The sequence below is a fragment of the Rhizobium sp. BK538 genome (assembly GCF_014197575.1).
Lineage (GTDB): Bacteria > Pseudomonadota > Alphaproteobacteria > Rhizobiales > Rhizobiaceae > Rhizobium.
Genome location: NZ_JACIFT010000018.1, coordinates 1 through 57671, shown reverse-complemented (window position 1 = coordinate 57671; position 57671 = coordinate 1). Strand labels below are relative to the sequence as shown.

Sequence of the window (57671 nt, the reverse complement as noted above, 5' to 3'; positions counted from 1 at the left end):
AAAGACATCACCAAGAGTACTCTGCAGCGCAAGGCCGAGCATGATGGCCACTGCGCCTGACGTAGCAATTAAGGTCCCCACTGGCGCATTGAAGACGTAGGCGACGACGGAGAGGATCGCTCCTACGTAAATGGTGCCAACCACAAGATCTTGAAGAAGTCTGCCCTGTTGTGGTTGCCGCTCGAAGATCAGGAAGACACGGACGAGGCTGATCAGGGACCACGCGGCATTGGTCCACCATATGACTTTGGCGATCCCAATGAACACCCGCTGCAGCGTCGATGCATTCGCGGGGCCGGGTTCATAGGGAATGATTGCATGATAGAGCAGAAGGACGGTGAGCGCTAAAAAGAATACCAGCTGACCCACAAGGCTGCGTGTCGGGTGACCGCGCAGCAGGACACGCGTTACCCACGCCCCGACCGCAGCTACTGCGCCGGTCTGGACGAACGGATCGGTGACGACGTTTATGATGGCGGTGTGGTTTAACATTGTGCCGACGGCAGCCTAAAGAGTTGTCCGGAGGGTCCTCAACGATCCCGCACGAGGCCACGGCGCAATGAGGAGAGGGTGAGCCAAACGGCCATTGTCAAAATATGGTCAGATCGACATCGCAAGCGTCGCTTCCGGCAATTCTCAATCTGTCGACGCTGGTGCTAGTTGCGAAACCGTCCTTTGGCTATTGAGCACTGGTTGCTTTGGCGTTCGATGCATGATCGATAGGGCCACGGTAAGCGGACAGCGCAGGACTCGCCAAGCTTCGAAAGCAACTCTGATAGGAAGCCCCAAGCGCCGACGTAGCTCTCCCGTTCCCCATCTTCTTTGCAGCGCACAACAATCTCGCCGGGTAATTCTGGAAAACCTTTCTCAAGCCAATAGCTCCTTCAGTCAGTGCGCTCCGGCCCAGCCCACAATGCGGTGGCATCTGCATACTACTTGCACTTTCCGAGCGAGCCGGGATTGTATGGTGCTGCTGGACTTGGGACGAACGTGCGCAAAGGGTCCGCTGCGCGGGCGAGTTTGCCATGGTGTGGTCCACAGGTTGCCCGTGTGTGACGAGTCGGCGCTTGCTCCTTGATCGGGAGCCGGGAAAGACGACAGGAACGTCGGCTGTCGCAGATCCTTGTTCACGAGAACGCCGATCACAAAGTCGACCTCGGTGGGTTTTGGAAGAACATCGCCAGCACCGGACTTGATCGCCTGAACAGCGTTGGCCAGGTTGCCGAAGCGGCTATGGACCAAGGTGCGGCAACGCGGAGAGCTGTTCGCGATATCCTGTACGAGATCGATGCCGTCTCCGTCATAAAAGACGAGTTCGACAACGGCGAAGGATGTGGTCCTTTCACGCAAGCGCCGTCTTGCCGCATCGGCGTTATCGGCAAGGCACACGTCGAGGCCGTTCTCGATCAGGCGTTCAACCAACGGCGAGGCGGGGCTCACTTCGGGGCCGGCGATGGTGGCCGGGTATTGGCTCGAATGGATCAGATCAGCGGAAGTCATCAGCATTGTCCCTGGTTCGAGTTAGTTGAAGTCTGGAAGGATCGGATGATGTCAGACATCCAGACATGACATCACCGTTCTTCCGACTATTTCCCCGGCGATCGCCTCGATGCATCGATCTGCATGGTGGCGGTCATGCCGGCCGCCAGGACAACGCCTGGCGGTACCTCATCAATGTGCACCGCTACCGGGATGCGCTGGGCCAGGCGCACCCAGGTGAAGATGGGATTGACGGTCGCAACGCCTTGATTGTCGGGTTGGGCGTTGGCGACGTCGATTGCTCGGGCGATGCTGTCGACATGGCCGTGCACAATCTGACTGTAGCCCATCAGCTTGATTTCGGCGGGATCGCCGACGCGGATCGGAGCGAGGGTGGTTTCCTCGAAATATCCGTCGACCCAAAAGGAACTGGCGTCGACAACCGAGATGCTGTTCACGCCGGCATTGGCATAATCACCGAGATGCGCCAGCAGATTTGTCACGTAGCCGTCGGTTGGGGAAAGAATGCGCGTGCGCTCCAGATTCACCTGCGCTTGTTGGAGCTGCGCCTTGGCTTGAGCAACAGTCGCCTCGGCGCTCATGCGTTGCGCCTTCAGCGACTCGACTTGCCGCTGCGCCAGGTTGAGATCTGCCGATGCAGTCTTTACCGCATCCTGCTGCTGATGCAACTGGGACGTGAACTGCTGGGCATTCTGAAGGCTGCTCGAACCCTCCTGCGCCAACGTCTTGTAGCGTCCGGACTGCTCTTGGGCAAACACGAGGGCTGCCTGCGCCTCATCGAGCTGTGCCTGGCTAGCGCGGATCTGTGCCTGCTGGACGTCCATCTGCGCGTCGATGTTCTGCACGTTGGCCCGCGCGGCCTGCACCGATGCCTCGGCTTGGCTGACGGCGATCCTATAGTTGGTCGGATCGATCTCCATCAGCAGGTCGTCCTTGTGCACGAACTGGTTATCGCGGACGGTTAACTCGACGATGCGTCCCCCGACCTCCGGAGCCATCGTTGCCACATAGGCGCGGACAGCGGCGTCGCGTGTCCACGGCGCGCCCATATAGGCCTTCCACATCGCCCGCCCGAGAATAACCGCGACCGCGACAACAAGGACAGTGAGCAACACCGGCAGGACGCGCGCGCGTCGCTTTGGCGTCGTGCGGGCAAGCATGTCGGGGGACCACGTTGCTTCACCATCGGCTTTCGCCGTTTCGGGCTTCAATTCGGCTTTGATTTCAGACATCGCGGTCACCACGCTACAGTTAAGACGATCAATGACAGAACGATCACGTAGACCGCGAAGACGAATAGCGCCGGGTGCCAGACATGCTGCAGCAGTCCGAACCGGGCCACGATCCGTCGCAGTGCGACCGTCACGACCCACGCGCCGATCAGCATCAAAGACATCGGCGCGACATACACTCCGAACAGGTCGATCTCGACGAACCTCATCGCGGCGCTCCGGCATCGAAAAAAGCGGCGTGTGTTGCTAGCGCCTGCGATACGCCAAGAATGGCGGCGCGCGCGCGAAGGACATCCCGTGTTCCCGGCCCTTGCGCGCGCTCGGTGGCGAGTACCTCATCTAACCGAGACAGGTGGACAATCGCGCTTTTGCTGCTGCCCTCGGCAAGCGCCTCAAGCGCCGCGCCGAGGTTGGCGCCTAGGTCGAACTGGTGTGCGGAATGCAGCAGGTAAACAATCTCGCTGCCGACCGAGAGCGTCGCCAATAGCTGCGCACGCAATAGTGGTGCCACCTCGTTCGGCATCGCCGCAAGGCGTCCGATGACACGGCGTTCCCAATCGCTTTGCGTGGGCCGCTTTGCCAGCCGCCGCAGATCGCGCAAGGTCAGCGTCAACAGCCGGCGCGCACGGAATGCCGGCGACAACGGCGGCAGGAGACGAAACGACAGCGCTGCGGCACCCAAACCAGCAACGATTGCCAAGGCGATGTTATAGAACTGCAGGGTATCGTAGGTTTCCGGGTTGGTCGGTTGGAGGATTGGTACGAAAACCATCGTCATCGGGGTGAGCAGGCCCACCTGCCAGGGTTGCCGGGCTGCTCTTAACAGAGTGCCCATGGGCACCAGACAAACGCCCATGATGAGGCTGAAGGCCACAAAGGTGTGTGTGGGTAGCCCCGGCAGCACTGCGAAGGCGACGATTGCGCTCAGGATCAGGTCGAGAATGGCGGCGATGACGAAAAGCACGGCGACGCCGTAGGTCTCCTCGAATCGCGGTGCGAGCAGGAGGGTGGCGATCGCGGCGAAAGTCATGGCCAGACCACCGCCCGGCCAACCGGTGACGATCCAGAACAGTGAAACAGTAACGATCGTCACGAAAGTGCGTCCAGCACTGACCAGCGCGGGCAACCAATCGGGCACGTGAAGTCGGTCCCGGCCTGGACGCAAAGCAGGTCTTGCTGGATCGGCAACGAGTAAGGCAAGCCCGTCGAGCGCATGAGCAATGCCGGCGAATGCTTCCGCCGTTTTGTCGGCGAGCAATCTCAGCGAAGGAGTTTCGGCCGGCAAAGCGGTCAATGGTGGTATTGCGGTCTGATAGATCCGATGCACGGCTTCAGGGCCGGCCAGCCAACGCGCCGCCGCGCCAGGTTCTGGCGCAGATCGCAGCTCCTGTGGAAGATTTTTGAGGACGGCGGCCGCTTCTTGATGCGGCTCATTGTGGGGTAGCGTCGCCAAGTGGCTGGCGACCGCGTGCCAGCCGACCAGGGCAGAAAACAGGCCTTCCACTGCCCGCTGCAACACCGGCGCGTAATACCGGATCTCAGAAGACTCCCCCAGCGCCTGATCGACGATCGGGTCGAGCGCGATGACACGGCGGTCGAGTTCGCGCTGAACCGTTTGCATGTCACGAAACTCCGTCCCCGTCGTCCCTGTCGCCAAAGTCCCGGTAAGACCGGCCGTGACGTCGCCTGCCAACTCTGCAAACAGTGTCGCCAGCCGGCGGCGAGCGCCGCCGAAGTCGGTTGCGGCGAGAACGATGCCAGCGCAGCCAATGCCAAGGCAGATCTCCGTGGCGCGGGTGACGGCAAGCATGAAGGCCGCGTTTGCATCAACACCACCAACAGTGCCGAGCAAGTCGCCGGCGATAATCGCCGCCGTATAGCCGGCCAATGATGCGGCATAGGACGCGAAGTTGCGCAAGAGCGTGGCGACGAAGGCGCAAGCCGCTGCCCACAATGCCAAAGCGACGAGAAACAGCACGCGATCCTGCGGAAAGCAGGCAATCAGAACCACGCTCACGACGGCACCGACGAAGGTACCGAGCATTCGGAACCAGCCCTTGCGCAAAGAGGCGCCGAGTTGGGGCTGACACACGATCGCCGCCGAGGCTCCGGCCCAGAATGGGTTACTGAGCTGAAGCCAGAACGCGGCGTAGAATGCAAGAGACACCGAAACCCACAGCCGGAATCCAAACAGCAGCGACGGACCCGCGGCCCGTAGAGCCCCCTCGAGCGGCCGCAACATTGCGGCCGTGCTCGACTGCAGGAGACGGAAACCACTGAGCACAGAGCCAGTCATCGCCGTATCCGCTTGTGTTCGGAAGCGAGCATCAGGAACGTGTCTCCAGCTCGGCTGATCACGGGATGTTCTCCACGATCATCTCCCAAACATCGTGCCCCTTTCCGTGCAGCATTGCTCTGGCGGAGTAGACTGCCATCCCGACGACCGCCTCCGGCGAAACGAACGGCGAAGGTGGCGTCACCAACTCCATCGGTTTCACTTTCACATGCAGGAGCGCAGGGCCTGGCTGGGAAAGCCAGGTTCGGACGGCGTCCTCCACTTCACCGGCCTTCGTGACCATGTGCCCCCAAAGGCCGACGGCCTTCGCAACCTCGCCGAAGTTCGGGTTCTTCAAATCCGTGAATAACGGCTCCAAGCCAGCCGCCTTCTGCTCGATATCGACGAACCCGAGCTTGCCGTTGTCGTAGACGACGATCTTGACCGGCAGATTTTCCTGGACTGTCGTCAGTAGATCGCCAAGCAGCATGGCGAACCCGCCATCGCCAGCCAGGCAAACTACCTGTCGGTCAGGCTGGCACTTCTGCAGGCCGAGCGAGGACGCCATTCCACTGGCCATGGTGCCATGCAGCAAGCTGGCAAAGGTTCTGCGCTTGCCGCCGGTATCGATGTGGCGAAGCATCCAGACCGCCGCCGTGCCATCATCGGCCGCAAACAATGCATCATCGGCCGCGTACGTGTTGATAATTTTGGTAAGGTAAGTGCCTGAGATGGCGGCGTCCGGACCCGACACGGTTTCGGCCTTTGCCGTTGCCACGTCCTTACGATGACGCTCCACATAGGTTGCCAGAAACGCGTTGTCGTCGTGTTGCTCGAGGCGCGGCAGCAGAGCCTCCAAGGTCGTCTTGATATCGCCGACCGTCCCGATCGCCACCGGATGTCGTCGGCCGATATGCGTTGGATCGGCATCGATCTGGATGATCGTCGCTCCATCCGGATAGAACTGGGTCCAGGCGAAATCGGCCCCCAGCAAAAGCAGCGTGTCGCAGTTGCGAATGGCATGATAGCCTGCCGGCCCGCCGATGATGCCGGTCATCCCGACATTGTATGGATTGTCATATTCGAGGAAGTCCTTTCCGCGAGACGTGTGGGCCATCGGCGCCTTCAACCGCGCCGCCGTTGCGACCACCTCGTCGTGCGCACCGGCGCAACCCGCGCCCGCGTAAATCGTAATCGCGTCGCTCGTGTTCAGAATGCCCGCGATTTCATCGAGGTCGGCATCATTCGGGCGAATGAGCGGGCGCCGCGCATGGACAGCATAAGGAGGCTCGTCGTGCGAGGCGGCATTCGCGATGTCCGCTGGCACGACGAGCACGGCCACCCCGCGTCTCGTCAAAGCTGCCTGGCAGGCCGCAACCGTCTTGCGGCGGGCCTGCTCCGGCGTAACGATCATCTCGCAATAGACGCTGCAGCCCTTGAAGACATCATCGAAATTGATTTCCTGGATCGATTCGAACCCCAAATCCTGGCGCTCAATCTGAGTTGCGATCATGATGATCGGCGCGCGGTTGCGATTGGCTTCATAGAGGCCGTTGATAAAGTGGAGACTGCCGGGTCCACAGGTGCCTGCGCAGGCCGTGAGATGACCAGTGAGCTGCGCTTCGGCCCCTGCTGCGAAGGCGCCAGCTTCTTCATGCCGCACATGGACCCAATCGATCTCACTGCGATCGATTGAGTGAGCGATCTGGTTCAGCGTGTCGCCGACCACTCCGTAACAGGTCTTCACACCGGCCGATTGCAGCGTTTCGATGATCAAATCGGCAACTCGTTTACTCATGACAGTAGCTCCTGCATCGGGTTGAATTCTCTTCTTTGCTCATGACTTGCGTCGTGCCCGGCATTGGCGCGCTTGGCTGGGCCTTGCCTCTGTGCCGATGAATGCGATGACAAAGCTACGACCGGGGAAGCGTCCGCACATCTATACGCAGGTCTAGACGGGTCTCGCGAAAAGTGGGGGCACAGCCTTGACGGTGCGCCAATTCCTTGGGGCGCACCGGGGTCCGGTAAGGCAGCGTCAGGGCACTTCGGTTTTGGTGACCGGTATCATGTGACTCCTGCAGTTCAGTGGTCTGGGGTGGCGCTTGGTCGGGCAAGCGGCAGGACGGAAAGCGAGCGCACACCCTGGGCGCCGTGAATGAGCACTCCTTCGATGTCGGCTGTCGCGGACGGGCCAGTGTGGAAGCAGGCGTAGTGCCGCTCACGGAATTCAGCGCGCCGATAAGCGTGGTGCAGATTGACGACGATGTCGGCGGGATCGAGCAGCACGATCAGGTGCTGCGCGAGATAGGCTACCGCGTTGAGCCGGAGGTCGACATCGCTCAGCAGGACGGAGCCAGTCTCCGCGACCGCGAAGGACGCCCGAACGATGGCGTAGTCGACATCCGCAAGGTCCTGTGGTGCTTCTGCGCCGGCGATGTCGCGATTGCCCGGCAGCTCCGGCACGGTTGAGCACACGATCTTGGCGTCCACGATCTTCGTCCGAACCGGCGCCATGATGTCGCCGGAGGCCGGCGGATCCAGGAACAGGCCGCCCATACGGAGCAGATTGGCCCTGAAGGCATCGAGCAGTGACGCCGGCGGGGCATCGTCAAACAGCGGTACGCTTGGAAGCGGTCGGTCGATGCGGGGCAGGTTGGCCCGGATTGAAGCCAGGATATCATCGCGGCTGCTCATCCCTTTGCTCCCCGGTTTGCGTGGTACCAGCTGTGAAAGGTTTGCTTGCTCGGGTGCGGCACCTCGCGATGTTTTCCCCAGGCATTGAGGCCGTTGTAGATGGCGAAGCGCGGCAGATGGGCGAGCGCGGTCTCGGCCGTGGCGACGGCGGCACGGTAGGCGGCTGGCTGCGACAGCAACGCGCCGGCAGCCTTCATCGCCGCCTTCTTCACGAACGGGACCTCATGCTCCCTGACCAGCACTTGTCGCCAGGCGTAGATCTGCTCGTGGATGTTGATCTTCACCGGGCAGACATTGGTGCAGCTGCCGTTGAGCGAGGAGGCGAACGGCAAGTTGCTGTATTTTCGCGCATTGAAGGTCGGATCGATAATGAGGCCGATCGGACCGGAATAGGTGGCGCCGTAGCTCAGGCCGCCGCTGCGCCGGTAGACCGGACAGGTGTTCATGCAGGCACCACAGCGGATGCATTTGAGCGAGGTCCAGAACTTCTCGAGGCCGAGCCGATCGGACCGGCCATTGTCGACGAGCACGACATGCATCTCGCCGCCGGCGCGCGGTCCACGGAAATGCGATGTATACTGCGTCATCGGCGAGCCAAGCGCGCTGCGCGACAGCATGCGCACGAGCACCGCCAGATGCTCCAGCCGGGGAATGATCTTTTCGATGCCGATCGAGGCTATATGCAGTTTTGGGACATTGGACGACAGATCGGCATTGCCCTCATTGGTGCAGACGACGAAGGTCCCGGTCTCGGCGACCACGAAGTTGGCGCCGGTCATGCCAGCGTCAGCATTCAGGATCAGCGGCCGGGTTGCTTCCCGCTGCGCTTCGGCCAGGTAATGAACATCGCTGTTTTCGGGGTCGGTGCCGATTGTGCGTGAAAATACATCGGCCACATCCGTGCGCAGCTTGTGAACGGCAGGCACCACGACATGGCTCGGATCTTCGTCATCGAGCTGCTGGATGCGCTCGCCGAGGTCCGTCTCGATCACCTCGATCCCGGCCGAGGCCAGGTAAGGCCGCAAGCCGCACTCTTCGGTCAGCATCGACTTGCTCTTGATCAGCGATTTGGCGCCGTGGTCTTTCAGGATGCCGCGCACGATCCGATTGTGCTCGGCAGCATCGCGGGCCCAATGGACGTGAATTCCATTTGCTCGAGCGTTGGTCTCGAACTGGTCGAGATATTCATCGAGATGGGTGAGCGTGTGCTCTTTGATCGCCGAGGCGAGCGATCGGAGCTCTTCCCACTCGGGCATGCCGTGCATCTCGCTGTCGCGCTTCTGGCGAAGGTCCCAGAGCCGCTCGTCATGCATCTTCTGGTGCTCGGTCGCAGCGATGAAACGTCCGGCGGCCTCTGCCTGGTTGACCGGCCGGTTGCCGCGGATCCTCGCCCCGCGCGGCTGTGGCTCGGGCAGTGACCGCAGTGGCTTCGACGTGCCCTCGGCGTGATCGAGGCGTCGGCCGTCGCGGATGATGGCATCGGGATCGTCATCGGCCAGCAGCTCCGGATGCAGCATGACATTCTTATCGTCCGGCGTGCGAGAATGGCTGTTCATGCGAGGGCTCCATTCAGGATCTGGGCAATGTGGATGAATTTGACCGGGACGCCGATGCGTTCGGCGCAGCCCTTCTGATGCATCAGGCAGGATGAGTCGGCCGAGACGATGTATTCGGCGCCGGCCCGGGCGTGGTCGCTGACCTTGTCGTAGCCCATCTTGGTGGACACGACTTCTTCGAAGACCGAGAAGGTACCGCCGAAGCCGCAACACTCGTCGGGCCGCGCCGGCGAGGCGAACTCGATCCCATCGACTTTCGAGAGGAGATCCATCGGCTTGGAAAAGAATGGTTCGTGCAGTTCCGAAGGTTTCGCGTGTCCGAGCCGGCGCAGCGTGCCGCAGCTATTGTGCAGACCGACGCGATGCGGGAAGCGAGCCCAGGGAAAGGCCTCGACCTTCTCGATATCATGCAGGAATTCGACCAGCTCGAAGGTCCGGGCGCGGACCTCCTTCACTTCGTCGGTCTGCTCGACAGCGTCAAAATTGTCGCGGATGTGGTGGACGCAACTGCCCGAAGGCCCCACGATGTAGTCGAAGCCCGAGAAGTTGCGCACGAACAGCGCCTCGGTATCGATGCATTCGGCATTGAAACCGCTATTGGCCATCGGCTGGCCGCAACAGGTCTGGTCGCGCGGGTACTCGACGTCATGGCCGAGCCGCTCAAGCAGTTCGAGCGTGGCGATGCCAACCTCCGGGTAGAAGGCGTCGATGTAACAGGGGATGAAGAGCCCGATCCGCATTTGTAACTCCCTTACTTTCAGTTGACGATTGGTGTTGCCCGGTCATTGGCGGACCTTGCCTCTGAAAACCCTGTAATTGATGGCCGTGTAGAGCAGCATGAGCGGGAAGACGAAGAGGCCCGCACCCCAGAACATGAAGGCGAGGCTTGCATGTGGTGCGGCAGCCGCTTCGATCGTGATCGCGAACGGGACCATGTAGGGCCAGAACGAGATCGCCAGCGTGCCGAATGCGGCCACGAAGATAAGGACGACCATGAGGAACGGTGGCTTGTCCCGCCGCTGGCGGGCGCTGGCTGCCAGAGCGACGGCGGCGGCTGCACCGGCCGCCGGAAAGAAGAGTAGATACGGCCGCTCCAGCCAGCGACCCATGACCGGCAGATCTTCAACAAGGGCAAAGACGAACACGACGACCAGGAAAACGAGCAGTGCGAGCGAGAGAACAGGGATCTGACGATAGGCAATCTCCCTCACATCCGCTTCGCACTTCCGGACGAGCCAGGCGGTGCCAAGCAGCATGTAGCCGATGCAGAGGCCGATCCCGCAGAGCACCGCGAAGGGGCTGAGCCAGCCGAAGTCCCCGCCGACATAGTGACCATTGGCGATCGGCAAGCCTTCCACCAGGGCGCCGACGGTAAGGCCCTGGACAAATGCGGCGACGAATGAACCGCCAGCGAAACTCCAATCCCAGAGCCAGCGCATCCGCTTCGCCTTGTGCCGAAATTCGAAGGCGACGCCACGCAGGATCAGTCCCGCGAGCATGATGATAAGCGGCAGATAAAAAGCAGACAGAAGGGTCGCATAGACGAGCGGAAAGGCGCCCCAGAGGACGACGCCCGTGACGATCAGCCAGGTCTCGTTGCCGTCCCAAATCGGCGTTACTGCGGTCATCATGACATCTCGCTTCGCCTTGTCGCGGGTAAGGCCGAAGATGATGCCGACGCCAAGATCAAGCCCGTCGAGAAGCACGTAAAGCAATGTGCTGATCGCAAGGACAGCTACCCAGAAAATCACCATCTCTATTCTCCGGCAGTGGGCTGATGGGGTGCCGCCGCATGCTTGACGACGGACATCGGGCGGTTGGGGGTCGCATCGGCGGGCGGCAAGACGAGCTGCCCCGCGGGGCCGGCGCGCAAAAGCGCGTAGATGTAAAAGACGCCGAAAAGGAAGATCAGAGTGTAGACAGTGCAGAACACGATGAGCGACAGGGTGGCTGCGCGCGTCGTGAGGAACGGTGTCATTGCGTCGGCGGTTCGCAGAAGGCCATAGACCGTCCAGGGCTGCCGCCCGACTTCAGCGGTGAACCAGCCCGTCAAAATCGCAGCGTACGGCAAGGGAAAGCTGAGGAATGTGCACCAGAGAAAAATGCGGTTTTGCTCGATGCGGCCCTTCAGGCTCAAATAGGTGCCGAGCCAGGCGAGAGCCAGCATGATCATTCCGCAGCCGACCATGATGCGAAACGCGAAGAAGGGAATGAGCACCGGCGGTCGATCCTGTGGCGGGAAACGGGTCAAGCCGAGTTCCTTCGACGTGAAGCTCATGCTACCGATGAGACTGCCGAGGACAGGAATGCTGATCGCGTAATGATTGGTTTCGGCGCTTTCGTCGGGAAGCGCGATCAGCACTTCGCTGGCTGGCTGTTCGTCGTGCCAACGGCCCTCGATCGCTGCAAATTTCGCCGGCTGCTCGTCGTGGACGTAGTCGCCGGTCAGATGGCCGAAGAACAGCTGCACAGGGATGAGGACGGCGGCGAGGTACAGGCCCATTTGCAACATGATGCGGGCCTCGGCCTCGAATACCCGACGCAGCAGGTACCATGCCCCGGTCGCGGCGACGCAGAAGGCGCCGGTGAGGTAGGAAGCAAGAAGCATGTGTGGAAAGCGCACCCAAACAACGGGGCTGAAGATGATCTTGGCCCAATCGCTCGGAACAAAAATGCCGTTCTCGACGACATAGCCGACCGGCACCTGCATCCAGCTGTTGTTGACCATGATCCAGAATGCGGAGAGCGTCGTACCGAGCGCGACCATCGCGGTCGAAAAGAGATAGAACCATGGCGAAACCCTTTCCCGCCCGAACAGCAGGACACCGAAGAAGCTCGCCTCGAGCGCAAAGGCGGTGAAGGTTTCATAGGTGAGCAGCGGCCCCTGGATCGGCCCCGACATGCGCGAGAGCTCGCTCCAGTTGGTACCGAACTCGAAGGCCATCACGATGCCGGAAACGACGCCGAGCCCGAAGGCGATGCCAAATATTTTCAGCCAGAATTCAAAGACAACACGATAGGCGGGACGTCCGGTCGCGACGTGAAGGGCTTCGAGCACGGTAAGCCAGGCCGCAAGGCCGATCGTGAAGGACGGAAAGATGATGTGAAACGACACGGTGAAGGCGAACTGGAGCCGTGACAGGAGCAGCGCGGTAACGTCCATGGCGAGCCCCTAACGCCAGAGATTGGATTTCGCGAGATCGACGAGCTCATCGGCCTTCCCGCTCATGACCGCTTGCAGCATGTAGAGCGTGAAGCCTTTCGCCATTTCGACGGTCACCGACGGTGGCATTGCGAGCTCGGTTCGGCTTACAACCGCGTCTATCAACACTGGTCCGGGATGCGCCAGCGCCGCGGCGACGCCTTCTTCCACGTCGTCTGGGCTTTGGATCCGGATTCCGCGGATGCCGACGGCTTCCGCCATCGCGGCGAAATTCGGGTTCTTGAAGTCGGTCCCGAAGCTAAGGAATCCGGTCGATTTCTGCTCGAGCTCAATGAAACCGAGCGCACCATTGTTGAAGACGACGACCTTCACCGGCAGCTCGAGCTGCGCAAGGCTGAGGAGATCGCCCATTAGCATGGTGAAGCCGCCGTCACCCGACAGTGAGACAACCTGTCGCTTGGGAAAGGCCGATTGCGCGCCAATGGCCTGAGCCATGGCGTTGGCCATGGACCCGTGCCAAAAGGACCCGACAAGCCGCCGCTTGCCGTTCATCGCAAGATGGCGTGCCGCCCATACGGTCGGGAGGCCGACGTCGCAGGTAAAGACCGTGTCGGCCGCAGCCTGGTCGCTCAGCGCCTTGACAATTTGTTGCGGGTGCAGCACTCGTCCGCCGGGCTTGCCGGTTGCCAGATCGTCGAGCTGTTTGCGCGCTTTGGTGTAGTGCTGGCGGGCTTGGGCCAGATGAGAGCCATCGCGCTTCTCGTCGAGAAGGGGCAACAAGGCCGTAAGGGTCGCCTTGACATCGCCAACGACACCGAGATCGACCGCAGCGCGACGGCCCAAATTCTCCGGCCGGATATCGACTTGCGCGATGCGCACGCCGCTTCCCCGCGGATAGAATTGCCGATAGGGGAAATCTGTCCCGAGCATCAGAAGGATGTCGCAATCGAGCATGGCGTAATAGCCCGATGAGAAGCCGATGAGGCCGGTCATGCCGACATCGTAGGGATTATCCCACTCGACATGCTCTTTGCCGCGCAGCGCGTGGACCATCGGTGCTTTGAGGCGCGCACCTAGCGCCAGCAATTCGTCGTGGGCACCCTGGCAACCCGAGCCGCACAGGATCGTCACACGGCCGTCGCCGTTCAGCAGGGCGGCAAGCCGGTCGAGCTCCGGATTTGCTGGCGTAACGACGGGCGGCCGCGGCAACAGAGCGTCGATCTTTGGCGCCGGCGCATCGGACGCCGCTTGCAGCGATACGTCGCCGGGCATGACGATCACTGATACGCCGCGATTGCCGACCGCTTGCCGGATGGCGGTCTCGAGTGAGCGCGGCATCTGGTTTGCCGTGGAGACGAGTTCGCAGTAATGGCTGCACTCCTTGAACAGCGTCTCCGGATGCGTTTCCTGGAAAAAGCCCGAGCCGATTTCCGCTGAAGGAATATGCGCCGCGATCGCAAGCACCGGTACGCGCGAGCGATGGCAATCGAAGAGCCCGTTGATGAGGTGCAGGTTTCCTGGTCCGCAGCTTCCAGCGCAGACAGCGAGTTCACCGGTCAGATGCGCCTCGGCACCAGCGGCGAAGGCAGCAACTTCTTCGTGCCGAACGTGCACCCATTCGATTTTGCCCTGACGCCGGATGGCGTCTGTCAGGCCGTTGAGGCTGTCACCGACAATGCCGTATACGCGTTTGACCCCCGCCGCAACGAGGAACTCGACAAATTGATCTGCGACTGTTCTTGGCATCGTTGCTCTCCAGCGTTGTGTCTACGGCCGATGGCAGCTTTGCGCTGCCTGGCACTCCGACTGGCAGCACAAGAGGCTGGTCGACGGGGTAACGTGGAGTTTGATGATTTGAGATGCCGCGAGCTATTGTGCGCAGGTGGCGCCGAATAGCACGATGGTTCTATTGCCCTGAACTTTGGATTACACGCGAAGAACGGCAGGTCGAATCCCAAAAGAACACACCACTGCCGTTCAGTGCGGCTTCGGCTCAGCAGTGTTGCGGCAACGCGGGCACCAGTTGCAGCTTTTCGGCCATTCGGCCGAGTGCAAGAAGGGAATGGGCGTTCATCTTTTGCATCAGACGGCTGCGGTGTACCTTCACCGTCGCTTCGGCGATGCCGATATCCCCCGCAATCTGCTTGTTGAGGCGGCCCTGCACGACTTGAATCATGATCTCGCGCTCCCTGGGGCTCAGCAACGCGAAGCGCTCCCTGAGAGCGACCAGAGCCTCTTCATCCTTCCGCCGGGCACGATCGCGAGAGAGACCGAGCTGAATGGCGTCGAGGAGTTCCTGATCCCGGAACGGCTTGGTCAGGAACTCAATGGCGCCGCCCTTCATCGCCTGCACCGACATGGAAATATCGCCATGGCCTGTGATGAAGATGATTGGGATCTCCTGGCTCGTCATGGCCAGCTGACGTTGAAGATCGAGGCCGCTTCGCCCCGGCAATCTGACGTCGAGTACCAGGCAAGTGGGACAGTTCGGCAGGTCCATCTCGAGAAACTCTGAGACGGACGCAAAGAGCCGAGCATCCAGGTCGAGCGATCGCAACAGCCGTCCGATCGAGGCTCGCAGAGCGGGATCGTCGTCGATGACCAAGACAGTAGCGTTCGCTTCCGACATCACTTTTGCTCACGATCAAAGGCAGGCAATGAGCCTGCTCGGGTTGCAAGATTTGCGTGGCTGCTCTGCGGCAAATTTAGTCCCAACCGATAAAGGTGAACAGCCTCATTCCCCATCAGGTCGGCGCAAGGCCACAAACAAGAGCTAATGCTCTCATCATGCCCCTGGCGGTATCCTGGCGCGCTGCTGCCGAATATGCGCCTTGGCATAAGCCAAAGGTCACCGTCCGAGGACGAGTGTCTCCGGCGACATCCTTCGCATTGTCACACCCCCAACCTGGTTCCAAGCCATGAGACCGGAGTGCGACTTCGCGGGACGGTCGCGGAAACAACGGACCATACCGTCAAATGCAGATGGCGTCACCTTGGAAGGTGACGCCATTTGACCATATACTCGCTGAGATCGAGCACATCGCCATCGACGGCGAAATCACCGTCGCCGCGATGATGGAGGGTCCGCCGCTCCTTACGGTCCGTGTCGATCCACAGCCGTTCGGCCTCCAGGATGAAGAGGTTATAGGCCTCGACAAGGCTGGTATCGACCACCCTGCATTCGATGTTTGCAATGCATTCCGTGATCAGCGGCGCCGAGACGGCCCGTGCCGGCTGCGGCGTCAGGCCGAAACGCTCGAACTTGTCGACCGTGTCACCCGAGCAATTGCCGATATCGACGACCGCCCTTGCAAGATCGATTGTCGGGACGGCGATCACGCATTCGCCGGTCGCTCTCAAAGCGCGGTAGCTATGATCCCAGGGACCGATGACGCAGCCGATCAGCGGCGGTGCATGCTGGATCATCATGTGGAACCCCATCGTCATGACGTTGGGTGTGCCTTCATGGCTGGTCGTCACGAGCACGATCGGACCCGGTTCAAGCTGACGAAAGGCCCCGGAGGCAGGTACTTCCTTCATGGGAAACTCCCTGATCCTCGGCCTCCCCGTTCCTCACGGGAAGGCCGACATCACGATGTTGGTGATGGATGCTTACCAGCCCTGTTCGACCGGCAGGACGAAGAGCTCGGCCACGTTGACGTGGGCCGGCGCCTGAGCCGCAAACACGATCGTGTCGGCCACGTCGGCACTTTGGAGGAAGGTCATCTGCTTGGCGAGATCGTCCATCTGCTGGCGGTAGCCTGGATCGGTGATCTGGTCATAAAGTTCGGTCGCGACCGCGCCGGGCTGGATGCAGGTGACGCGGATGTTGTGCTTCTGGCCGACCTCCATGCGCAGGCCGTCGGAGAAAGCGGTCACTGCATGCTTTGTCGCGCAATAGACCGACAGTCCCTTGAAGACTTTGCGGCCGGCGATCGAGGAAGTGTTGAAGATGTGGCCAGAATGCTGCTTGATCATCTGCGGCAGCACGGCCGCCGTCGTGTTCAAGAGGCCCTTCACGTTGACGTCGACCATGCGAAGCCATTCGGTCGTCTTGAACTGGTCGATGTCGGAAAGCGGCATCAGGCCGGCATTGTTGAAAAGAATGTCGATCGAGCCAGAGGCATCGACCAGCTCCTTCACGCCTGCTTCGATGGAAGCCGGATCGACGACGTCCATCTCGATGGCCAGGGCTTCGCCACCCTTTTTTATGATTTCAGCCTTCAGCTCTTCCAGACGATCGGTGCGCCGTGCGGCGATGCCGACCTTTACGCCGGCGGCGGCGAGGGCAAGTGCCGTTGCTGCGCCAATGCCGCTCGATGCACCGGTGACCAGTGCGACTTTGCCGTTGATATTCGTCATGATCTGTCTCCTTGTTGCTTGAAAAGCGCTCCGGAGGTGGAGAGATTCGCTTTCGACAAGAAGAACTCTAAGAAATCCGGACGGATCCCTCCCTCGGCGGCTTGCCACGGCTATCGGGATCTTGCTCCATTTTCTACTCACGACGCCAACTGAGCCTACCCCCTCCGATAGTCGCTCGGCGAGAGCCCCGTTTCGCGGCGGAAAATCTGGGCGAAATGGCTGGGGCTGGAATAGCCTACCGAAAGGCCGATCTCGATGATGCTGGCTTCGGTCTCCTGCAGCAGTTGCTGGGCCTTGGCGACCCGCTGCCGGATGAAATAGTGCGAGGGGGGAAGACCGGTCGCTTTCTTGAACAGCCGGCTGAAGTGGAATTCGCTGATGCCGACCTCCTGCGCCAGGCGGCCGAGGTCGAACGGTTCTTCCAGCCGGTTCTCCATGAAAGCGATCGCGCGCCTGAGCTTTGTGCCGGGCAAGGCGTTCTGCGCACGCATCTCGGTATTGGCGACCGCATAGTGGCGCACGAGATGGACGGCAAGGCTTTGGGCCAGCCCTTCGACGTAAAGCGGGCTGCCACCGCCATCGGCTGCCAGTTCCTCGTGGAGGAGACCGAGGATATGCGAAAGCGTCGCGTCGCGGCCGCCCGACACCTCCTTCAGCGTCACGTTCCCGCCGTCCTTGCCGAACATCGCCTCGACGACCCGCTCAAACAGCGGCACGGAAACGTAAAGGTGCATCACGCGAAAGGATTGATCGCCATCGGCCTGCCAGCGCATTTCATAGGGAACCGGCGAGCAGGTCAGGAAGAAATCGCCGACCTCGACGCGGTTTGCCATCCATTCGCCGCCGAGATCCCGCTCCTCGACAACCGCACGGCCGGACATGATCCAGACAATGAGCGGCTCGGCCACGGCGGGCACCAGGAAGGGATGCTGAACACGGTGGCGCGACAGCACCTGTACGAAGACGTCCCTCCACGCCGGCCCGTCGCCGCTAATCAGCGTGTTTCCGCTGATATAGTCTTCGAGCCCGACGGGAGAGGTCCGCTCGGGGACGGGCAGGCAGGGTTCGTCCAAAGCCATGTCACCTCCCACCCCATAGTTGGCCTCATGCCAATGTGGCGCCGGAATCAAGGATATCCAGCGCCACGGAAAAGGAAAGAACCAAGACTTTCTGGCTATTCCGGCGTCCTCCCGTCACGGTAGAGGATCATGCCGGCATGATGAAGCACCCCGTCGATGAAGTCGCCATCGGCAGTAAAACCGGTATCGTCCCAATAGTCGATGTGATTGCCGCGAACCTCGTATCGCCCTTGATAGGCGCTTTCCCGGCGGCCACGCGCCTCGTCATAACGGCCGTTCGGCAGCAGGTTGTGGCGAATGAGGCCGTCCGCGGTGATCCACATGCCGGCATAGGGATGCGTCTGGTCTGGTGCGGTCGTTTTCATCGGGGAATATCCTTCCTGGGCAGGAGCCATGCCAAGCAGCATCGCGGTAAGGCTCGCCGTTGCAACTCCAAAACCGTTTGCCATCCCAGCCTCCGCTCATATGCTAGCGGTGGGCCGGATGACGATTTCGCTGGTATCGACATCCTCGGGCTGGCCGATCACATGGACGATCGCCTCGGCGATTGTCTCCGGCTTCAGGGCGATCCGGCGATAGGCGACCATCGCTTCGGCGGCGACGGGATCGGTGATCGAATGGGCCAGTTCCGACTCTACGACGCCCGGATAGACGCAGGTCACCCGGAGCCGGTCGTTCTCCTGCCGCAGCCCGTCGGAAATCGCCCGCACCGCATATTTGGTGGCGCAATAGACGGCGGCCGTCGGCGAAACGCTGAGGCCGCCGACGGAGGAGACATTGATCACCTGCCCGGCACCCTGCCGGTTCATTGCCGGCAACACGGCGGCGATGCCATAAAGCACGCCCTTGATGTTGACATCGACCATCCGGTCCCACTCGCCCACCTTCAGCGATGCCATCGGCGAAAGCGGCATGACGCCGGCATTGTTGACGATGACATCAATGCGGCCGAAAGCCTCAAGCGCGGCATCGGCAAAGGCCTGGACATCCGCGCGAGACGTAACGTCGAGGCTTCGGTAGAGCGCCTTACCGCCGGCAGCAGTGATCTCGGCCGCCAGCGTTTCGAGGCGCTCGGTGCGCCGTGCGCCGAGCACGACGACGGCGCCGGCCTTGGCAAGGGCGCGCGCTGTCGCCTCGCCGATGCCGCTGCTGGCGCCCGTGACGAGAACGATCTTGTTTGCGATATTGCTCATCGGATTGATCCTTTTTTGAAGTTGCGATGCTCAGGCGGCGCGCAGCCGCAGACGATCGTCACGCCGGCTCGAAGCCGCGCAGGGCGATGATCCGCGAAGCCGCCGCAGACTGTCTTTGCCTTGCGAGAGGCGCATAGGCCCGCGAGGCGAAAAGATCGCGGATTGCCTGCATGTCGGGGAATTCGATGATCAGCATGTTCGTCGCCTCCCAGCCTTCGAGCTGGAGCGGGGCATCATCAAGGGCAATGAGCCGGCCGCCGGCTTCGGCGACGAGCGGCAGGGCATTGGAGCGGTAATCGGCAATTGCATCATGGTCTTGAATGTCGAGATCGACAACGAGGTAGGCTGACATGGGTGGTTCCTGTTTGTTACGACCTCATCCAATCCGGATGGGTACACTGAACCTAGGCCCATCGCCGGCGGACCTCTCCTGCCGGCTTGCGCAAGCCGTCGGGATCTTGCGCATACTACACACGACGCATCGCGCCGCCCTGCTGCGGCTTTGCACCTGTCGATTTTAGATTTTGTATTTTCTAACGGGGATTTAGCGGGGTTGATTATGGCGCTCTCGCGCAGTGTATCGTAGATTTGGCTACTATGGCGTGGTTGCGGGGGCCTGATCACACAGGGACTTGAAAAAGGTCTGCATTTCGACAGATGTGTGCGGCACGTTGACCATTGGCATAGCGCTGAACTTGAACATCTGGGGTACCCGTAGATGCTCCCGGACGTCTAGTCGGATGGAAGAAAACATCGTCCGGCTATTGCATCCTCAGCACCATCTCCGCTGCCTTTTCCGCAATCATGATCACCGGGGAGTTCGTATTGCCGGACACGATCGTCGGCATGATCGAGGCATCGACGACGCGCAGCTTCTCAAGCCCGTGCACGCGCAGCTTTGCATCCACCACCGCCATCGGATCGCTTCCCATCCTGCAGGTGCCGACAGGATGAAAGATCGTGGTGGCGATATCACCTGCACGCCGGATCAACTCGTCATCGCTCTGATATTCCCGGCCCGGCAGCATCTCCTGCGGTCGAAAACGGGAGATAGCCTTCGTTTCCATCAGGCTGCGCGCATGACGGATCGAATTTGCCGCGAGCAGCCGGTCGCCCGGGGTCGAAAGATAATTGGGACGAATTTCAGGGGCGGCCGAGGCATCACGTGTCGTTATATGCACCGTGCCGCGACTTTCCGGCCGGAGGTTGCAGACAGAGACAGTCACGGCAGGATAACGATGCAGCGGCTCGCCGAGCCGGTCGGTGCTGAGCGGCTGGACGTGATATTCGAGATCGGCGGTAGCGACGGACGGATCGCTTTTGGCGAAGATCCCGAGCTGGCTTGGCGCCATCGAGAGCGGACCGGAACGGCTGATCGCATACTGCAAACCCATTCCGGCACGGGTAAACAGGTTATGGTAAAGCTGGTTCAGCGTGCGCGCGCCCTCGATCTTGAAGACGGTTCGGATCTGCAGATGGTCTTGCAGGTTTTCGCCGACACCCTGAAGCTCATGATGCAGGGGAATGCCGAGGCTCGACAGCACATCCGGTCGCCCGACGCCCGAAAGCTCCAGAATTTTCGGCGAGTTGATCGAACCCGCAGACAGAATGACCTCGCGCGACGCGCGGGCGACGCAGGCGCGGCCATTGAGGCGAAAGCGCACGCCGGATACAGCCTCGCCATCAAATTCCAGCCGCTCGGTCTGCGCGCCCGTCAGCACGCGCAGGTTCTCCCGCTTCATCGCCGGGCGCAGGAAGGCTTTCGTCGTGTTCCAGCGCAGGCCGCCCTTCTGATTGACCTCGAAATAGCCGGACCCTTCATTGTCGCCGTCGTTGAAATCGTCGCTCTTGCGGATACCGAGTTCCTCGGCCGCATCGCGAAAGGCATCGAGGATCGGCCAGGACAGGCGCTGGCGTTCGACGCGCCACTCGCCTCCGGCCCCGTGCAAGGCCGATTTTCCGCGATAATTGTCCTCCGATTTCAGGAACCAGGGCAGCACGTCATCCCAGCCCCAACCGGCATTGCCTGCCTGCCGCCAGCCGTCGTAATCCGCCGCCTGCCCGCGCATGTAGATCATGCCGTTGATCGAGGAGCAGCCGCCGAGCACCTTTCCGCGCGGATAATTGAGCGTCCGGCCATTGAGGCTGGCCTCGGCTGCCGTCTTCATCATCCAGTCGGTGCGCGGATTGCCCATGCAATAGAGGTAACCGATCGGCACATGCACCCAGTGATACCGATCCGAGCCGCCGGCCTCGAGCAGCAGCACCCGGTTTTTCGGATCCGTCGAGAGCCGGTTTGCCAGGACGCAACCGGCCGACCCCGCACCGACGACGATGAAATCGTAAACACCTTCATCCATAAGCGCTTCATTCATGGGCATGGTCACACTGCAACTCCTTTTGCGAGACTTTGCGCCTCCGAAAGCCGCCGCCACAGCGGTGTCATCGCCTCTTTAATATCGTTGTAAAGTCCGTAACGACGGGCGTAGTGGGCCGAAAGCACAGCATTGGGCTGATAATGCCGATCGGTCCGCACCATGGCGGTGGCTCCTTCGGTGAAATCGGCAAACAACCCGACACCCGTCCCGGCCGCAATCGCCGCCCCTAGCGCCCCGGTCTCCCGCGACACAGCAACGGTGACGGGAACGCCCAATACATCCGCAAAAATCTGCGGCCAGAGCCTGCTGCGCGAGCCACCGCCGCAGAGCACCGCCTCCTCGAAGGTCGCACCCGCCTTGCGGATGGTCTCGATATGCTGACGATGACTGAAGGCGACACCTTCCAGAAGTGCGCGGATCAGATGCCCCTTGGTGTGCCAGCCAGCCATGCCATAGAAACCGGCCCGCGCATGGCCATCCTGCTGGGCGCCATAGAGATAGGGGTGATAGAGCGGATCATCCGCAACCGGCGCGACCGCAGCCGCGAGCGCGCAAGCCGCGTCGAAGGGCGAGACGCCCTCCTGATGCTCGTCCTCGAAGAATTCCCGCACCAGCCATTCGAGATTGGCGGCCGACGTGGCGCTGTTTTCCATCGCCATGTAGCGGCTGCGGTCGAAGGTGGAGGACATGAAAACCGGGCCCTCAAGGTCGGGGCAGTCGATGATCACCTGATTGATGCTCCAGGTGCCGGCGATGATCGAGGCGGTGCCGGTGCGCGACACGCCCGAGCCGAGCGCCGACGCCACAACATCGAACAGCCCGCCAACAACCGGCGTGCCCGCAGCAAGCCCGGTCTCGGTCGCCACATCTTCTGTTACATGCCCTGCGATATCGGTGCTTTCGATCAACGGTGGCAGCATATGCATGCTGTCGGCAAGCCCGTAGGCCGCCATCAGCGTTCTGTCGTAGCGGCGGGCGGCGAGATCCAGCAAGCCGGCGCCTGACATGTCGGAAACCTCGCTGACACGGTTTCCCGTCAGCCGGTTGACGACGAAATCCTTGGAGAAGAACACCGTGCCGATGCGCTGGAAAAGCTCGGGACGATGGCGTTTCAGCCAGGCGAGCAGCGTCGGCGTTTGGGAGGGCCAGGGGCGCTGGCGAGCGATCGGCACTGTGCGGTCGCCAACCCCTTCGGCCGCCCATTCCTCAACAAGCCCGGTCGCGCGCGTATCGAGCGACTGGATGCCGAGAAGCGGCTGGCCGTCGCGATCGAGCGCATAGAGCCCGTTACCATGGCCGGCGCAGCCGATGGCCGCGATATCCTTGGCAGCAATGCCCGCTTTGTCGAGGCAGGTGCGGATCACCCGTTTGGCATTGGCCCAGAGTTCGCCGAGATCGCGCTCCACATGACCGGGGCACGGCATGCGGCTATGGCCCTCCTCGCCGGCATAGGCCACCTCCCTGCCCTTAAGATCGAAGATCACGGCCTTGATGACGGTGTTTCCGGCATCGAGCCCCAACAGATATTTTTCCATTCCGAACCCCTCCCAAAAGGTTCTGACAGTCTTGCGCGGTTCGGGCCGAAGGCCCAGCGCCGATACCCTCTTTTCCCCGTTGGGGAGAAGAGGAAACCCAACTTCATCCCTGCTGATAAAGCGCAAGCGCCTCCTGGCCACTCTTGTCCTCATGGATGATCGCCATCAGACCGCGCACGACGGCGCTCGGATTGGCATGCTGATAGATATTGCGTCCGTAGACCATGCCCATCGCGCCCTGCCGCATCAAGGCGGCGGATTTGGCGAAGACGGCGGACAGGGCTTCCTTGCCGCCGCCGCGCACAAGCACCGGGCAGCGCGCTGCCTCAACCACGCGGTGGAAGTCCTCCGCGTTGGTCGTCGGGTCGGCCTTGACGATATCGGCGCCCATTTCGCGGGCAAGTCGCGTCAGCGTCACGATCTTCTCAGCATCGCCATCGACCATATAGCCGCCGCGCTCGGTTAGCGGCTGCATCACCAGCGGTTCGATCATCAGCGGCATGCCGTATTTCTCGCAGTCGGCGCGGACGCGGGCAATGTTCTGAACGCACTGGCGGAAGAGATCGGGCTCGTCCGGCAGCATGAACAGATTGACGACGACGCAGGCAGCATCCATCTGCAGCGCGCCGATCAGCGGCTCGGCCTCGTTCTGCAGCACGGCCCACATATCCCGGTGACGGAAGCGGTTGTAGGGGTTGCCCATGTCGATGCGCATGACCAGCGCCGGCTTGTCCTTGCCGGGCAGGTCCTGCAGAAGGTCGGCCTGGCCGTAATTCATCTGGATCGCATCGGGCTTCGCATCGACCAACGCCTTCACAACGACCGGCATATTTTCCAGCCCGTCGAGAAAAGACGGCTCGTTACAAACGCCATGATCGATCGCCACATCCAGGCAACGGCCGTTGCCGAACAGCCGGTTCATCCGGACCTTGCTGATGTCTCGCATACTTCACTCCTTTGTTCGTTCCTCGCGGAAAGGTTTTCCTCCGAAACGCCGTGGCGGTCGTTCAGGAGGGTCAGAAAACGGGCGCGCTCTTCGGCCGTGCGCTGGGGTGGCCAGCCCTTCTCGGCGGCGAGGATGGCAAGGGCGACATCTGCAACATCAAGCGAAAGCTCGCCGCTGACGGCCAGTGTCGTTCGCCGCAGCAGCAGATCATCCAGATGCTCGACTGCCTCAGAGCGGATGAGATGGATAAGTTCGCGGGCGCTGTAGCCGGCGTGGGGCAAGGCTTGATCCGCACCCACGGAAATAAAGCGGGCGATCTCGGCGGCATCGGTGCCATAGCGTGTAAAGAGCGTGGCGACACGATCGGCGGCAAGGCCAGTCGTGGCCGAAAGTTGCCGCAGCCAGTCATCGCGATCATCAGGAAAGCCGCGCCCTCCCCCGAACGTGCGTTCGGCTGTATCCAGCCGGCGCGGCAAGCCAAGCCGTTCCAGCGCCATGTCGGCAGCGAGTTCCCCGAAGGAACGGAAAGTCGTCCACTTGCCGCCGATCATGCAGAGCACCGGGGGACCGCCATCGCTGCCTTCAAGCATCGTGCAGAAATGATCGCGCGGAATGCGGCCGGTAAAACTGTCGTTGCTGGCGGGCAACGGCCGCACGCCCGCAAACTGGAAGACAATCTGTTCCGGCCGAATGACGATGCCCGGCAACACGAAGGCGAGCGATTGCAGGATATAATCCCGTTCATCTGCCTCGCAGCGCACGGTTCCAGGGTCGTCCACCCGGATATCCGTCGAACCGACCAGCACCTTGCCGAGATAGGGAAACAGGATGCAGATGCGTCCGTCCTCGTTCTCGTAATAGATCATGTGGCCGTCGAGCATGTCGCGCAGGCCGGGATGATCGATGATCAAGTGCGAGCCCTTCGTACCGCCCATCAGCGGCGCGGGCCGTGCATCCTCCGGAAAGAGCGCGCCGTTGACAATATCGATCCAGCCGCCGGTGGCGTTGATGATGAGAGACGGCTTGATCGTCAGCACCTCGCCGGAGACGTGGTCGCGCAGGAGGAAACCTCCGGCCGGGGCTTGCTCGATCGCTGCGTAATTCAAAGCAGCGGCATTCGGGCCAGCAGAGAGCCCGTCGCGCAAGATCTCGACACCGATGCGCTCCGGGTGACTGACCCAGGCGTCGTAATAGGTGGCGGAATTGCGGATCGCGGAATTGAGCGCAGGCCATTTGGCAAGCGTGCTGCGCCGACCGCGAAACTGATGCTTCGGCATCAATGCGCGCTTGCGGGTCAGGAAATCATAGATGCCGAGCCCTGCCTTGATGGTGATGGCGCCCCGGCGGCTCGGGCGGCGGGTGAGGCCGAGGAAACGCACGATGCCGTTGCCGAGGCCGGAGAAGACATCGAAGATCGGAACGGTGGTCGGCAGCGGCGCGACGTAATGCGGCGCGTTGCGCAGCAGCCGGTCACGCTCAGCCAGCGATTCGCGGACAAGGCTGAACTCGCCATTTTCGAGATAGCGCAGGCCGCCATGCACCATGCGCGACAGCGCTGCACTGGCACCCGAGCAATAATCGCCCCTCTCGACGAGCAACACGTTCACACCCTGCAGCGCAAGCTCACGAAAGACGCTGAGCCCGTTGATGCCGCCGCCGAGGACGCACACGTCCACCTTCGGGCTCTTGCGGAGCCCGTCCAATGTCTCTTCACGGTTCATGATGACAGCCTGTTATCCGTCCATGTTGGCCAGTTTCGCAGCCAGCGCCGCGTCGATGGCCGAAAGTTCTTCCGCAGTGAGCCTGAGTGTTCCGGCCCGCGCATTGTCGAGCGCCTGCGCCGGGTTTCGCGCGCCACAGAGGGCAAAGGTCACGCCGGGCTGCGCCAGCGTCCAGGCGATCACCAGCTGCGCGATGCTCGCCTCATGCCGCTCCGCGACCGGCCGGATCGCCTCGGAAAACGCCTTCGCCTTCTGCCGGTTGGCGACGGAGAAGCGCGGGTTGTCGTTGCGCTGGTCATCACCCGAAAAGACGCGGTCCGGTTCGATGGTGCCGGAGAGCAGGCCGAGCGCCAGCGAAGAATAGCTGAGCGTCGACACGCCATTTTGAACGGTGAGCGGCAGCAGGCCGGCCTCGACCTCGCGATCGATCATGCTGAACCGCTCCTGGATCGCATCGAGCGATCCGGTGCTGATGTATTGCTGAAGCTCGCAGCGATCGACATTACTGGCGCCGATGGCGCCGATCTTGCCGGCTGCCTTCAGCTCTTCCAGAGCCCGCACCGTCTCCTCGATCTGCGTCGTCGCGTCCTGCCAGTGGGTGATGTAGAGATCGATGTAATCCGTGCCGAGCCGGCGCAGGCTTTCCTCCACCTCATGGATGATCGAGTCGCGCCCGAGATAGCGGTGAACCGGTTTGCCGTCCTGATCGAAGAAGTGATTGCCCTTGCGCGTATGCCAGACAAGGCCGCATTTGGTGGCGATGACGGCCTTGTCGCGGCGCCCGGCAATCGCCTTGCCGACAATCTCTTCCGAGCGGCCGAGACCATAGGCCGGCGCCGTGTCAATGAGGGTCACGCCAGCATCGAGCGAGGCCTGAATGGCGGCTATGGATTGCGCCTCGTCGGTTCCGCCCCACATCCAGCCGCCGATCGCCCAGGTGCCGAGCCCGACGGCAGACGCCTTGATGCCGGAGCGGCCGATCTCGCGGATCAACTGTTCGCTGCTCATGCCGAAAACCCTTCCTCGGATGCTATTTCAAGAATGCGTGCCCCGGTCGCCTCGTCGGTGACGAGTGTATCGAGGTGGTTGCCTCGCAGCACGCTCAGGATCGAGCTGGCCTTGTTGAGGCCGCTTGCTACGCCGATCTTCGTCGGGATCGAGGCGAACTCTTCCAGCGTCAGAGAAACGAGTACTCGGTTGAGACTGTAGTCGCAGACCCGGCCCTCGCCATCGAGCAGATGAGCGAGCAGTTCCGCGCTCGCACCGGAATGCTCGATGGCCTTGCGGTCCTCGCTGGAGGAGGGGTGCAGATCGTAATAGGTCGAATCTGCGCTGAGGATCGAGCCGATGCCGACCACCGCAATCTTGGCCTCCCGCGCCCGCTGGAAGACATCGGCGACGGCGCGCATATTGATCAGCATGTCCCGCTGCTCGGCATCATCGGCAAAGAGCGGCGCATGGATCTGATAGGAGCGTCCACCGAGCTGGTCTGCCATCAGGGTCGAGACGTGGTTGACGTCGGTATAGTGCTTGCCCTGCACGCAGCCGGTCGCCGGGATCACCTCGACATCGAAGCGGCGAGCGGGCTGCAGGCCGGCGACGACGGCGCCGACACCCTTGCCGCCGGTGATGCAGATCGTGTCGCCATCCGCGATTTCCTCCAGCAGCAGCCGTGCTGCCGCCTCCCCAACCGCTTGCAGCGCCGTCTGCGGATTATCGGAAACGGTCGGCACCACCACGGCACGACCGATGCCGCCGAGTGCCAGCAGGCGTTCTTCCATATCCACCAGCGGTTCGACCGGCGACTTGATCTTGATTTCGACGAGGCCGAGTTGGCGGCCGCGCTTGATCAACCGGTTCACGGTGGCGTGCGAGATGCGGAGCTGGTCGGCAATCTGCGACTGCGTCAAACCTTCGAGAAAGTGCAGCACGAGCGCCTGGTGCATCTGGCGCGCGATGACGATTTCCTCGCGCGGCGCAATTGTCTTGGGTTTCAGTCTGGCAATCGGCATATCAGGCGGCCTTCCGCTTGTGCAGAAAATGGTCGATGGAGACGGCAGCGAGCAGAATGCAGCCTTTGATCATGTCCTGCCAATAGACGGAAACGTCGAGCAGGATCAGCGACGAGGTGACGACCGAGAGCAGCGCGATGCCGAGGATGGCACCGAAGATCGTACCCGAGCCGCCGTTCAGCGAAGCGCCGCCGATGACCGCCGCAGCGATGATGTTCAACTCCATGCCGACGCCGAAAGTGGGCGTCGCGGCACCGAAGCGGGACATATAGATGACGCCTGCGACACCGGCGAGCGTCGAGCACAGAACCGTCACCCAGAACTTCACCTGGTTGGTGCGGATGCCGGAATAGAGCGCCGCCTTCTCGTTGCTGCCGGTATAGAACACCTTGCGGAAGGCCGTTGCCCGGCGCAGCAGGAAATCAAACAGGATGACGACGGCGACGAAGATCAGGATCACATAGGGAACGCCGTAGAAGGTGCCTTGCCCGACAACCTTGAAGCCTGCCGGCAGCGTGAAGAGCGACAGCGGCGTGCCCTTGGTGATGACCAGGCAAAGCCCGCGCACGATCACCATGCCGGCAAGCGAGGTGATGAAGTGGTTGAGCCCTACCACCGTCACGAAGAACCCCATGATCGCCCCAATGGCGCCGCTGGCGAGAATGCCGATCAGCGAGGCCGTCCACGGATCGAGCCCGGCAAGGAAAAGCGAGCCGGAGAGCACCATGGCAAAGCAGACGACGGAGCCGACCGCGAGATCGATACCGCCGACGATGAGCAGGATTGTCATGCCGACGACGACGATGCCTTCCACCGAAAAGCTCATCAGCATGGCGCGGAAGTTGCCGAGCGTGAGAAAGTGCGGCGAGGCAAAGCTCATGATCACGCAGAGCGTCAGGATGATCGCGATCAACCCCGCTTCGCGCATGGTGCCGATGCGTTTCCAGTGCCCCGTCTTCGGCATGTCCGCCGCCATCGTGTCGATTGCCATTCCCGTTTCTCCCTCCTTACGCGGCATGATATGCCGTCCTTGCCGCACTAATCCCCGATGCAAGGCGGATCACGGCTTCTTCCGTCATGTCTTCCGGGCCAAGCTCGCCGGCAAGACGTCCCTCCCGGACGACCAGCACGCGGTCGCAAAGTCCGAGCAATTCCGGCATTTCCGATGAGATGACGACGATGCCGATGCCTGAGCGCGCGAGATCGCGCAGCAGCCGATGGATTTCGGTCTTGGCGCCGACATCGATGCCGCGCGTCGGCTCGTCCATCAGAATCACCTTGGGCTTCACCGCAAGCTGCTTGGCGATCGCCACCTTCTGCTGGTTGCCACCGGACAGCGACTTCACCGGCGCCTCGACGCCGCCCATGCGCACGGCAAGCCGCCGCGCGAAATCCTCCGCCAGCGCCGCCTCGGCACGGCCGTTCAGCAGGCCCGCATGGTTAGTGAGCGCCTTCAAGTTCAGCACCGAGATGTTCTGGGCAATCGACATTTCCAGAAAGATGCCGGCCCCCTTGCGGTCTTCCGACAGATAGACGATGCCCGTCTTGACCGCATCCGCATAGGCTCGGATCGCCTGCGGCTTGCCATGCAGGCGGACTTCGCCAGCCGTATGTGTGCGAAGCCCGCAAATGCCTTCGGCGATCTCCGTGCGGCCGGAGCCGATCAGGCCACCGATGCCGAGGATTTCACCCCGGCGCAGATCGAAGCTGACATCATGGAATCGAGCGCCATCGCCGAGGCCATCCACTTCGAGGATGGTTTCGCTGGAGGCGTCTTCGGCCCCGAGCTTTTCCGGATAGAGCTGGGTGATCTCGCGGCCAACCATGCGGCGCACCACATCATCGGCCGTGACATCGTCGATCTTGTCGGTGCAGACATACCGGCCGTCACGAAAGACGGTCACGCGGTCGCAGAGGCTGAAGATCTCGGCCATGCGGTGGCTGATATAGATGATCGAGATGCCGTTCGCCTTGAGGTCGCGGATGATGGAGAAGAGCTGCTGCGCCTCGGTTTCGGTAAGCGCTGCGGTCGGCTCGTCCAGAATGAGCACGCGGCAGTCGAGCGTCAGCGCCTTGGCGATCTCGACAAGCTGCTGGCTGGAAATCGGCAGATCCGCGACCTTCTGGCGGACGTCGATGGCAGCCAGCCGGTTCATCACCCGCTGGGCATCGCGCTCCAGAGCACCGTAATTCATGAAAGGGGAACGCCGGCGACTGGTCGCGGCCATGAACATATTCTCGGCCACCGTCGCATCAGGGCAGAGCGCGATTTCCTGATGCACCAGACCAATGCCGAGCGCCTGCGCGGCAGCCGGTGAAGCGATGCGGACGGGTTTTCCATCGACGCGGATTTCGCCGTCGGTCGGCTGCAGGACGCCAGCGATGATGTTCATCAGCGTCGACTTTCCGGCGCCATTTTCGCCGCAGAGCGCATGGACTTCGCCGCGCTCGAGCGTGAAGTTGACATCCGTCAGCGCCCGGATCGCCCCGAAATGCTTGGTCATACCTTGAATGGTGAGCACCGGCTCCGCCATCTTCATTTTCCTTATTCATAGCCGGTCCCGGATCGAGTGGCTGTGATAATCTGTCTCTTCTGCCCGGCGGGGAGCAGTGCCTCGCTTGCAAAGCGATGAGGGGGAGTGTGGCAAGTTCAGAACCAGCCATCCCCCTCATCCGGCCCTCCGGGCCACCTTCTCCCCGCCGTGGAGAAGGGGACAAAGGCCGATGCCCTTATTCCTCGATACCCTTCGTGCCGCGGCGCTTCAGGTACTTATCCCAATAGAAGTCGTCGGCATTTTCGGCAGTGACGATCGAAAGACCATTATCGACCACCGGGATGCTCATCGGGTTGAAGCCCGAGCGCTTGGCGTCGTTCATCGGGTCGATCAGTTCCGGATGCTTGGAAAGCCACAACAGCATGAAGCCCATGTAACCCTGCATGCCCTGGTTCGGGTTGATCGAGCCGAAGACTTCACCAGCCTTGATCATGTCGAGAATGTTGGCGTTGACGTCGGCGCACATGACAAGAACCTTGCCGCCGTTTTCCTTGGACGCCTGTGAGGCGCCGATCGCGGAGTTCGCTTCCGGCATGAAGACCGCGCCGAGATTCGGATTGGCCTGGATGATGCTTGAAAGCCCCTGATAGGCCTTGGTCGGGTCCTGGTTGGAAGCAGCACGACCGACCAGCTTCATGTCCGGCCACTTTTCTTTCATACGGCCGATGAAGGCCGCGATGCGCTTGTCGTGATTGTCCTGGCCCGGATTTTCCAGAACTGCATATTCGCCCTTGCCACCCAGCTTCTCGGCGATTACGTCGGCGGCATAGATGCCTTCGCGGGTGTTGTCCGAGGTGATAAACGAGACGCGCTTGGAAAGCGGCGAGTCGGCGGCAAACGTGACGACGGCAGTGCCCTGCTCGATGGCGCGGTTGATCGGCTCGATGAACGGATCGGAGTTCATCGGATGGACGAGGATGCCAGCCGGATTCTGGGCCAGAGCCTGGTCGAAGGTGGCGATCTGCTTGTTGACGTCATATTCCGGCGTGCCGGTATATTCGGTTTCGCAGCCGAGCTGCTGGCCTGCCTGCTTGAACATTTCATAGACCGGGAACCAGTATTCCACGCCCGAGACCATGACGTTCATGACGTATTTTTCACCAGGCTTGCAGCGGAACGGATTGTCCGTTTCCGCGGATGCCGTGCCGGTAAAAAGCGTTGCTGCAAGGACCACCATGGCGGTCGAGCTGATAAATTTGCGCAAAATTCCTCCTCGAGGCCGAAGCCCCTCCCAAAAGCCTGAGGGCGTCACGTCGACGCCGCTGATCGCGTTGAAACCGAACTTCCTCCTCGAAGTCCGATGAGAACAATAAAGGCGAAGACGAAATGTATGTCAATATAATTCACTGAATGAAATATATTTCATAGATAAGCGAAACGGACTGAATACATTCCAAGCCGCCGGCCGCTATTCACTCCCCATGGAAAAGAGATCACTTGGCCCGAAGTCAATCAAGTCCTGATCAAACCCCTCGCGGTCAAGCGGGCGGGTCGGGTGCATATGTTGCGGATAGGATGCGTTGGCAGAATTGCCGCGGATAACAGGCCGCCGCGATTCCCGATTATCTATGAATCTGACCTGGATCAGCGATCACCGACGCGGCCAGCTCCTCCTCAACGTCGCAAAATGGATTTCTCTTAGCGCCGAGTTGATCGGCAACTACAGGTGCCGCCGATGCCATGATAGCGCGGTGCTGGATGTCGATGGATGATCCACCGCTATTTCGCTGGGTAAGGCTCAACGTCTGCTGACCAATAATGCCTGGCGATATTCTGGGAGTTGCGAATGACGTGGTAGGCAGTTTCAGGGTCTCCCCCTTCAAACGTATCCGGGTCTGCCCCACACATGAGACAATACATTCGCTGATGAACAATTGCCGCAAAATATTGCATTGCCGGCGCAGCATCTTCTTGGCCGATGGCTTGCATTTCCGCTGCGGCGATCTCGGTCGATTTCTCCAGGGCTCGCGAAACCGCGGCAGCCAGCTTCCTGTCGGCGCGAGCGATGACATCGGCGACCTGGCGCTCCGCCAAAGTTGGATCAGGGGTGTTTTCGGCCATTGCTCACCTCATCGGCAGCAGCTTGCAGGGCCTGCTCCGCCTCCTGGAACAAAAATGTGTTTCTCTGCATAGCAGTCCTTTCTGCCGCCTCTATTTCATTGGCCGGCAGAATCTATTCACTTGCTCAGAACATCCTGCCACTCCGTATGGCGCTCTATCTGCGCTTTCGCGAATGGGCAAAGCGGGATGATCATGATCCCTCCCCGCCTGGCATCTTCTACCGCCTGGCGGACCAATTGCTTACCGATTTTTCGGCCACGCAGCGCGGCAGGAACATCTGTGTGGTCGATGATGATCAGTTTTTGACCCGCACGACTGTATGTCATTTCGGCTTCGTGCCCATCAACAACGATCCGGTAGCGTCCCTTGGACGCGCCATCTTCGCGCTCAACCTCTTGGCTCAATCCATTTCCTGCGTCATCAATCCAGTGGCTAACGTGCCGACCTGACCCATCCCTAGATGATCCTCTTAATTGAAGCCGATCAGCAAAAATTACTCGGGCAAAGGGATGTGCTCATCCCTGTCGTCAAGCGGGAGATCGAAACGCCCCTTCCCCCAGTTCTGGGCACGCCATTCAGCCTTGGCCTCTTCGATACGCTCCTTGGAAGAGGCCACGAAGTTCCACCAGATGTAACGCGGTCCTGGGAGTGTCGCGCCGCCGAGGGCCATCAGCCTTGCACCTTGGCCGCCAGCGGTCACCGTGATCCTGTCACCGGGACGAAACACCATCATCTGCGGCGCTTCGAAGTCTTGGCCAGCGATCGAGATCGAACCCTCGACGATATAGATCCCCCGATCCTCGTGATTGTCCGGCATGGGCAGGCGAGCACCTGCTTCCAGCCTGACATCGGCATAGAAGGTCTCGGAAAACATCCTCGCGGGAGCGACCCTGCCATAGGCATTTCCCAGGATAAGCCGAACGGTGACGCCGCGATCCTCGATCACCGGCAAGGCCTGTGTCCCATGATGCTCGAACATCGGCGCCATATCCTCATGGCTGTCGGGAAGCGCTACCCAGGTTTGGATCCCCAGCAGCCTTTGCGGACCGCTGCGGCCTTCTGGCGTAGTGCGCTCGGAATGGGAGACATCCCGGCCCGCGACCATCCAGTTCAGAGCTCCGGGGCGAATGATCTGGTCGGCGCCTGTGCTGTCGCGATGATGGAATTCACCGCGATAAAGATAAGTGACGGTGCCGAGTCCTATATGGGGGTGCGGTCGAACATCGATGCCCTGACCAGTCAGAAGTTCCGCAGGCCCGACCTGATCGAAGAAGATGAACGGGCCAACCATCTGACGCTTCGGCGCAGGCAAGGCGCGCCGAACTTCAAAGCCACCGAGGTCGCGCGAACGTGGAATGATGAGAGAGTCGATCGCATCCAGGCCGACCTCTTCAGGACAGGCTGGCGCAATTGCGGGGTTCCAACTCATGCATCTTCTCCTCTTCAGTCTGCGGGGTAGACCCTGCAGGGCTCTCGTTCTGCTGCCCGGTCGGCCAAAGCCGCCACCGAAACTAGAAAGCGACAGCACCCGCGACTAGGTTTGGGAAACGCTACACTGTGTCGCGGAAAGCGGAACACGCTGTCCGCGGCATCAACTCCCGGAGCCCCAAAAATGCGTGTCATTCTCAAAGGATTCGATCAGAAACTCCGAGAGAACCCGCACTTTTCGGGATGGATGCGGGCTGGGAGGCCGTACGACATAGACCCCGCCGACCGGTAGCGGAAAACGTGTCATGATCGGAACGAGAGCCCCTGAAGCGAGATAGTCGCGGGTGACGCAATCAGGGAGCCAGGCAATGCCCAGCCCCTCAGCGGCTGCGCTCGCAAGCGCCATGCCGGTGTCGGTCCTGAAGCGGCCCTGCGGCTGCACGGTGATGATTTTCTCGCCATCCATGAATCGCCGCCCCCTCGATTCTGGTGAGTGCACGGCTGACCATCGACTTGGAAACCCCCAGCCTGCGCGCGGCCGAAGTGATGCCTCCCGAATCGGCAACCTCGACGAACACTCGCAGATCTTCGATGTCCATTTGGCATTCCTCCGTTGCGACACCGTCGAGACCCGACCTAGGGCGCCGCCCTGATGATTGGAGCGACCTCGGTGCCCAGAAGTTCGATCGAGCGCTTCATCGCTTCCGTATCAAGCGAAGCGGTACTCATCTGGAAGGTGATGCGCCAAAGGCCGCCGAGCGTTTCGCTTGCCTGCTGCATCTTAGCGGCAACGGCTTTCGGCTCGCCGACCAGGAATGCGCCGTCAGGACCCGCCATGAGCTCGAATTGCTGGCGCGTCGGTGGCGACCAGCCGCGCTCACTGCCGATCTTCGTCGTCAGATACGCCCATCCGGGGAAGAAGGCATCCTTTGCAGCCAAATCGGTCTCGCCGACAAAGCCCATCGCATGGACTCCCACCTTGAGTTTTTCCGGATCATGCCCGGCGCGTTGTCCGGTTTCGCGATAGAGATCGACAAGCGGGCGGAAACGTTCGAAGCTGCCGCCGATGATCGCCACCATCAAAGGAAGGCCAAGTACACCGGCGCGTGCGAAGGATTCCGGCGAACCGCCAACTCCGATCCAGACTGGAAGCCGCGTTTGATGTGGGCGCGGAAAGACGCCTTGCCCTTTGAGTGGCGGCCGGAAGCGGCCTTCCCAGGTGATATCTCTCGTCTCGCAAAGCTTGAGAAACAGGTCGAGCTTTTCGGCGAAGAGCTCGTCATAGTGACGCGTATCAAGGCCGAACAGCGCGTAGGCCTCGATGAAGGATCCGCGGCCGACCACGAGCTCCGCACGACCCTTGGAAATCAGGTCGAGGGTTGCGAATTCCTGGAAAACACGCACCGGATCGGCAGCGCTGAGAACCGTGACCGCACTCGTCAATCGGATGCGGAAGGTGCGGGCCGCGGCCGCGGCCAGAATGACGGCCGGGGCGGAGTCGAGAAACTCACTGCGGTGATGCTCTCCAATACCAAATACGTCGAGCCCGACGCGATCTGCGACCACGACCTCCTCGATAAGCTCGGCCATGCGATCCGACGGTGACGGGCGCTTACCCGTTTTCGGATCAGGAAGGATGGCTGCGAAACTGTCGATACCAATTTCCATGCTTGGTCCTTAAGTTGATTGCGCGGTTCGTTGTCGTCGCTACCTGGCCAGTTTCATTTCCGCCCTCAGATTGTCGCCGTCACGGTGGTCGCAGGCGCATCTTTCGCGTCGGTGGACGGCTGGGCCAAGCGTGAACTCGCTTGAGTCGGGATGGCGAGGCTCGACTTTGGGGCCTTTACGGTGACATCAATTCGAGATTCCGCCATCCCAGTCAGCTTTTAAAGACCGGCCCGGCTGGCCGCCTGAACCGGCGTATTGAGGAGCTGCTGCTCCCACAGATAGGCGATGCCGCTACCACCGGCATGCTCGATGATGACGTCCGTCAGCGCAGCCGCGGTCTCCTCGCGAGCCCAATCGCGCTGCCATTCGGCGGCGATCGCGAGCCAGGTCATCATATTGATGCCAGCCCCCATCATCCGCTGGATCGCCACCTGGTGCGCTTCGACTGAGGTCCCACCCGATGCGTCGGCAATCACCGTCACGTCCCAGCCTTCGCCCGCGGCCTGGATTGCCGGCATCGCAACGCAGACTTCGGTCCACAGGCCAGCAATAATCAGCTGCTTGCGGCCGGTAGCCTTCACCACGTCCACCACCTTCGGATCCTGCCAGGTGTTGATGAATGTGCGGTCGATCACCTCCTGTCCGGGGAAAACATCGGTGAGGTGCTTGAAGAGCAGGCCACCCCGGCCGGCTATCACGCTTGTCAGGATTGTGGGGACGTTGAAAACCTTCGCAGCTTTCGCAAGCGCCGTCGTGTTGTTCACGACCGCCTGCGGATCGTGGCTGTTCACGTTCGCGAGCTGATAGGGCTGATGGTCGATCATGACGAGGACGGAATCTTCGGGACGAAGAAGTGAGCCAAGGCCGTTACGGAAGGTCATAGATAAATTCCTAGGTTCGCGGTTGGTTGAGACACGTTGCTGGAGGGAACACGTGCCCTCCGAAGCGCCGTCTGGGAAAGGACCTTGTCATTCCCGATTTCGATGCGGTAGTCATCGTTTGTGCCAAACAGTGTCGCGGAACGGGGAACGCAGCATGGACATCGAAGATTTGCGGACGTTTGTGGAGGTAGCGGATGCGGGCGGCGTCACGCCCGCTGCGCTTCGGCTGGGCGTTTCCAAGTCGATGGTGAGCCGGCGGCTTGCGCGCCTTGAGGCAGAGCTCGGCGTCCAGTTGCTTGCAAGATCTACACGTGGGGCATCCCTGACGGAAGCGGGCGCCACTTTCCGTGACTATGCGGCCAGGATCAGCGGCGAGATCGATGTCGCCAGAGACACGATCCTGCCCGCCGGCGAACTGAGCGGTCGCCTGAGAATTGCGGCACCCCTATCGTTCGGGCCCACCCACTTTGCATCAGTCCTTGCGGACATGGCATTGCGCCATCCGCAACTGCAGATCCAGACAAGCTATAGCGACCGTTTCGTGGACCTGATTGCGGAAGGGTTTGATTGCGCGATCCGGGTCGGCACACTTCAGGATTCCAACCTGATTGCAAGACGCGTTGGTCCCCTCTATGGAAAATACGTCGCGAGCCCCGCCTATATCAAAGCCCATGGCTCCCCGGAAACACCGGAGGAACTCGTCACGCATCAGGCGCTTATGCAGGGGATGGAAACGTGGCAGGTGATGGACGGCGACAAGATCCTGACCATTCGCCCGCAGGGCCGTTTCAAGGCTGACAACGGGGCGGCTCTCGTCGTCGCTGCCGCGGCCGGTTTGGGTATCGCTGCCCTCCCCGATGGCCTCACCCGGGACTATCTCAATACCGGCACGTTGGTGACGGTCATGAAAAATCATCCGCCACCCGCGGCCGGAATCTATGTCGTTCGTCCGCCGGGACAGCACCCCTCGAGAAAGGTCCGCGTCCTGACCGAAATGCTGATCGAGTGTTTCGATGATAGCGGGCAAGGAAACGAACAGCCCATCTAACCGGATATCGAGCGGCAGATCGAGACGGTCCCCGACCTGACGCGCAGGCCGGCGACTATGTCGACGGACTTCCCCAACAACATCCTGCTCAAATCGATCAATGACCTGGGTAGCGCGCCGCGATCGGCACCCTGTCCCAATTATTCCCTGTCATCCAAGTATTCCTTTGTTGGTAAGTTGATGGGCGCTCGGCTCGTCGGCGGCGGTCGCCGCCGTCAATCCACTATTGGCCAAGAAATGCCTGTAACCTTGGAACCATGAAATCAAGGAACACGCGCACGCGCTGGGGTAGGCGCGCTCCGCCGAGATAGACGGCATGAATCTCTTCCTCGTCATTCTCCACGATGTCCGCAAGCACTTCCACTAAACGACCGGACAGAAGATCGGCTCGCGCATGGTAATCGCCAAGCCGAGCCAGTCCCACACCGGCGACCGCCATGCGCCGAACGGTCTCGCCATTGTTGGCGAGCAGGGAGCCGCTGACGGCGCGATCGACGATCCGGCCACTCTCCTTGAGGGGCCAGACCGGCGCGGCGCGGCGAAAATTGAAGCCAAGGCAGTTATGCCGCCCGAGATCCTCGGCGGTGCGCGGGATGCCGTTGCGCTCTAGATATGCCGGCGCGGCGACAATCTTGCGGCGCGCGGCGCCGATCCGGCGGGCCATCATCCCGGAGTCCGAAAGCCGCCCGACACGAATCGCGACATCGGTGCGGTCGAGGTAGAGATCAACGATTTCGTCAGAGAGCGAAAGGTCGACGACGATGTTGGGGTAAGATTTCCAGAAGGCTGGGAGCGCTGGTTCGACGCCAAGAATGCCGAAGGCGACGGAGGCATTCACGCGCACCGTGCCGCCTGTAGCGGCGGCGCCCTGCGACAGCTCACGCTCCACTTCGTCGAGATCGCCGAGCAGCGCCTGGCTGCGCTCATAGTAGATTTGCCCCTCGGCTGTGAGCGAAAGGCGGCGGGTCGAACGCTCAAGCAGCCGCACGCCGAGCCGCGTTTCGATCCGTGTTATGAGCTTGCTGACGGTCGAAGGCGTCATAAGCAGCAGGCGCGCCGCTTCCGAGAAATTCCCAGCTTCCACGACGCGCAAAAAAACCTGCATTTCGCCCGCGCGATTATCCATCCGATCGACTCGTCTATGATTTCGTTTCACAGATCCTATGGAACGCTGAGGCGTTATCAAGGCCCTTGGCATGGCTTATCTCTCTGCCATGTTAAAGATTTCTGCTCTCGATCTGATCCGCAAACCGGATCGCCTGACGCTCGGCATTGAATTGCCGCTTGACAATGACTGGTCGCCCGCCGGCGAAGCCCGGCGAGTGGCGGCGGGACGTCCGCGCGGCGTCCCCGATCTCTCGGCGCAGACTGACCTCGTGCGTAGAGCCGACGCGCTCGGCTTCGCGGCGGTTTGGATGCGCGACGTGCCGGTGTTCGATACGGTCAACATGGGCGATGCCGGCTCCGTCTACGACGTCTTCACGCTGCTGGGCTATTTCGCGGGTTTGACTCGCAACGTCGCGCTCGGCACCGCCGCGGTCGTGCTGCCGATCCGTCATCCGCTGATGACGGCGAAAGCAGTCGCGTCAGTGGACGCACTCTCGGGCGGGCGCCTGATTCTTGGCGTCGCTTCCGGGGACCGACCGGTGGAATATCCGCTGCTCGGCCTCGACTTCGAGGCGCGCGGCTTAGCCTTCCGCGAAGCGGTCGCCTATCTCAGACAGGCGTGGCAGCCAGGTGGACTGCCGATCAACGGCGAGCGTATCCCCAACCTCGATCTGCTGCCGCGCCCGGCACAGCAGATGATTCCCATGGTGGTGGCCGGACAGGCGCGGCAGGACGACGCTTGGCTCGGTACCAATATGGACGGGCGCTTCGTCTATCCGGGCAGCGTCGAGAAGATGACGCTACAGGCTGCACGCTGGCACGAAGCCACCTCCGGTCATGGCGCCTTCATCAGCGCCTTCCATCTCGACCTTCTGGACGATGCCGATGCGGCGGCTGAATCGATCCGTTTCGGCGCGCGTGTCGGCCGCAAGGGTCTGATCACCCATCTGAACGCCCTCGCTGCGGCCGGCGTCGATCACCTAGCCATCAATCTGCGGCAATCGGGACGCCCGCCGGCCGAGATCATCGAAGAACTGGCGTCGGAGGTCATGCCCGCGCTCGTGAGCAACCCGAAGGCGCAAGCCGCCTGAACATCAAGGATTGAAGAACATGGATATCGTAAAGGCGCATGGAGCGCAGATCCCGGCGCTCGGCTTCGGCGTGTTCCGCATGTCGGACGCCGAGGTCGAAGCGGTCGTGCCCGCGGCAATCGAGGCGGGCTTCCGTCATTTCGACACGGCGCAGATCTACGGGAACGAGGCCGCCCTCGGCCGCGCGCTCGCGGCAGCCGGCGCACGCCGTGAGGATCTATTTCTCACCACCAAGGTATGGGTCGACAACTACAGCGAGGACAGGTTCGTCGCCTCTGTGGACGAGAGCCTCGACAAGCTGAAGGTCGACCAGGTCGATTTGCTTCTGCTGCATTGGCCAGCCGACAAGATGGCGATCGCCGAGCAGGTGGCTTTGCTGAATGCGGTGCAGGCTGCCGGCAAGACGCGCTACATCGGTGTCAGCAACCAGAATGTTGCGCAGATGACGGAATCGGTCGCGCTCAGCAAGGCGCCGATCGTCACCAACCAGATCGAGGTCCACCCTTACCTCGACCAGACGGCTGTCGCGGCAGCGGCTAAGGCCGCTGGCGTTGCGATCACAGCCTATTACGGCATGGCTGACGGCGCAGTGCCGCGCGATCCGGTGCTGCAGAAGATCGGCGCCCAATACGGCAAGAGCGCTGCACAGGTCGGGCTGCGCTGGCTGATCCAGCAAGGCTACGTCACGCTCTCCAAGACCGCCCAGCCTGAGCGTGTCGCGGAGAATTTTGCGATCTTCGATTTCGCGCTGAGCGACGCAGACATGGTTGCAATCGGCAAGCTCGCACGGCCCGGCGGCCGTTTGGTGAGCCCGGCCGGCCTTGCCCCGGCATGGGACTGAGGAGATCGAGCGATGAACGACACACTCTCTCTTTCTGCGGCGGGTGATGACACGAAGCGGTTCAACTGGCCGCTGCTCGCCCTTGCCATCGGCGCCTTCGGCATCGGCACAACGGAGTTCACCCCGATGGGGCTGCTTCCGGTTATTGCCGAGGGCGTGGACGTATCCATTCCCTCTGCGGGCCTTCTGATCAGCGCCTACGCGATCGGCGTCATGGTCGGCGCGCCGATCATGACCCTCGCATTCAGCCGTTTCGGCAAGCGCACCGCGCTGATGCTGCTCATGACGATCTTCACCATCGGCAATCTGCTTTCCGCATTGGCGCCTGACTATACGACGCTGCTGCTGGCTCGTCTCGTCACCAGCCTCAACCACGGCGCTTTCTTTGGCCTCGGCTCGATCGTTGCAGCAAGCGTGGTGCCGAAGGACAAGCAGGCGAGCGCCGTCGCCACCATGTTCATGGGACTGACGATCGCCAATATAGGCGGCGTACCGGCAGCAACCTGGATCGGCCAGCAGATCGGCTGGCGCGTTGCATTTGCGGGAACGGCCAGCCTCGGCATCCTTGCCATCGTCTCGTTGTGGTTGGCGCTGCCGAAGGGCGAGCCGGGCGAAGTACCTGATGTGCGGCGCGAACTCGGCGTGCTGACGCACCCGACGGTGTTGCTCGCCATGGCGACCACAGTGATGGGAGCCGGCGCCATGTTCACGCTCTACACCTATGTCGCCCCGGTCCTCACCGACCTGACAGGAGCCTCCGGCACCTTCGTCACCCTTGGCCTGGTGTTGATCGGCGTGGGCTTCACCATCGGCAACGGCTTGGGCGGCAAGCTCGCCGACTGGTCGCTCGATGGTGCAACCACGATTTTCCTGGCGGCACTGGCAATCATCATGGTGGCGCTCCCGCTCGTTCTGGCGAGCCATGTCGGCGCGGCGATCGGCCTCCTCGTTTGGGGCGCGGCGGCTTTCGCCATCGTTCCTCCCGTTCAGATGCGAGTCATGGAGGCAGCGTCCGAAGCGCCGGGGCTGGCATCATCGATCAATGTCGGAGCATTCAATCTCGGCAACGCGCTGGGTGCGGCCGTCGGCGGCGGCGTCATCAGTCTCGGCCTCGGCTACGCGATGGTGCCCGTGGCGGGTGGCGTGCTGGCAGCGTTGGGTCTGGCGCTCGCCTGGCTCGGAAGCCGTCGCAAGGAAAGCCACAAGCTGGCATCTTGCGAAGCCTGAACGGAAGAAGGACGTAGGTAGCGAACTGGCTCACCTTATGAGCCAGTTCGCATTTTCGCACTATTCCTATGCCGCCGGCGCAACATCGGCAGCGCTTCATCAAATGGCGAGCAGTTTGGTCGTGCGCTCGGATCAGGCGCGCACTGCAAGAACGTTCAATCTCCGCTCGTTGGCCGATCGTTAGCGTGTCTCGGCGCCACCAAGAACGGCGCGCGAGAAACCGCAAACAATATTGGAGATTTCATGCCGAGCTCAGCTACAATTGTTCTGGTCCATGGCGGGTTCGTAGACGGTTCCGGATGGGAGGGCGTCTACGAGATCCTCAAGAGGGATGGATACGAAGTCATCATCGTACAGAATCCGACGATTTCACTAGCCGACGACGTTGCCGTCACCAAACGAGCGATCGCGACTGCTTCGGGCAATGTCATCCTGGTTGGACATTCCTACGGCGGAGCCGTCGTATCCGAGGCGGGTAGCGATCCGAAGGTTAGCTCCATCGTCTACATCACGGCGTTCGCGCTGGATGCCGGCGAGTCGGTCGCGAGCCTTATTGCCAACCCGCCGCCAGGCACGCCTGTCCCACCCATTCTTCCTCCCGTCGATGGGTTCCTGATGCTCGATCGGGAGAAATTCGCCGCCTCATTCGCTGCAGATGTTCGTCCACAACTCGCTTCTTTCCTTGCCGATTCCCAGGTGCCCTGGGGGCTCGACGCTCTCAACGGGCAGGTCTCCGACCCAGCCTGGAGGTCCAAGCCGAGCTGGTATCTTGTGGCAACGGACGACAGGATGATTCCACCGGACGCACAACGCACTATGGCGACCCGGGCTGGGGCAACTGTCGTGGAGGTGCCCGGTAGTCATGCGATCTATATTTCGAATCCCGGCGCTGTCGCAAAGATCATTGTGCAAGCTGTCACAAAGGGCCTCGGCAAATAGGCCGTTCTGGAAAAATAACAGAGGTCGCCCGGACTTATACCGGGTCTGGGCGACCTTGTGTATTCTGGAGCGCCCCTTTCGAAGACAGGAACCGAATGACCCTGAACGTGAAATTGGTCGAGGTCGCGACGGTACCGATCGGCCTGCCCCATAAGACGGACTTGAAACTGTCCGTCCGCGGCCTTTCGCGTTCCCGCCTCATAGCCGCCGACGTCAACTACGGTTCGAACCCGGCCGAAGCCAATCCTGAATTTCCGTCATGGGAGGGCGCCTACAGCATCGGAGTCCATTTCAATGACGAATTGAGCGAGGTGTTCCTCGACAGCCGGTACTATTCACATCCGGTGCGAAAAGGCGAAACCCATTTTCTGTACGTCTCGGACCTTGCACATATCGACTTCACGACCCCTCGGCATACGCAGGAAGTGATCCTGCAACAAAGCTTCATGCGAGAAATCGCCGACGACCTGGAGGTGCCGCATGTGACGAGTTTGGGCCGTGGCCTCTACCATGTCACCGATGATCCGATCCTCCGGCGGCTCGCACTTCAGATCTATCCGTTTTTCAATGATCCCGAGACAATCGATCCGCTACTGGCCGACCAATATATGTGGAGCCTCGGCATTTATCTGCGCGCGCATTATGGCGGTCTTGCAGTGCGACGACCAATCAGGGGTGGCCTTAGCACGTGGCAGGAGCGGATAGCCAAGGAGGTGATCGAGATCAGCCTTGTGGGCGGCATTGCGCTTTCCGAGCTTGCCGGCATTTGCGGCCTGCGGACAAGTCAGTTCTGCCATGCCTTCAAGCGCTCAACGGGCATGGCGCCGTATCAATGGTTGAAACAGCGCCGCATTGCCCGGGCGAAAGACTTGCTTTCGAACCGTCAAATGTCGATTGCTGAAGTCGCGTTGACCAGCGGTTTCGCTGATCAAGCCCATCTGACCCGAACCTTTGCCCATTTGATCGGAGCTACGCCGGGGGTCTGGCGACGGCAAATACTGAGTTGAGTGGTGGTCGCCGAGGCGCCCGCATGAGCAATTTTGGCCCTGCGAACGATCAGGCGGACCCCGTCCCATCAGAGCGCGCTGAAAGGCCCGCCAAAGAAGTCCGCCGACGGGTTATATCGAATCTGGGGCTGGTGCGCGCGGGAGCGGTACGTTTCGACGCGAAGCTTTGTTGCGCCAGTCGTCGAGGTCCGCGCCGCAGGCACAACGGCCTCAGAGCTCCTGATTGGCGATCAAAATCGGTAATCGGGCGACTGGACATCGAGTACACGCTTGATGCTTTCAAGATGCAGGCGCGCACTTTCAGGGTCGCCTGCCCGCATCTGTCTTGCGGCAGCCGCTGCAATGTCAGGGTTGACCGGAACCAGTGGGCGTCCAGCGCTCATGGCCTTGAGTTGCACTTCAGCGGCTCGTTCAAGGTAGTAAAGGTCATCCCAGGCCTCCGCGACATTTGGTGCGCAGACCATGACGCCATGGTTTCTCATGAACAGAATGTCCTGGTCACCGAGCACAGGGCGCGGATGATGCCAATCAAATCGACCGATCTCCACACAAATTGAGGAAGACCCCGTTTAAACGACAGCCATGTCCGCCGCGCTTCCACCAACCAGCCAACTATTGCCCGCCTTCCTCATACTGGTAAGGCTCGATCTTTTCGCCCTCCAACACGTAGCCTGAATCGACCTCGCTCGAGCCATCGATGAAAGAAAGGTCTTTCTTCGCCGATTGCACCTTCATGGTACCGGTTATCAGCACGCCTTCGAACAGATCAGTTGATCCATAGGGGGATGAAGACCTTACATAGATGACCTGGTTCGGCGGTGGAGGTGGCACGTGGATGCAGGCGCCGACATAGGGGACAAGCAGGAACTCGCTCGTGCCTTTCGGATTGAAATCCAACGGCAGCAGATAGCCAGCGATGGCCACGCGCTTCCCGTCGAGCTCTTTATCTGTCAGCTTTCCGCGCCTGTCGATCTCCTCGACCCACGCTAGATAATGCTGATAAAGTGCATCGAGATCCACGCCTTGCTTCGCGAATTTATCTCTATCGGCGTCAACACCCTTTTTCGTTTCCTCGCGCTGGTAAGCAACTTCCTTATCCACATCGCCCTCTGGAAAACTATTCCAGTAGTCGAGATTGCTGAGCGCCTCCTGCTGATCCGGAGGAACCGCTTCGAGAAAGTTTTCCAAGGGAGGAGTTGAGGGGATCAACGTCTCCCATTTGAGTTGCGTGGCGGGCTCGCCGAATGCCGCGTCGCAATCGGCGCCAAATACGGCGAGGAGGAAAATGACGCAGTGAACGATCGATTTCGCGTTCATGATGCAAACTCTTTCAAGCTCATGTTCTCACCATCATGCCACTTGCTATGGACATTCTATATGCGCGATACGCAGGCAGAAACCCTGCGAGTACTCCACCGATCAGAATCGCCGATAGCAACAGTGCATCGTTTGCCGACGGCGGTTGCACACCGATGTCGATGCCAAACTGCTTGTCGACGAACGGTCGAGCAATAAATAGTACCGCGTAAAGCGCTGCCGTGCCAATCGCGATGCCGGTGACAGTGAGCAAAGTGGCTTCGCCGACAAGCAAGCTCGCAACTGCGAGTGGCCTCGCTCCAAGCGAGCGAAGGATCGCAATTTCACGCCGGCGCTCGTTGAGCGTTGAGAGGATCATCGCCGACAAGCCGAGCATCGAGGAGACTACGACCATGGCTGAGACGCCGAGCAAGGCGGTCTCCGCCGTGCCGACCAGCGTCCACATCTCCTGCAGAGCCACGCCGGGCAGCACTGCTGACAAAGGCTCCGCCCGATATTCATTTATCGAACGCTGAAATCCGATGACCTGCAGGCGTGACTTTAGGCCGATGACTGCCGCGGTGATGGCTTTCGGGGGAAGCGACATCTGCCGCAGCCGGTCGGCGGGCGTATGCTGTCCGGGAATTCGAGAACCCGACCGCCAGTCCACGTGAATGGCCTCGATTGCTTTCAGGCTGACATGCAGCGACTTGTCGACCGGCGTGCCGGTCCGCGCCAGTATTCCGCAGACACGGAACGGGAGGTCATCGTGCTGCGGTCCAAGAGAGCCCACGCCATGAGCTATGACGATCTTGTCGCCAGTCGCGTAGCCGAGCTGACTCGCCACGTCCGAGCCGAGGACGGCATCGAACAGATCATCGAACGGCGCGCCGGCTGCAAACTTCAGTGCCTGCCCGTCGCGATAACGGAAGTGCTCGAAATAGTCCAGAGTGGTGCCGATGACGCGAAAACCCCGGTGGCTGTCGCCGAGGGAGAGGGGGATCGACCAGGCGACGCCGGGCCGCGACACGATGTCCTCGTAGCTCCGCCATGTGACATTGTTCGTCGCGTTGCCAATCCGGAAGACCGAGTAGAGAAGAAGCTGCATGGCGCCCGACCTGGCGCCGACCACTAGGTCGGCTCCGGACACCGTTCCGGCAAAGCTGTCGCGTGCACCGCTGCGCACTTTCTCCACGCCGAGCAACAGCATCACGCTAACCGAGATTGCAAGAATCGTCAGCAGGACGGTGATCCAGCGATTGCGCAGAGACTGTAGGGCTAAACGCACGACGATCATGCTTCGCCTCCGCGTCTCGATGTCGCCAATATATCGGTAAGGTGAAGCACTCGGTCGAAATGCTGCGCCAGACGACGGTCGTGACTCACCATGATCAGTGTGGCCCTGGTCGCTTCGATCTGGCTGAAGAGCAGGTTAAGAAAGTCCTCCTCCCGGTCGTCATCAAGCGCCGACGTTGGCTCGTCGGCAACGACGATCTCGGGCGCGCCTATGAGCGCCCTTGCGGCCGCAACACGTTGTTGCTGACCCACGCTCAGGTTAGCCGCCGGTTGCCGGCCAATATCCGTGGGAAGACCGAGCGCGGCCAGGAGGCGCCGGGCTTCCGTTTCGGTTCCGCCCGCCTCGACTGCTCGTGCATGGCGTGCCGGAGCGAAGCTCAGCGGAAGCAGCACGTTGTCAATCACCGCGCCGTAAGGCAGAAGGTTGAACATCTGGAAGATGATGCCGAAATGCTCGGCCCGGTATCGGTCGCGGCGGCCGCTGCTCAATCCGCCGAGTTGCGTGCCCAGAATCTCGATCGTTCCGGCTTTCGACTGGATTATGCCGGTCAGCAAGCTGAGCAAGGTCGACTTTCCGCTGCCCGATGGGCCCAGCAACAGGAGACGTTCGCCTCGCGGAACCTGGAATTCCGCGACCCTCAAAGCGAATGCATCTCGCGCTGCCCATTTGTACTCGACGCCGCGCATATGCACGGCGTCGGCCTTCGTTGCCACGTCCATCCTATCTGTCCAGGCGGCGAGACTCGCGGGAGACCTCGAACGCAGTCTGCCCCTTGGCGTCGATGACTGTCACGTCGAGTTCCTCGGAGCCGGTAAACCGATCGAAGAACGGGAACTCGATCGAAGTCACCTGTGCGGCATCGGTGCACGCGAGCGTATAGGTCGCGCGAAACTCGTCGTGGTGGTCGTCGTGCTCCTCCGTCGCCGCCCCCTCAGTCTTGGCAGCAGCCTCATGTTCCTCGTGCGCCTCGGCGACAAGCTTCACGTCGGCAGCGGTAACCTTGCAGCCTGCAGAGTCAGGAAACGAGAAAAATTTGAGCGGCTCCTTGAGGTCGTCGATTGCCGTCTCGACGGCCTTCTTCTGCTCATCGGTCTCTGCCTCGTGCTCAAACCCGACAATATCCATGCCAGGGGCCGTGAGTTCCATCTGCAAATTGTTTGCCTCGAAGGCGATCGCCAACGTCCCGTGACCGTGAACATGCGGACCAAGCTCACGATGTTCTTCTTTCGCGTATCCCGTTGACGCGACGCCTAACATACCTGCGGCGATCAACGCTCCGGCGCGATGATTCAGTCCCATCTCTGTCCCTCCAGTTTGTACGATCATGAGCCGGCCTCGATGCAGGGCTTGCCTCAGCGAAAGCACACAGGCGGCGGTTTCGGGGATCTGTCTAAACTGAAGGAGGGCCGCGAATTTCATAGTGCTTGGAGGAAAGGAACATTTGCCGTCGAGAGGCGAGCGCCACCCAAGCAATCATAAAGATAGCCGGTTCGTATAGGACACTGCCCGCTGACAGCATTAGCAGCGCAGTTGCCAGGGCAGAGATCAAGCAGATATTGCAATCGTGGTGAGGGTGTTCGTCGTCATCATGACGCGACTGGGGCTCATTCCCGACCGGAGTGACCAGCTTTTCAGTCGCACTTAGCAGCAGGCCATCTTGATGGTACGGACCATCGATATGGCCAATCGACAACGCGAGTTGGAGCAGCATGCCGAGCAATGCCACCCATCCGATTGCCCGCGATCGCTGCAGCCGTTCCGGCACAATGAGGTTGCGTGGCATCATGTTCTTTAGGAGCCCAAGCCCAGGATTGATGAAGTCTATCGGCTCGCACAGGCTTTGCAAAGGCCAGAGAGCTCATTCGTGGCAATTGGGCTAACTGGCGCTTAGCGAAGGATAGGCTGGGGAGATTTCTCGAATAGAAGCTGCGACGCCCATCCGAGAATATGGGCAGCCCCAAGAGCGAGGGCGGCGACCGCATTGATCGTGAGCACCTGAGCCACAACGGCAATGGAGAAGGCACCATCTCCGGAAGGCAATAGCGCTGTCGCGGCGAACAGGATTCGTTCGCACGCAACGAAGACCGCCAGGAATGCGACTATGGTACGGACGGCAAACGCGATCCCAAATCCCAGCACGGCAAACACCGCGAAGACCGATGCTGTGGCGGCGACGCCGATCGCGAAACCCTAAGCATAGCTGTCCCACGTCTGGGGATAGCTAAGGACAAAATACCCGATCGCCTGGTTACCCAGCCACGCCCGCACGGCAGGGAATATCGCCATTCTTCTCGGAAGAGCGATCGCAGCGGTCGTCGCCAAGTCGCTCGCTTTTAACGGTGTCCAGGCCCGGCTCCGGACAATCACGATAAGATGGGATGTGATCTCGTCCCATGCCACATCAGGCAGCTCGCTCGCAGCCACCCCAGCGGCCTTTGCTCTCCGCTTGAGAATGACTTCCCCCAAAAGTGCGGGCTCGTCAGGTATACTGACGTCTTACCGGAGCGTACTATCGAGATCACCGGAGGTAGTCCTACACCACCCCAGAACATCCAGTCTCACTTCAGATGGTTGCTGTCGAACGGCAAACCGCTTGCGCCGGACGTCGGCAAGTTAAGATGAACCTCCGATAGACGAAAGTTCGGAGCTTGTTTCGCAGGTTTGCACCCTTTCGCTGCGCCTTTGCGATCGGCGCGTGCGAATGCATTTCCACGTCCGAAAAGCCCGCCTTATCCAGGAGCGGCAGGAGCATGGCCGGTCGCAGTCCGTGGCCAAATGGGAGTGCTTTCATGACTACCGCATGACGGCTGCTTAATGCCCCATCGTAGTTCCCGTCAGGCCCGACGGCACAATCGATCAGCGAGATGAGTGCGCTTGCGGCACGTCCCGTCAATGTAGGAGCCACCCAGTCGCCATCGAAGAACAGCAGGCGCCCACCCGGCCGCAGGATTCTGACCACTCGTGGAAGGTCTCTTCCGGGCGCGTCAGTGTCCAGACCAGATGTCTGCAGATGATCGCATCATAGGATTCATCCGGTTCTATGGTGTTCTCGGCGTCCGCCATGATGAAACGAAGCCTGGACTTGCCAGCATGCTTGGCGCGAGCGACCGACAGCATCGCCTCGGAAAAGTCGAGCGCCGTGACATCGTGTCCAAGGTCATGAATCAGGCGCGTCACCTCCCCGGTGCCGCAAGCGAGTTCCAGTACTCGCTTGGGATCCCGCCTGAGCATTTCCCTGATCGGCCGCTGCCACGCATCTGCTTCGGGACCAGCCGCGATCTTGTGCCCAAAGGCCAGATCGAATGTCTCGGAACGTTTCGACCAGTAATCGCGGATCTCTTCCTTGAGATCGAAGTTTCCACCATCCATTGTTCAATCCATCACGTATTGAATGTTGTATCGGCCGTGCACTGCCGACCGCTCGATATGTGCCCTGACGCCAAAGACACGGGCAATCAGATCGTCAGTGAGGACCTCCTCCGTCGTGCCCATTGCGACGACCTTGCCTCTCTGGAGCACGACGAGGCTGTCGCAGAACATCGCCGCTAGATTGAGATCGTGCATGGCGATGATGCAGGTGGTTCCGAGCGTGGCGACGAGCGACAGGATCTCGAGCTGGTGCAGGATGTCGAGGTGGTTTGTCGGCTCGTCGAGCAAGAGTTCGCGTGGCGTCTGCGCCAGCGCCCTGGCGATGTGAGCCCTCTGTCGTTCGCCACCCGAAAGCGTTTGCCAAAGCTGCGCGGCGCGGTGCGTCATGTCGACCCGGGCCAGCGCAGTCTCGACGGCCACATCGTCTTCTGCGGTCCAGGACGACAGGAGGCCGCGATGTGGCGTCCGCCCGAGCCGGACGACATCGCGCACCGTCAATTGAGTATCGGTCGTCGACTGCTGCTCCACGAACGCAACGCGCTGGGCGAGGCTCGCGCGCGAAAGGACAGAAACATCCTCTTCACCCAGACGAATGACACCGCTATCCACGCGGCGCAGACGGCATATCAGACGCAGCAGGTTCGACTTGCCCGACCCGTTCGGCCCCAGAAGACCAAGTATCTTGCCTGGCGTGACCGAGAGCGTCACGCCATCGATAATCAGCGTGTTCCCGGCCGCGTACGAGACGTTCTCGATGGAGATACTCATGCGATTCTCCGGACCCGATAGAGGATCACTGCGAATGCGGGAGCGCCGAAGAGTGCGGTGACGACGCCGATCGGAAGTATCTGCTGCGGAATGATGATGCGCGAAATGATGTCCGCTCCCACGACGAAGACCGCTCCACCCACCGCGGTTGTTGGAAGAAGACGCCCGTGAGACGGACCAACGATGAAGCGGGCTGCGTGCGGAACGAGAAGCCCGACAAAACCGATCGAGCCCATCATGCTGACGACGGCCGCAGTCATGATCGCGGTAGTGGCGAATAGGATAACCTGAACCTTTCGGACGGCTATTCCCAATGATGCCGCAGCATCGGTTCCGAACGCGAATGCGTCAAGCGCGCGGGCAAAAAACAGGCAAACGACAAATCCCGCGACGCTGATCGGAACAGATAGCCAGACGTCGGGCCAGCGTACGCCGCTCATTGAACCCAGGAGCCAGAAAAGCACGCCGCGGGCCTGTTCGGCGTTCGCCGATGTCGTCACGATATAGGAGGTCAGTGCGTTGAAGAGCTGAGAGCCAGCAACGCCACAAAGGATGATCCGTTCGCTCGATCCACCGGTACCGGTCGCAAGGATGCCCACGAGCAGGAAGGCAACCACCGCGCCGATGAATGCGCCACTGGAAAGGGAAAGCGCGCCATAGCCGAAGCCGAGGATCATCACGCAGACAGCTCCTGTCGAAGCGCCTGCCGAAATACCGAGAACATGGGGCTCGGCCAACGGGTTGCGAAGGAGTGCCTGAAGAATGGCGCCACAGAGCGCAAGCGACGCGCCCGCACTAGCTGCGGCCAGCGCCCGACTGAGACGGTAGTCCCAGATGACGCCTTCTTGGATGCGGTTAAGGTCGAATGTCGTCCCGAATAATCGGTTTGATACCGCCTTGGCCGTTGTGGCGATCGGGATCTGGATCTCGCCGATGGAGACGGCAAGGCTGATCATGATCCCGAGCAGGAAGATGGCCGCAATAGTGAGCGCTAAAAGCGCCCACCAGCGACGTTGCCAGAACGAGGCAATACTCACTGCGCCAGGCCAAACGTCTTGATTCCGTTTGCCAGCGTCTCGATTCCGTCAATTGTGCGGATCGTCGGCCTTGATCCCATCTCCCCACCCAGGTTTGCTCAATACCTTGCTCAGAATTTTAACATCGCCCTGGCGCGACTCGGTGCCTGAACCATCGACTGGCGTGCCCGAGGACGGCGTTATCACGACGCCGTCGATCATCGGGTCGTTTTCAACCCTACCCCTTATTGTTTTGCTGGTTCCGGCAACTCTGGCGGTTTGGACGGGAATAACATGGTCCGAGCAGGCGCCAGCGATTGGCAAAATGGCTTATCTTTTGGGCGCTATGGCACTGATTGTAGCCTACTTTTATCTTGTAACGGAGCGTGAGTCCGCGAACACCGACAGCGACATTTGGCCGGAGGCGGCGCGGCTGTCACAACTCGCCCGCAAAGCCGATCACCCGCTACAGCGCAACGAGAAGCGCGCGGGCACTCGGCTTTGCTACCTCCCGTCAGCTACACCACTTGCCGGGACACGATCTGGCCATTCGGCCGCGTTATCCCCATTGAAAGCGGCGTTGTGCACGAGATCGCCACGTCGGCAATAGTCGACCCGTCATCCTTGCCGCGCGATGCGGAAGGTCCCGCTCCCGAAAGCGCCAACCGTCTTTGGGACGCTACCCATGTCAGCGAAAAATCTCAGATCATCGCCAGCCGTTCGCGAGACCGGGAAAGCTTCCAGCTGGTTAATATGGATGTTCGTTTCGTCTATCGAATCGGACTAACTGATCGCGCCGCGCTCCAGGCGGCCTATCAAGTCGCCGATATCGATGGCTTGATCGAAAATATTGCAAACCGCACTCTCGTTCATGATTTTGCAAAACGGACGCTCGATGACGTCTTGAGCGGAGGGCGCCTTGAGCTGTCAAAGACGATCTCGGAAAAGATTCAAGCGGAGATGGACAGCTTGAACAGCGGCGTAGAGATTTTGGCCGTTGTGGTGGAAGCGATACATCCACCAGCCGGGGCTGCTGATGCCTACCATGCTGTCCAGGCGGCACAGATATCGGCCGAAACACGCATGTTAACCGTATGTTGACCATTGGAAGAGAAATTGCCGCTCCGAAAGTGCGGAGCGAGCCGACGATTTTTGTATAAAATTAACGCGTTGAACCTCCCCAGCTTTCGCTTTTACACCGTTCACATCGGTGTTGCGTTATCTGCGCGATTGCGACGGGCGGTCACCGAAGCGAGACGCCCGTTCGCACCGGCGGCACGAGTGAAGGAGAAGATGATGCACGAGTTTTCTATTGCCGCGATACCGGCCGACGGGATCGGTCCGGAAGTCATCGGCGCTGGAATCCAGGTGCTGGAGGCGCTCGCGCAACGGCGCGGCGACATCAGGCTTAAATTTCACAAATTCGAGTGGGTTCTGACTACTACAAGCATTACGGGATCATGATGCCCCAAGACGGGCTTGAGCAGTTGAAACGCTTCGATGCCATTTTCTTCGGTGCCGTCGGCGCGGTCGATGTCCCGGACCATGTCACGCTCTGGGGCCTGCGGCTGCCGATCTGCCAGGGCTTCGACCAATACGCAAATGTGCGGCCAACCAAGATATTGCCGGGCATTACCTCCCCCTTGCGCAATGTCGATTTGGGCGATCTGGACTGGGTGATCGTTCGCGAGAACTCTGAAGGCGAGTACTCAGGCGCCGGCGGGCGAGTTCATCGCGGCTTGCCGGAGGAAGTGGCGACGGAGGTTTCGGTCTTCACGCGCACCGGTGTCGAACGCATCATGCGATATGCATTCGAACTTGCCCAGCACCGCCCGCGCCAGATGCTGACCGTGGTTACCAAGTCCAACGCACAGCGCCACGGCATGGTGATGTGGGACGAGATCGCCGAGGAGGTGTCGCGCGAGTTCCCCGACGTGACATGGGACAAGATGCTGGTGGACGCGATGACCGTCCGAATGGTGGCAAAGCCAAAGAGTCTGGACACGATCGTCGCCACCAACCTTCATGCAGACATCCTTTCCGATCTCGCCGGGGCGCTCGCCGGTAGCATCGGCGTCGCATCCACGGCGAACATAGATCCGAAACACCGCTTTCCGTCGATGTTCGAGCCCATTCACGGTTCAGCCTTCGACATTGCAGGCAAAGGCCTCGCCAATCCCATCGCGACCTTCTGGACGGCCGCCCTGATGCTGGATCATCTCGGCGAGGCGGCGGCATCAAGCCAGCTAATGCAAGCGGTCGAGCGCACTTGTCAGGCAGGCATCATGACACCCGACATCGGCGGCACATCGACGACGAAGGAAGTCACGGAAGCAGTCTGCAGGGCGATCCGGGGCGACAATATCCTGCTGCGTTGATGGCGCCGACCGACCGTGCTTGTTGTCGATCTCAGGAGCGGCGCGCACGGATCCAGAAGGCGTTTGTGAATCGGCGCGGGGTCATCCTTCCGATAAGCATCCTAACGCTTTGAAATTAAGTCTTCAGTGGGGTCATTATGTAGTGCCGCTGCACATACGCGCCAGCAGTGGGCTCAGACGGGTTCGGCCCGCACCAACTCGGCGAGAGATTTCTGGGTGATACCGGCGGCGAAGGCGGCGTTCACTTCCTCCGCATCCCGTCGGTGCCAACACCGCCCAGGCTGGTGGGTAGGACGGCCATGAATGGGCGTCGAGAAAGCGGTGGCGAACAGCCTTAGTGCGCGGATCGTTTAATCGCGGTGGCGTATGTGATGGGCAATCGCAATAGCCGGTCTTTTTCAACGATGCCTTTCAAACACAATGCCGCCCGCCGCCACCGTATCAGCAAGATGAGGTTCAAGATTACGAACTGGGCGGAATACAAGGCAGGACTTCGCAGGCGTGGCAGCCTGACGCTGTGGATGACAGAGGCCGCGCTTTCGGCAGGCGCCGAAGCGCAGGACGCACGGTGGCCAGCGACGCTATTCCGATCTGGCGATTGAGACCGCCCTGACCCTGGGCCTCGTATTCGGCTTGCGGCTGCGTCAAGCGGAGGGCTTTCTGAAGTCAGTGCTGCGGCTGATGGGACTGGATCTCGCCGTTCAAGCGACGGATCAATGGATTGGAAATCATTGGATCGATGAACTAGCTTCATCGATGAGGGTAACCCTAGAGACCGTTGAGGTTTCGAGCGATCTTGATCAGCGCCTCGACGCCGAAGGGAAGCTGACGTCTGCTGGAATAGTACATCGAAAGCGGCGGCCCCATGGACGCCCACTTCGGAAGAACGACTTCAAGGCGACCTGCCGACAGGTAGGGCTCCGCGAGTTTTTCCAGGCAATAGGATATCCCGACACTTTCGAGGGCAGCATTGAGTGCAAGATCGGTTTCGCCGGAAATCAGCGTTCCGGGAGCGTCGATTTCGCGCCGATCATCGCCGTGTTCGAATTCCCACTTGTAGATCTGTCCGCGGCCCGTTCGTATCCGGATGCAATTGTGGGAAAGCAGGTCCTCCGGCATCACAGGGCGACCATGGTTCCTGAGATAATCAGGGGTAGCGACAGCGACCCATTTCAAAGGAGGAGTGAGAGGAACTGCGATCATGTCTTCCGGGATGGTACCGCTGTACCTGATACCGGCGTCGAAGCCTTCCGCGGTAACATCGACAAACTGGTCGTCCACAGCGACCTCCAGCTCAACGTTCGGGAAGCGTTGCTGGAAGATCGGAATGGCCGGTCTCAAAACCAGAACGGCCGCATCTTTCAGAACATTGATGCGAATGCTGCCGGCGGTGCCCTGATAAAGACCGCTCAAATCCTCCAGTCCTGACTGTATCATCTCCAGCCCAGCGGAAATCTTTTCGGCCAGCGCGGTTCCGGCCGCGGTTGGCGCAACGCTGCGGCTGGTTCGATTGAGGAGACGGACGCCGAGCCTTTGCTCAAGCGCTTTCATGCTGTGGCTCAGCGCCGAGGCCGTCACATCCAGATGATCCGCCGCTTTCCGGAAACTACGGTACTGGACTATCGCGAGAAAAATCGACAGTTCGTGAATTTCATTGCGCTTGAACTGCATGTTGATCTCAGGAGGCTAGTTTGGCGATACTTCGCAACCGGTCTTAACGGCTTTCGCTCGTTCGGGCACGGCGCAGCACCAGGATGCTTTGCTGCCAGTCAAACAATTACCTAGTATCATAACGCTCATCGGTCCGTCGACGACGGCAATCAGGATGTCCTGGCAGCCACGATCGCTCTGGCGTCGATCATTTCGAGCCCTCTCCAGCATCCTTGGCGGGCAGATGGCCGATTGCCGACCAATCCAGCGTTTCGCCGCCGTGCGCCAGCAGGGTCAGGAAACGGTCGCGCAGCAGGCTGGCGAGCGGCAGTGGCACGCGCAGCTCCTCTGCGGCGGCGAGCGTCAGCCGGATGTCCTTCTGTCCGAGCGGGGCGGCGAAGCCGGCCGGTTCGAACTGTCCCGCGGCGATCAGTCCGCCGTAGGTCTTGTAGACCGGGGCATTGAATAGCGTAGACGTAAGCAGATCGAGGTATTGGTGCCGGTCAATGCCCGCTTTCCCGACCAGCGCCATTGCCTCGCCGAGCGATTCAATCACCGAAGCAATCAGGAAATTGCCGCTGAGCTTCACCAGATTGGCGAGGCTTGGCTGTTCCGAGATGATGAAGGTTTGCTTGCCGATTGCATCGAAAAGCGGCGCGGAGTCACGAATCGAATCGCCCGCGCCGCCTGCGACGACAAAGAGCTGACCGGCTGCCGCCACCTCCGGGCGTCCGAAGACCGGCGCCGCGACATAGCGCTGCCTCCGCAGGGTGTGGCTCTCCGAAAGCCGGCGCGACAGGGCGACGCTGATCGTGCTCGCGGAAATGTGGATCGCGCCCTCACTCAGGCTCGCGAGCACTCCTCCCTCGTCGTAGACGACACTGTCCGCGGCTTCATCATTCGCCAGCATCGTCATTACAGCCTCGCCCTGGCAGGCCTCGGCCACGGTCGCCGCAGCCCTTGCTCCGAGTGCGACGATTTCGTCGGTCTTTGCACGGGTGCGGTTGAAGACGGTGACGTCATGCCCGGCCTTCACGAGATTCGCGGCCATGCTGGCGCCCATGCGCCCCAGTCCTATGAAACCCACCTTCATGATTGCAGTCCTCTTTGTTGATGTCGGGCGGCTGTCGGTGTCGCGCCGCGCAAAGTGCCGATGAACAGCTTGGCCACCCGAGGCCGATTGCGTCCACGAGCCCCGATCCCCTTTGCCTTTGAAGACACAAGAGGGAAATAACCACTAAATTCTCGGGGCAAGCCAATCCATCTGGGCTTGTTCCTGAAATTCGCCTCCACCTTCATGATCGTTGAATCCGTATTCCAGGATAGATTTGTTCGAGCCAGCGAACGCATTGTATGCAGCATAGACGGTCGATGGTGGACAGATCGTGTCCATCAGGCCTACCGAGAATAGCGCTTTGGCCCGGCACCGAGCGGCAAAGCAAACTCCATCAAAATAGCTTAACGTCTGGAACACCTGACTAACCTTGTCGCGATGGACAGCCAGATATCGCGATATTTCAGGGAAGGGATCCCGCGGCGTAAGTGCCACGGCGCGAGGAAAATCGCAGAGGAAAGGCACATCTGGCATGACAATGGATACACCAGCGTCGAGGCCAGCGGCCGCAAGCGCGATACCGCCGCCCTGGCTTCCGCCCGTGACTGCGATCCGGCTCGGGTCGATTGCTTCGTGACTCCGCGCAGCTTCGATCGCACGCACGGCATCGGAATAAACCCGACGGTAGTAATATGTTTTCGGACTGAGAATGCCCTTTGTCATGAAGCCTGGATGGGCTGGCTCCGAGCCCACTGGGTCAGACGTATCTCCTTTCGACCAAGCACTGCCCTGGCCCCGCGTATCCATGACAAATTGGGCATAGCCCGCTGCTGGCCACAGGAGATGTTGGTGAGCAAAACCTCTTCCGCCCCCGTAGCCGATGAACTTGACAATGCAAGGCAGCTTTGACGCTCGTTGACGCGGTAGAGTGAGCCATCCCTTGATACGATGTCCCCCGAATCCGGAAAACGTAACGTCGAAAACCTCGACAAGCTGAAGACCGGTCTCCACGGGCACGAAGCTGGCGTGCAACGCAAACTGACGCGTTTCTGAAAGGGTCGTGTCCCAGAAGGAATCGAAATCGCCGGGGCAGACCGTTTCGCTTCTGTTCTCGCGCAATTCCTTCAGGTCAAGATCATACAGTGGCACGTGAAATCTCCGTGGTTATGCAGCCCCATCCGATTGTTGCTTTTCAAGACCTAGCAAGAGAGATGCGCAATTAGCCCATCTGCGGGTGCCGGCGACCATCGGTTCTATCGTCATGTTCGCTTCCTTGCTCCGCTCAGAAACCGCCCACGTGCAGCGGCTTGTAGGGGACTTCAAGCTTCTTGATGTCATCGGTGG

The 57671-nt window shown here is 60.8% G+C and carries 52 protein-coding genes and 5 pseudogenes (1 of these 57 running past the window's edge); 9 read left to right on the top strand and 48 right to left on the bottom strand.

The window, feature by feature from the left end:
* From FHX09_RS21500 to FHX09_RS21335, 34 genes and pseudogenes are all read right to left on the bottom strand, one after another.
* Window positions 1–492: the 5' portion of a mechanosensitive ion channel family protein gene (locus tag FHX09_RS21500; protein WP_184450600.1), read on the bottom strand. 1017 nt of this gene lie to the left of the window's left edge; the window shows 492 of its 1509 coding nt (coding positions 1–492); its start codon is at window positions 490–492; the stop codon falls past the left edge of the window.
* Window positions 493–888: 396 nt separating this feature from the next.
* Window positions 889–1500 carry a response regulator gene (locus tag FHX09_RS21495; protein ID WP_184450599.1) on the bottom strand — a complete coding sequence of 204 codons (612 nt, stop codon included), beginning with the start codon at window positions 1498–1500 and terminating at the stop codon, window positions 889–891.
* An 86-nt stretch (window positions 1501–1586) separates the two neighbouring features.
* Window positions 1587–2732, bottom strand: coding sequence for an HlyD family secretion protein (locus FHX09_RS21490; RefSeq protein ID WP_183722626.1), 1146 nt, complete (start codon window positions 2730–2732; stop codon window positions 1587–1589).
* 5 nt (window positions 2733–2737) lie between these two features.
* Window positions 2738–2941: a DUF1656 domain-containing protein gene (locus FHX09_RS21485; RefSeq protein WP_007800399.1), complete on the bottom strand. Its 204-nt coding sequence runs from the start codon at window positions 2939–2941 to the stop codon at window positions 2738–2740.
* Entirely contained in the window at window positions 2938–5028 is a 2091-nt protein-coding gene (locus FHX09_RS21480) for an FUSC family protein (protein ID WP_184450598.1), read from the bottom strand. The genes FHX09_RS21485 and FHX09_RS21480 overlap by 4 nt, the downstream gene beginning before the upstream one ends.
* 58 nt (window positions 5029–5086) lie before the next feature.
* Entirely contained in the window at window positions 5087–6805 is a 1719-nt protein-coding gene (locus FHX09_RS21475; protein WP_184450597.1) for a thiamine pyrophosphate-dependent enzyme, read from the bottom strand.
* A gap of 284 nt (window positions 6806–7089) precedes the next feature.
* Complete coding sequence (locus FHX09_RS21470; RefSeq protein WP_184450596.1) at window positions 7090–7701, bottom strand: LUD domain-containing protein; 612 nt, start codon at window positions 7699–7701, stop codon at window positions 7090–7092.
* Window positions 7698–9218, bottom strand: coding sequence for a lactate utilization protein B (locus tag FHX09_RS21465; protein ID WP_184450614.1), 1521 nt, complete (start codon window positions 9216–9218; stop codon window positions 7698–7700). The genes FHX09_RS21470 and FHX09_RS21465 overlap by 4 nt, the downstream gene beginning before the upstream one ends.
* Before the next feature lie 35 nt (window positions 9219–9253).
* Window positions 9254–9997 (bottom strand): (Fe-S)-binding protein, encoded by a 744-nt coding sequence (locus tag FHX09_RS21460; RefSeq protein ID WP_184450595.1) that lies wholly within the window; start codon window positions 9995–9997, stop codon window positions 9254–9256.
* Window positions 9998–10039: 42 nt separating this feature from the next.
* On the bottom strand, window positions 10040–11011 hold the full coding sequence (cydB, locus tag FHX09_RS21455) for a cytochrome d ubiquinol oxidase subunit II (protein ID WP_184450594.1): 972 nt from the start codon (window positions 11009–11011) through the stop codon (window positions 10040–10042).
* Between the two features lie 2 nt (window positions 11012–11013).
* On the bottom strand, window positions 11014–12420 hold the full coding sequence (locus tag FHX09_RS21450; protein WP_183722638.1) for a cytochrome ubiquinol oxidase subunit I: 1407 nt from the start codon (window positions 12418–12420) through the stop codon (window positions 11014–11016).
* A gap of 9 nt (window positions 12421–12429) precedes the next feature.
* Complete coding sequence (poxB, locus tag FHX09_RS21445; protein WP_132593249.1) at window positions 12430–14166, bottom strand: ubiquinone-dependent pyruvate dehydrogenase; 1737 nt, start codon at window positions 14164–14166, stop codon at window positions 12430–12432.
* Window positions 14167–14413: 247 nt separating this feature from the next.
* Complete coding sequence (locus tag FHX09_RS21440) at window positions 14414–15049, bottom strand: response regulator (protein ID WP_132593247.1); 636 nt, start codon at window positions 15047–15049, stop codon at window positions 14414–14416.
* 359 nt (window positions 15050–15408) lie between these two features.
* Window positions 15409–15960: a flavin reductase family protein gene (locus FHX09_RS21435; RefSeq protein ID WP_132593245.1), complete on the bottom strand. Its 552-nt coding sequence runs from the start codon at window positions 15958–15960 to the stop codon at window positions 15409–15411.
* A gap of 72 nt (window positions 15961–16032) precedes the next feature.
* Window positions 16033–16782, bottom strand: a complete 750-nt coding sequence (locus FHX09_RS21430) for an SDR family oxidoreductase (RefSeq protein WP_184450593.1) — start codon at window positions 16780–16782, stop codon at window positions 16033–16035.
* 155 nt (window positions 16783–16937) lie between these two features.
* The gene (locus FHX09_RS21425) at window positions 16938–17861 is read right to left on the bottom strand and encodes an AraC family transcriptional regulator (RefSeq protein ID WP_183722641.1); all 924 of its coding nucleotides are present in this window, start codon (window positions 17859–17861) and stop codon (window positions 16938–16940) included.
* 95 nt (window positions 17862–17956) lie between these two features.
* Window positions 17957–18256 carry an Atu4866 domain-containing protein gene (locus FHX09_RS21420; RefSeq protein ID WP_132593305.1) on the bottom strand — a complete coding sequence of 100 codons (300 nt, stop codon included), beginning with the start codon at window positions 18254–18256 and terminating at the stop codon, window positions 17957–17959.
* Window positions 18257–18322: 66 nt separating this feature from the next.
* On the bottom strand, window positions 18323–19054 hold the full coding sequence (locus FHX09_RS21415) for an SDR family oxidoreductase (protein ID WP_184450592.1): 732 nt from the start codon (window positions 19052–19054) through the stop codon (window positions 18323–18325).
* A gap of 58 nt (window positions 19055–19112) precedes the next feature.
* Window positions 19113–19406: a DUF1330 domain-containing protein gene (locus FHX09_RS21410; RefSeq protein WP_184450591.1), complete on the bottom strand. Its 294-nt coding sequence runs from the start codon at window positions 19404–19406 to the stop codon at window positions 19113–19115.
* Between the two features lie 409 nt (window positions 19407–19815).
* Entirely contained in the window at window positions 19816–21429 is a 1614-nt protein-coding gene (locus FHX09_RS21405; RefSeq protein ID WP_184450613.1) for a GMC family oxidoreductase, read from the bottom strand.
* A gap of 8 nt (window positions 21430–21437) precedes the next feature.
* Window positions 21438–22967 carry an FGGY-family carbohydrate kinase gene (locus FHX09_RS21400; RefSeq protein ID WP_132593237.1) on the bottom strand — a complete coding sequence of 510 codons (1530 nt, stop codon included), beginning with the start codon at window positions 22965–22967 and terminating at the stop codon, window positions 21438–21440.
* 103 nt (window positions 22968–23070) lie between these two features.
* On the bottom strand, window positions 23071–23913 hold the full coding sequence (locus FHX09_RS21395) for a class I fructose-bisphosphate aldolase (protein WP_132593235.1): 843 nt from the start codon (window positions 23911–23913) through the stop codon (window positions 23071–23073).
* The gene (locus FHX09_RS21390; RefSeq protein ID WP_184450590.1) at window positions 23886–25634 is read right to left on the bottom strand and encodes a glycerol-3-phosphate dehydrogenase/oxidase; all 1749 of its coding nucleotides are present in this window, start codon (window positions 25632–25634) and stop codon (window positions 23886–23888) included. The genes FHX09_RS21395 and FHX09_RS21390 overlap by 28 nt, the downstream gene beginning before the upstream one ends.
* Window positions 25635–25646: 12 nt before the next feature.
* Window positions 25647–26642 (bottom strand): aldo/keto reductase, encoded by a 996-nt coding sequence (locus tag FHX09_RS21385; protein WP_183722649.1) that lies wholly within the window; start codon window positions 26640–26642, stop codon window positions 25647–25649.
* Entirely contained in the window at window positions 26639–27646 is a 1008-nt protein-coding gene (locus FHX09_RS21380) for a sugar-binding transcriptional regulator (RefSeq protein WP_183722651.1), read from the bottom strand. Before FHX09_RS21380 ends, FHX09_RS21385 begins: the two co-directional genes overlap by 4 nt.
* Window position 27647: 1 nt before the next feature.
* Window positions 27648–28637 (bottom strand): ABC transporter permease, encoded by a 990-nt coding sequence (locus FHX09_RS21375; RefSeq protein WP_037081824.1) that lies wholly within the window; start codon window positions 28635–28637, stop codon window positions 27648–27650.
* Window positions 28638–28653: 16 nt separating this feature from the next.
* Complete coding sequence (locus FHX09_RS21370) at window positions 28654–30180, bottom strand: sugar ABC transporter ATP-binding protein (RefSeq protein ID WP_184450589.1); 1527 nt, start codon at window positions 30178–30180, stop codon at window positions 28654–28656.
* Window positions 30181–30376: 196 nt separating this feature from the next.
* Window positions 30377–31405, bottom strand: coding sequence for a substrate-binding domain-containing protein (locus FHX09_RS21365; protein ID WP_183722657.1), 1029 nt, complete (start codon window positions 31403–31405; stop codon window positions 30377–30379).
* A 515-nt stretch (window positions 31406–31920) separates the two neighbouring features.
* Window positions 31921–32262, bottom strand: a complete 342-nt coding sequence (locus tag FHX09_RS21360; protein ID WP_183722659.1) for a hypothetical protein — start codon at window positions 32260–32262, stop codon at window positions 31921–31923.
* A gap of 116 nt (window positions 32263–32378) precedes the next feature.
* The gene (locus FHX09_RS21355) at window positions 32379–32666 is read right to left on the bottom strand and encodes a GNAT family N-acetyltransferase (protein ID WP_183722661.1); all 288 of its coding nucleotides are present in this window, start codon (window positions 32664–32666) and stop codon (window positions 32379–32381) included.
* An 89-nt stretch (window positions 32667–32755) separates the two neighbouring features.
* A complete protein-coding gene (locus tag FHX09_RS21350) occupies window positions 32756–33691 on the bottom strand; it encodes a pirin family protein (protein ID WP_184450588.1) in 936 nt (311 codons plus the stop codon).
* A 162-nt stretch (window positions 33692–33853) separates the two neighbouring features.
* Window positions 33854–34289: pseudogene (locus tag FHX09_RS21345) on the bottom strand (LysR family transcriptional regulator).
* A gap of 37 nt (window positions 34290–34326) precedes the next feature.
* Complete coding sequence (locus FHX09_RS21340) at window positions 34327–35358, bottom strand: Atu2307/SP_0267 family LLM class monooxygenase (RefSeq protein ID WP_184450587.1); 1032 nt, start codon at window positions 35356–35358, stop codon at window positions 34327–34329.
* 218 nt (window positions 35359–35576) lie between these two features.
* Window positions 35577–36239, bottom strand: a complete 663-nt coding sequence (locus FHX09_RS21335) for a hydrolase (RefSeq protein WP_184450586.1) — start codon at window positions 36237–36239, stop codon at window positions 35577–35579.
* 154 nt (window positions 36240–36393) lie between these two features.
* Between FHX09_RS21335 and FHX09_RS21330 the strand changes: the two genes are divergently transcribed.
* A complete protein-coding gene (locus FHX09_RS21330; RefSeq protein WP_183722667.1) occupies window positions 36394–37287 on the top strand; it encodes a LysR family transcriptional regulator in 894 nt (297 codons plus the stop codon).
* 223 nt (window positions 37288–37510) lie between these two features.
* Here FHX09_RS21330 and FHX09_RS21325 read toward each other — a convergent pair whose 3' ends face one another.
* Complete coding sequence (locus FHX09_RS21325) at window positions 37511–38413, bottom strand: LysR family transcriptional regulator (RefSeq protein ID WP_132593212.1); 903 nt, start codon at window positions 38411–38413, stop codon at window positions 37511–37513.
* Between the two features lie 70 nt (window positions 38414–38483).
* On the opposite strand from FHX09_RS21325, the gene FHX09_RS21320 reads away from it, so the two are divergent.
* The 5 genes from FHX09_RS21320 to FHX09_RS30520 all read left to right on the top strand — a co-directional run bounded on the left by FHX09_RS21320 (window position 38484) and on the right by FHX09_RS30520 (window position 43499).
* The gene (locus FHX09_RS21320; RefSeq protein ID WP_246699479.1) at window positions 38484–39485 is read left to right on the top strand and encodes a TIGR03571 family LLM class oxidoreductase; all 1002 of its coding nucleotides are present in this window, start codon (window positions 38484–38486) and stop codon (window positions 39483–39485) included.
* A 19-nt stretch (window positions 39486–39504) separates the two neighbouring features.
* Window positions 39505–40326 carry an aldo/keto reductase gene (locus FHX09_RS21315; RefSeq protein ID WP_183722669.1) on the top strand — a complete coding sequence of 274 codons (822 nt, stop codon included), beginning with the start codon at window positions 39505–39507 and terminating at the stop codon, window positions 40324–40326.
* Between the two features lie 12 nt (window positions 40327–40338).
* The gene (locus FHX09_RS21310; protein WP_183722671.1) at window positions 40339–41553 is read left to right on the top strand and encodes an MFS transporter; all 1215 of its coding nucleotides are present in this window, start codon (window positions 40339–40341) and stop codon (window positions 41551–41553) included.
* 243 nt (window positions 41554–41796) lie between these two features.
* Window positions 41797–42492 (top strand): alpha/beta hydrolase, encoded by a 696-nt coding sequence (locus FHX09_RS21305; protein ID WP_183722673.1) that lies wholly within the window; start codon window positions 41797–41799, stop codon window positions 42490–42492.
* Between the two features lie 311 nt (window positions 42493–42803).
* Window positions 42804–43499 (top strand): AraC family transcriptional regulator, encoded by a 696-nt coding sequence (locus FHX09_RS30520; RefSeq protein ID WP_348649187.1) that lies wholly within the window; start codon window positions 42804–42806, stop codon window positions 43497–43499.
* A gap of 230 nt (window positions 43500–43729) precedes the next feature.
* Here the strand turns inward: FHX09_RS30520 and FHX09_RS21295 are convergent.
* The 10 genes and pseudogenes from FHX09_RS21295 to FHX09_RS21250 all read right to left on the bottom strand — a co-directional run.
* A pseudogene (locus FHX09_RS21295) lies at window positions 43730–44008 on the bottom strand (class II aldolase/adducin family protein); the annotation flags it as partial.
* A 103-nt stretch (window positions 44009–44111) separates the two neighbouring features.
* Window positions 44112–44816 carry a DUF3299 domain-containing protein gene (locus tag FHX09_RS21290; RefSeq protein ID WP_183722675.1) on the bottom strand — a complete coding sequence of 235 codons (705 nt, stop codon included), beginning with the start codon at window positions 44814–44816 and terminating at the stop codon, window positions 44112–44114.
* A 19-nt stretch (window positions 44817–44835) separates the two neighbouring features.
* Complete coding sequence (locus FHX09_RS21285) at window positions 44836–46092, bottom strand: ABC transporter permease (RefSeq protein ID WP_210301572.1); 1257 nt, start codon at window positions 46090–46092, stop codon at window positions 44836–44838.
* Window positions 46089–46811, bottom strand: a complete 723-nt coding sequence (locus FHX09_RS21280) for an ABC transporter ATP-binding protein (protein ID WP_132593203.1) — start codon at window positions 46809–46811, stop codon at window positions 46089–46091. Before FHX09_RS21280 ends, FHX09_RS21285 begins: the two co-directional genes overlap by 4 nt.
* Before the next feature lies 1 nt (window position 46812).
* Window positions 46813–47391 carry a DUF2796 domain-containing protein gene (locus FHX09_RS21275; RefSeq protein WP_184450584.1) on the bottom strand — a complete coding sequence of 193 codons (579 nt, stop codon included), beginning with the start codon at window positions 47389–47391 and terminating at the stop codon, window positions 46813–46815.
* 91 nt (window positions 47392–47482) lie between these two features.
* Window positions 47483–47875 (bottom strand): hypothetical protein, encoded by a 393-nt coding sequence (locus tag FHX09_RS21270; protein WP_183722677.1) that lies wholly within the window; start codon window positions 47873–47875, stop codon window positions 47483–47485.
* Between the two features lie 780 nt (window positions 47876–48655).
* Window positions 48656–49461: pseudogene (locus tag FHX09_RS21265) on the bottom strand (class I SAM-dependent methyltransferase).
* A gap of 3 nt (window positions 49462–49464) precedes the next feature.
* Window positions 49465–50229, bottom strand: coding sequence for an ABC transporter ATP-binding protein (locus FHX09_RS21260; protein ID WP_184450583.1), 765 nt, complete (start codon window positions 50227–50229; stop codon window positions 49465–49467).
* Complete coding sequence (locus FHX09_RS21255; protein ID WP_348649186.1) at window positions 50226–51266, bottom strand: iron ABC transporter permease; 1041 nt, start codon at window positions 51264–51266, stop codon at window positions 50226–50228. Before FHX09_RS21255 ends, FHX09_RS21260 begins: the two co-directional genes overlap by 4 nt.
* Before the next feature lie 48 nt (window positions 51267–51314).
* Window positions 51315–51467, bottom strand: coding sequence for a hypothetical protein (locus FHX09_RS21250; RefSeq protein WP_183722681.1), 153 nt, complete (start codon window positions 51465–51467; stop codon window positions 51315–51317).
* Between the two features lie 360 nt (window positions 51468–51827).
* Here FHX09_RS21250 and FHX09_RS21245 point away from each other — a divergent pair, with 360 nt between their 5' ends.
* The 3 genes and pseudogenes from FHX09_RS21245 to FHX09_RS21235 all read left to right on the top strand — a co-directional run.
* Entirely contained in the window at window positions 51828–52346 is a 519-nt protein-coding gene (locus FHX09_RS21245; RefSeq protein ID WP_348649185.1) for an SPFH domain-containing protein, read from the top strand.
* 195 nt (window positions 52347–52541) lie between these two features.
* Window positions 52542–53623 (top strand): annotated as a pseudogene (locus FHX09_RS21240) (tartrate dehydrogenase).
* Window positions 53624–54027: 404 nt separating this feature from the next.
* Window positions 54028–54325 (top strand): annotated as a pseudogene (locus FHX09_RS21235) (transposase); the annotation flags it as partial.
* A gap of 66 nt (window positions 54326–54391) precedes the next feature.
* Here FHX09_RS21235 and FHX09_RS21230 read toward each other — a convergent pair.
* The 3 genes from FHX09_RS21230 to FHX09_RS21220 form a co-directional block, all read right to left on the bottom strand.
* Window positions 54392–55294, bottom strand: coding sequence for a LysR family transcriptional regulator (locus tag FHX09_RS21230; protein ID WP_132593182.1), 903 nt, complete (start codon window positions 55292–55294; stop codon window positions 54392–54394).
* 187 nt (window positions 55295–55481) lie between these two features.
* Window positions 55482–56366 (bottom strand): NAD(P)-dependent oxidoreductase, encoded by an 885-nt coding sequence (locus tag FHX09_RS21225; RefSeq protein WP_183722685.1) that lies wholly within the window; start codon window positions 56364–56366, stop codon window positions 55482–55484.
* 144 nt (window positions 56367–56510) lie between these two features.
* On the bottom strand, window positions 56511–57476 hold the full coding sequence (locus tag FHX09_RS21220) for an acetylxylan esterase (protein ID WP_183722687.1): 966 nt from the start codon (window positions 57474–57476) through the stop codon (window positions 56511–56513).
* Between the last annotated feature and the right edge of the window lie 195 nt (window positions 57477–57671).

Excerpts from the sequence above, each read along its gene's own strand:
- FHX09_RS21370 (WP_184450589.1), bottom strand. The coding sequence starts at position 30,180 with ATGGCGGAGCCGGTGCTCACCATTCAAGGTATGACCAAGCATTTCGGG.
- FHX09_RS21395 (WP_132593235.1), bottom strand. The coding sequence starts at position 23,913 with ATGCGAGACATCAGCAAGGTCCGGATGAACCGGCTGTTCGGCAACGGC.
- FHX09_RS21225 (WP_183722685.1), bottom strand. The coding sequence starts at position 56,366 with ATGAAGGTGGGTTTCATAGGACTGGGGCGCATGGGCGCCAGCATGGCC.
- FHX09_RS21420 (WP_132593305.1), bottom strand. The coding sequence starts at position 18,256 with ATGGCTCCTGCCCAGGAAGGATATTCCCCGATGAAAACGACCGCACCA.
- FHX09_RS21350 (WP_184450588.1), bottom strand. The coding sequence starts at position 33,691 with ATGAGTTGGAACCCCGCAATTGCGCCAGCCTGTCCTGAAGAGGTCGGC.
- FHX09_RS21375 (WP_037081824.1), bottom strand. The coding sequence starts at position 28,637 with ATGGCAATCGACACGATGGCGGCGGACATGCCGAAGACGGGGCACTGG.
- FHX09_RS21470 (WP_184450596.1), bottom strand. The coding sequence starts at position 7,701 with ATGAGCAGCCGCGATGATATCCTGGCTTCAATCCGGGCCAACCTGCCC.
- FHX09_RS21285 (WP_210301572.1), bottom strand. The coding sequence starts at position 46,092 with ATGATCGTCGTGCGTTTAGCCCTACAGTCTCTGCGCAATCGCTGGATC.
- FHX09_RS21400 (WP_132593237.1), bottom strand. The coding sequence starts at position 22,967 with ATGGAAAAATATCTGTTGGGGCTCGATGCCGGAAACACCGTCATCAAG.
- FHX09_RS21485 (WP_007800399.1), bottom strand. The coding sequence starts at position 2,941 with ATGAGGTTCGTCGAGATCGACCTGTTCGGAGTGTATGTCGCGCCGATG.
- FHX09_RS21290 (WP_183722675.1), bottom strand. The coding sequence starts at position 44,816 with ATGAACGCGAAATCGATCGTTCACTGCGTCATTTTCCTCCTCGCCGTA.
- FHX09_RS21440 (WP_132593247.1), bottom strand. The coding sequence starts at position 15,049 with ATGTCGGAAGCGAACGCTACTGTCTTGGTCATCGACGACGATCCCGCT.
- FHX09_RS21475 (WP_184450597.1), bottom strand. The coding sequence starts at position 6,805 with ATGAGTAAACGAGTTGCCGATTTGATCATCGAAACGCTGCAATCGGCC.
- cydB (WP_184450594.1), bottom strand. The coding sequence starts at position 11,011 with ATGGTGATTTTCTGGGTAGCTGTCCTTGCGATCAGCACATTGCTTTAC.
- FHX09_RS21325 (WP_132593212.1), bottom strand. The coding sequence starts at position 38,413 with ATGGATAATCGCGCGGGCGAAATGCAGGTTTTTTTGCGCGTCGTGGAA.
- FHX09_RS21480 (WP_184450598.1), bottom strand. The coding sequence starts at position 5,028 with ATGACTGGCTCTGTGCTCAGTGGTTTCCGTCTCCTGCAGTCGAGCACG.
- FHX09_RS21450 (WP_183722638.1), bottom strand. The coding sequence starts at position 12,420 with ATGGACGTTACCGCGCTGCTCCTGTCACGGCTCCAGTTCGCCTTCACC.
- FHX09_RS21310 (WP_183722671.1), top strand. The coding sequence starts at position 40,339 with ATGAACGACACACTCTCTCTTTCTGCGGCGGGTGATGACACGAAGCGG.
- FHX09_RS21340 (WP_184450587.1), bottom strand. The coding sequence starts at position 35,358 with ATGGAAATTGGTATCGACAGTTTCGCAGCCATCCTTCCTGATCCGAAA.
- FHX09_RS21380 (WP_183722651.1), bottom strand. The coding sequence starts at position 27,646 with ATGCCGATTGCCAGACTGAAACCCAAGACAATTGCGCCGCGCGAGGAA.
- FHX09_RS21415 (WP_184450592.1), bottom strand. The coding sequence starts at position 19,054 with ATGAGCAATATCGCAAACAAGATCGTTCTCGTCACGGGCGCCAGCAGC.
- FHX09_RS21230 (WP_132593182.1), bottom strand. The coding sequence starts at position 55,294 with ATGCAGTTCAAGCGCAATGAAATTCACGAACTGTCGATTTTTCTCGCG.
- FHX09_RS21435 (WP_132593245.1), bottom strand. The coding sequence starts at position 15,960 with ATGAAGGAAGTACCTGCCTCCGGGGCCTTTCGTCAGCTTGAACCGGGT.
- FHX09_RS21430 (WP_184450593.1), bottom strand. The coding sequence starts at position 16,782 with ATGACGAATATCAACGGCAAAGTCGCACTGGTCACCGGTGCATCGAGC.
- FHX09_RS21320 (WP_246699479.1), top strand. The coding sequence starts at position 38,484 with ATGGCTTATCTCTCTGCCATGTTAAAGATTTCTGCTCTCGATCTGATC.
- FHX09_RS21410 (WP_184450591.1), bottom strand. The coding sequence starts at position 19,406 with ATGTCAGCCTACCTCGTTGTCGATCTCGACATTCAAGACCATGATGCA.
- FHX09_RS21490 (WP_183722626.1), bottom strand. The coding sequence starts at position 2,732 with ATGTCTGAAATCAAAGCCGAATTGAAGCCCGAAACGGCGAAAGCCGAT.
- FHX09_RS21275 (WP_184450584.1), bottom strand. The coding sequence starts at position 47,391 with ATGGGACTGAATCATCGCGCCGGAGCGTTGATCGCCGCAGGTATGTTA.
- FHX09_RS21465 (WP_184450614.1), bottom strand. The coding sequence starts at position 9,218 with ATGCTGCATCCGGAGCTGCTGGCCGATGACGATCCCGATGCCATCATC.
- FHX09_RS21425 (WP_183722641.1), bottom strand. The coding sequence starts at position 17,861 with ATGGCTTTGGACGAACCCTGCCTGCCCGTCCCCGAGCGGACCTCTCCC.
- FHX09_RS21260 (WP_184450583.1), bottom strand. The coding sequence starts at position 50,229 with ATGAGTATCTCCATCGAGAACGTCTCGTACGCGGCCGGGAACACGCTG.
- FHX09_RS21360 (WP_183722659.1), bottom strand. The coding sequence starts at position 32,262 with ATGGCCGAAAACACCCCTGATCCAACTTTGGCGGAGCGCCAGGTCGCC.
- FHX09_RS21305 (WP_183722673.1), top strand. The coding sequence starts at position 41,797 with ATGCCGAGCTCAGCTACAATTGTTCTGGTCCATGGCGGGTTCGTAGAC.
- FHX09_RS21460 (WP_184450595.1), bottom strand. The coding sequence starts at position 9,997 with ATGCGGATCGGGCTCTTCATCCCCTGTTACATCGACGCCTTCTACCCG.
- FHX09_RS21405 (WP_184450613.1), bottom strand. The coding sequence starts at position 21,429 with ATGAATGAAGCGCTTATGGATGAAGGTGTTTACGATTTCATCGTCGTC.
- FHX09_RS21335 (WP_184450586.1), bottom strand. The coding sequence starts at position 36,239 with ATGACCTTCCGTAACGGCCTTGGCTCACTTCTTCGTCCCGAAGATTCC.
- FHX09_RS21330 (WP_183722667.1), top strand. The coding sequence starts at position 36,394 with ATGGACATCGAAGATTTGCGGACGTTTGTGGAGGTAGCGGATGCGGGC.
- poxB (WP_132593249.1), bottom strand. The coding sequence starts at position 14,166 with ATGCCAAGAACAGTCGCAGATCAATTTGTCGAGTTCCTCGTTGCGGCG.
- FHX09_RS21280 (WP_132593203.1), bottom strand. The coding sequence starts at position 46,811 with ATGGACGTGGCAACGAAGGCCGACGCCGTGCATATGCGCGGCGTCGAG.
- FHX09_RS21390 (WP_184450590.1), bottom strand. The coding sequence starts at position 25,634 with ATGAACCGTGAAGAGACATTGGACGGGCTCCGCAAGAGCCCGAAGGTG.
- FHX09_RS21270 (WP_183722677.1), bottom strand. The coding sequence starts at position 47,875 with ATGCCACGCAACCTCATTGTGCCGGAACGGCTGCAGCGATCGCGGGCA.
- FHX09_RS21385 (WP_183722649.1), bottom strand. The coding sequence starts at position 26,642 with ATGAGCAGCGAACAGTTGATCCGCGAGATCGGCCGCTCCGGCATCAAG.
- FHX09_RS21495 (WP_184450599.1), bottom strand. The coding sequence starts at position 1,500 with ATGACTTCCGCTGATCTGATCCATTCGAGCCAATACCCGGCCACCATC.
- FHX09_RS21315 (WP_183722669.1), top strand. The coding sequence starts at position 39,505 with ATGGATATCGTAAAGGCGCATGGAGCGCAGATCCCGGCGCTCGGCTTC.
- FHX09_RS21250 (WP_183722681.1), bottom strand. The coding sequence starts at position 51,467 with ATGATCGACGGCGTCGTGATAACGCCGTCCTCGGGCACGCCAGTCGAT.